Below are 57,208 nucleotides of genomic sequence, written 5' to 3'. Positions count from 1 at the left end.
GGATCAGTTCCGATACGCGCGTACCATCAACCGCTGTAGCCCCGACAAAGCTGTTGCCGGGCGTGGCGACAAAGAAGAAGTTGTCGACCGTTGGCGTGCCGTCTTCCAGTGCCAGGGCCGGTGATGCCTCCCACAAGGGTTGGGCGGTGCGTTCGATGCGTTCGGCAATGGTTTCGGTCGTATCCAGATTGTATCCGGGGGGCGGAATGATCAGACCGAAGACCAGATTGCGGTTGCCTTCGGGCAGATATTCAAGACGGGGCAAAAATACATAAGTTGCGATAGCAGCCGTGCCACCGATCAAGACGACCATAAAAATACCAAGGGTTCTGATACGAACCGTGGCGCGTATATACATCATGACCAGCGCCTTGAACCCGCGTGCAAGATGGTCAATTCCGGGCAGCTTCAAAGTGACCTGTTCGCCCTTTTTCAGCAAACGGCTGGACAGCGCGGGGATCACCGTGACCGCGACAACCAGCGACAACAGGACCGAGACTGAGATCGCAACGGCGATATCCCGGAACAGCTGCCCGGCCTCAAGCTGCATGATCAGAATCGGCACAAAGACCAGAACCGTGGTCAGGGCCGACACCAGGATGGCGCCCCAGACCTGTTTTGCACCGCGATAGGCGGCCTCGCGTCGGCTTAAGCCCTGTTCGCGTAATCGATAGATGTTTTCCAGCACCACAATTGCCGCGTCCACAATCATGCCGACGGCAAAGGCAATCCCAGCCAGCGAGATTACGTTCAGCGTGCGGCCCGTCGCCGCCATCGCCACAAAAGTCGCCACAATGGAAACCGGGATCGCCAGCGACACGACCAGCGTCGCGCGTGGGCTGCGCAGGAACAACAAAAGGATGGTCGCCGCCAGAAGCCCGCCGATCCAGATGTTTTGCGTGACCAAATCAATCGCGCCCTCGATATAGATCGTTTCATCATAGACCTGCTGAAGCCGCAGGTTCTGTTCGGCCACCGGGCCAACGGCCAGTTCGTCGATCACACGGCGCACTTCCTCCATCGTCTCGATCACATTGGCGCCCTGTTCGCGCACGATGTTAAAGGCAAGTCCCGGTTCGCCGCGGAACCGCAGGCGCGCGGTGGGTTCGGAAAAGGCAAAACCCACATCAGCCACATCAGCCACGCGAACACGGCCCAGGGCGCCGGTGCCCGCTTCGGACCGTAAAACCACACTTTCGATGGCCTCGACCGTATCCAGGCTGCCCTCGGCCCGGACAACATAACGACGCTTGCCCTCTTCGATATCCCCTGCCGAGATCGAGATGTTTTCGGCCCGCAACCGGTTCACGACCTCGGGCACCGTTAGACCAAAACGGGCCAGACGGCGCGGATCGACAACGATCTGCAGTTCGCGGGTCACACCACCAAAGACATTGACCGCCGATACACCTTCGACCCGTTCCAGCCGGTCTTTCACGACGTCTTCGACAAAATCGCCATAGGTTGCCATAGGCCTTGTGTTGCCTTCGCCCGCTGTGACCAGCACCCAGGCAATCGGGCTGTCATCATCGCCCGAGGTATTCAGCGTCGGTTCGCTGGCCTCATCGGGGTAATTGCCGACCCGGTCCAATCGGTTCGACACCAGCAACAATGTCTCGGTCATATCGGTGCCGATAGCGAATTCCAGCGTAATCTCGGCCTCGCCCGTTTGCGAGCTTGAGGTCATGATATCCAGCCCCTCAAGCCCGCGCAGGGCCTCTTCCTGAGGATTGACGATTTCACGCTCAATCTCGATCGGGGCGGCGCCGGGCCAATCTGTCGATATCACGACAATGGGATTGCGCACGTCTGGGGCCAGCTGGATCGGGATGCGGGTCAGCGCGATGGCCCCGAACAGAATGGCCATGACAACCGCCGCGATAACGGCGACGGGGCGTTCGATGGCAAAGCGGATGGGGTCCATGGCGTCGTGCCTCTTAGTTTGCGCTGCTGTTCTGTGCCGCGGCCATATCCGCGGGCTGGATGGGCTGGCCGGGCCGCAGGCGTTCATTGCCGCGCACGACAACCTGATCGCCTTCGTCCAGACCGCTAAGCAATTCGAACCGGTCGCCCATCGCGACACCCACTGTGACCGACCGCGGTTGGGCCGTACCATTGTCATTCACAAAAACCGTCCAGCCGCCGCGCCCCTGGACCAAAGCGTCCTTGGGGACCGACAGCACTTCGCGCGGGGTATCGACAGGGATCGAAACCGTGATCGACTGACCAACTGCCACAGGGCGCCCATTTTCCGGAAAGATTGCGTTGAACCGCACCGGCCGCGTCCGCGTCGCTGCAAATTCGGTGGGCAGGATCGCGCGAACGCTCAGGTCGACCTCATACCCGTCCTCGGTCTGGGCCAAGACGATCAGATCAGGCGTCAGCGCAGCGATGTACCGCGATGGCACATTGGCCTCGACCTCAAGCGCGCCCACGTCCAACAGCCGCGCCACCGATGCGCCCACCTGAATGAACTGCCCCGGATCGGCACTGACCGACAGAACAACACCAGAAAACGGGGCGGTGATGCTGGCCCGGTCCAGATTGTAGCGCGCCTGCGCCAGTGACGCCTGAGCATTCAGCAGACGTGCCTCGGCTTCGGCCAGTTGTCCGCGCGCTTCGGCCAGATCACCGGTTGCCTCGTCAAAGCGCCCCTCGGAAAAGGCCGAGGTCCCGCGCAGGGAATCGATCCGCGAAAAATCACTGCTGCGGCGCTGAACGCGGGCGCGGGCCACGGCGATACCTGCCTGGGCCTCAGCCAAAGCCGCCTGGGCCTGATCCAGTTCGATCTGCAGCAAATCCGTATCCAGCTGCGCCAAAAGCTGGCCTTGCTGAATATTGTCGCCCGTCAGCACATCAACGGTCGCAATCAAACCACTGACCTGGGCCGCCACATCACTTTCGCGCGACGCAACAATTTCACCGAAAACCGGCACGGTTTCAGACAGCTCTCGCACCTCGACCGTTTCAACACCGACAACTGACGGGCCGCCCTGCGCCAGCGCGGGCGTCGCATTAAGAGACACCGCTGCCAGGGTGATCACGGCGATGCGCGACATATTGGAAAGACTCAGTTGCATTGCCCACCTCATCCACTTTCAAATTGAACTTAGGGCATTCGTTCAAACAGCAACACACCCAAATGCATTATGTGCTCACGATCAGGTCAACTGAGCCGGATTGCCCGTTATTTCCGCAAATGACTTGGCCCCCGGAAAAATGCCACATATATCAACATCATGTTTGCAGATTTCCTGAAACGCCTTTTGGCGACCGACCCCGAACCCCTGAATGATCTGGATGCCAGGCTGGCCCTGACGGCACTGCTGGTGCGCGTGGCCAAGTCGGATGGTTTATATGAAGCCTCGGAAAAAGAGCGGATCGAACGGATCACCTCGGCCCGCTATGGCCTGACACCGGTGGGCGCGACCGAACTGCGTGGCGATGCCGAAACACTGGAAAGCGAAGCGCCCGACACTGTCCGCTTTACCCGCGCCATCAAGGACGCCGTCGTCTATGACGAACGCGCGGGCGTGGTTGAGGCGCTTTGGGATGTGGCGCTGGCCGATGGCGTACGCGACGATGCCGAAGACGCCCTCTTGCGGCTGGTCGCCAATTTGCTGGGGGTCAGTGACCGCGATTCGGCCTTGGCACGGCAAAGGGTCGAAGCCCGCCATCAATGATCGCAGCCCTGCCCATGTATGATCGGCCCCAGACGCAGGATGCGAATGACCGGTTATGGGCCCTGGTGCATGGGCATCTGACGGATCTGGGCATTCCATCCCCGCCTGAACTGACCCGCGACCGCCCGTTGTGGGATATCTGGATAGCCCCCGATCTGGTTCTGGCCCAGACCTGCGGCGGCCCTTACCGGGAAAAACTGCACCCCACGGTCACGCTGGTCGGCACGCCCGACTACGCCCTGCCCGGTTGCCCCCCTGGGTACTACAACAGCGTCGTCATCGCACGTCAGTCGGGCGACGCAGACCCTTTCGATAGACCCCGCCTGGCCTACAATGACCCGCTGTCGCAGTCCGGTTGGTTCGCCGCCAAAAGCTTCGCGCGACACCACGGCATTACGTTTTCGGCAACATTAGAAACCGGCGCACACGCCAATTCAGTCACTGCTGTATTGAACGGCCAGGCCGACCTGGCCTTCATCGACGCCCACACCTGGCGCATGATCTGCAAATGGGACCAGACCGACGGCCTGACAGAACTGGCCCGAACCCAGCCCACCCCCGGACTGCCCCTGATCACAAGCCCTGGCCACGACAGACAGGCCCTGTTCGACGCGGTCCACCAATCAATCACCGATCTACCCGATCACGACCGCACAACGCTTGGGATCGCCGGTCTGATAGATATTTCAGCAGACGCATATCTTGTGGCCTAAGGGCCGACAACGGTTATAGATAATCCGCCACATGGTACATTCAGGGAACCCACTGCAACTTGACTGTTACAGCGTTATCCTGATTGATCGCGTAATGTTAAAGGCGATGAAACAGTTCACTTTTTACCTTATCATGATGGCTTGTGTTGCATCAGCGCAAACTGATCGCAACATAAACGTCTTTTTTGGCTTTGACTTCATTTTGGCGCCCATCACCGTAAAATGGGCCTGCGGAGGTGCACGGGATCAGGATTTGACTGCATTAAAAGCGCTTATTTCCGCATTTCCCGAGGACGCCAAACGGGCCGATTTGCAAGGTTATATTGATGACATGCTGCAGGTGCCCGTTGGTCAGGCAGGCTTGGTGCAAATACTTGGAAATAGAATAACAGACGAACAATCGGAACAACTCTGCAATGCCGCACGCCCGCTTAGTATCGTTTGGGCCACCCCACAGCAACTCATGAATGAGGATAACGATCGCGATATGCCCGAAGAACAAAGAAAGACATGGGCAGCGTTTTGGCAAGTCATCGAAAACATTTAATGATCAGGTTAAGATCATAATCAGCTGGCATCAAAAGTCTGGTTTAAGCCTTGTGGATAACATTTCAACGAAGCCACTGACCGATCAGTTTCGATATTTGACATTGCTTCACCTTCTACAAAATCCCACCAAAGGGAAAAGTTATCAGTCCACGTGATCAATTCACCCCATTCATTCCTGCCCAATCAACATGCAACGCCCGAACATTCCGCACGATATTTAACGATTTTTTCCGGTTTTCGCTGCGTCAAGCGGAATGAAAGCATTGCATTTGACGGAAAACTGCGCCCTACTATTAGTCCTCATTAACATGGGAACGCATGTGTCAGACAACCCCGTCATAGAGATTCGTGATTTGCACAAATGCTACGATGAACTTGAGGTTCTCAAGGGCGTCGATATCACTGCAAAACGGGGCGATGTCGTATGTTTGATCGGATCGTCGGGGTCAGGCAAATCGACGCTTCTGCGCTGTGCCAATCTGTTGGAAAACAGCCAGCAGGGTGAGATTTTGTTCGAAGGCGAAGCCGTTCACTGGAAAGGTCAGGGGCTGTCACGGCACCCCGCGGACCGCGCGCAGATGATCCGCATCCGGACCAACCTGTCGATGGTGTTTCAGCAGTTCAACCTGTGGGCCCATATGACCATCCTGCAAAATGTGATGGAGGCACCGGTGACCGTCCTGCGCCGCGACAAGGCCGAGGTTGAAGAGGCCGCGCGGATGTATCTGGACAAGGTCGGCATCGGCGATAAATGCGATGTCTATCCCGCGCAATTGTCGGGCGGCCAGCAGCAGCGCGCCGCCATTGCCCGTGCCCTTGCGATGGAACCCAAGGCGCTGCTTTTCGACGAACCCACCTCGGCCCTGGACCCCGAACTGGAACAGGAAGTGATCCGCGTGATCAAGGCCCTGGCGGCCGAGGGACGCACAATGATCATCGTCACCCATGACATGAATCTCGCCCGTGATGTCAGCGACCACGTCGTTTTTCTGCATCAGGGCCTGATCGAAGAGGAAGGCGCACCAGACGCCGTTTTCGACACGCCGCAATCCCCCCGCCTGCAGCAATTTCTGTCTGCCGGCAAAGCGGCCTAAAACAAAAAAGCCAACAGGAGAGTCAAACCAAATGAAAAAAATAATTCTTTCAACCGCCGCCCTGGCGCTGACCGCCAGCATGACCTTTGCCGCGGGTCACGGCACCACTGTCCGCATGGGCACCGAGGGCGCCTACCCCCCCTATAACTTCATCAACGATAACGGTGAACTGGACGGGTTCGAACGCGAAGTGGGTGACGAACTTTGCGCCCGCGCTGAACTGACCTGCGAATGGGTCATGAACGACTGGGACTCGATCATCCCAAACCTTGTGTCATCTAACTACGACACCATCATGGCGGGCATGTCGATCACCGACGAACGGGATGAGGTTATCGATTTCACCCAAAACTACTATCCACCTGCGGCCTCGGCCTATGTCGCGACCAGCGACAGCGTTGATATCACAGGTGGCGTGGTTGCGGCGCAGGCCACAACGATCCAGGCGGGCCATGTTGCCGAAAGCGGTGCGACATTGCTGGAATTCGCGACCCCCGATGAAACCATCGCTGCCGTCCGCAATGGCGAAGCCGACGCGGTTTTCGCCGACAAAGACTTCCTGGCCCCCATCGTTGAAGAAAGCGGCGGAGAGCTGATGTTCATCGGTGATGATGTTCCACTTGGCGACGGCATCGGGATCGGTTTGCGTGAATCTGACACAGAACTCAAAGCAAAGCTTGACGCAGCCATCACCTCGATGAAAGAAGATGGTACGCTGAACGAATTGATCGTCAAATGGTTCGGTGAAGGCGCACCCATCTACTAATCTGAACGGTGGGGCCCTGATCGGGCCTCACCCTGACTTGGTTTATGTTTTCATTTTGCACCGACCCCACAACGCTAGCTGACTGGCAATGGATGGCCTGCTACCTGACAACGGGGAAGCACATGGCCTTTTACGCCAGCTTTGGAACGGTTTTACTGTTGCTTGCAGTGACGGCCCCCTTGGCACTGGCCTTTGGCTTTGCAGGGGCTGCAGCGGCGCGGTCGGCACTCCTGCCTTTGCGCTGGTTTGGCAAATCCTACATCGCCATTGTCCGCGGCGTACCCGACATCGCGTTTTTTCTGTTCTTCGTCATCGCGCTTGATCAGTTTTTTGAATGGATCAGACATCAGGCGCTTTGCCCCGACTGGGATCAGCCGATCCGACAGGGCAATGATTTCGTGGTCTGTGCCGCAGCCAAACTACCCCTCAATACGGCGCCCCAATGGATGCACGAAGGCTATGGGTTCTTCCTGGCCGTCCTGACCTTTGCCATCGTCTTTGGTGCCTTTTCCGCGAACGTGCTGTTCGGCGCCATGCGGGCGGTGCCACTGGCCCAAATGGAAACCGCAGCCGCCTATGGCATGAGCACCCGCCAAAGCTTCTGGCGCATTCTGGTGCCGCAGATGTGGGTCTATGCCCTGCCCGGCCTCAGCAACCTGTGGATGGTTCTGATCAAATCCACGCCGCTTCTGTTCCTTCTGGGCGTCGAAGATATTGTCTATTGGGCGCGCGAACTGGGCGGCACCAAGACGTCGCGGTTCACCGATTACCCCCATGGCGATTGGCGCATGTGGTATTTTCTGGGGCTGCTGGTCTTCTATCTGGCCTTTACCAAGATATCGGAAATTGTACTTGATCGACTGACACGCCGACTGAACCACGGTCAGGCGACCAGCGGTGGGGAAAAACTGCGAAGGGCCGCCGCATGAGCTGTTGGCAAACCGTTCAGGACTACGCCTTTCGGTCCCTGGGCTACGGCGAACGCCTGCTGCCGCGCAGTGACTTTACCCTATGCGAACAGGTCACGCTGATCGGGTCCGGCATGATCTGGAATATCTATTTCGGCCTTTTTGCCCTCATCAGCGGGTTTTTCCTGGCCGTGCTGGTGGCCCTGGGCAAGGCATCGCCGCTGTTCTGGGTCCGCAAACCGTCCGAGTGGTTCGTGTTTATTTTCCGTGGCTCGCCGCTGTTCATTCAGTTCTTCTTTGCCTACTTCCTGTTCCTGTCCTTCCGTCAGGCCGACGTCGGCCTGGGCTGGCTGACAAACGCCTGGGCAGGCGCGCTGGTTGTGCTGTTTCTGAACACCGCCGCCTATTCGGCCGAGATTTTCTATGGCGCCCTGCAATCCATTCCAAAGGGCGAGGTCGAGGCCGCCGACGCCTATGGCCTGTCCGGCTGGAAACGGTTTCGCCGCGTCGTCTTTCCCACCATGCTGCGCCTGGGCTGGCCTGCCTATACGAACGAGGCGATCTTTCTTTTCCACGCCACAGCCCTGGTTTTTTTCACAGGCTTCCCCGCACAGCAACAGCGCGGCGATGCGCTTTATTATGCGAACTATTTCGCGGACAAGACCTTCAACCCCTTTGTCCCCTATCCCATTCTAGCGGTCTTCTTTATCCTGATGACCCTGGCGATCATAGGCGTCTTCAGCCTGATCAACACACGCCTCAACCGCCACCTACCCCAACAAAAGCGCCCGAAACTGCGGATCAGACCGCAGATCATTCGTTAGAACTAGGGCCCCTTTCTGTAGTAGTTACAACAGATGTAAGAGAAAGCTGAGGGCAGCGCCGGCCCGAGGGTGGCGCAAACGCGCCGCGGGCCACCTCTGAAAACCCCAAAAATGTGCGATTTGCACATGCGATATGGCCACCGCACGGTGTCTTTACTTTCACGACGTTGCGTTTGTTTCATTCACAGCCCCCACCCCGCACCTGTGGCAAAACACACAATACGCGCCAAGCCGTTGTTTTCAGGGTATTTCCGCGACCTCAATCTTATGCCACAAAGCCCCATGTCCAATCAGCCCGCCCCCCTGCGCATCGGTGTCGTTGACCTGAACGGTCAGTGGCGAGGCAAGCGTCTGCCGCAGGAATTCGCCAATAAAACCAACAGGATGCCGCTGTCGGCTCTGAACGTCGACATCTTCGGCGCTGACATCGAAAACAGCCCGCTCCTCTTCGCCACCGGCGACCGAGACGGCGTGTTGCACCCCACCGACCGCGGCCCTGTTCCCATGCCCTGGCTGGACCAACCCGGCCACTTGATCCCGCAATGGATGTATCGCGAAGATGGTCAGCCCTTTGCCGGAGATTCGCGGCATTGCCTGGCACAAATCCTTGATAAATATGAACAAAAAGGTTGGACAGTCCAGGCAGCGACCGAGCTTGAGTTCTATCTGGCCCGCGACATCCAGCTTTCAGCACCCGCAAGTGCCGCGCTTTATCCGTCGGACAACATCCTGTCGCTAGCCGAGCTAGATCATTTTGAAAGTTTTTTCAACGACTTATACAGTGGTTGTCAGGCAATGGACATCCCCGCCCAGGCCGCGATGTCGGAATGCGGGACTGGCCAGTTTGAGGTCAATCTGATCCACCGCGACGCCATGCAAACCGCCGATAATACATTATTATTCAAGACCCTAGCCAAAGGTCTAGCCCGCAAACACGGGCTGATCGCCACCTTCATGGCCAAGCCCTTTGAACAGGATGCGGGCAACGGTCTGCATGTGCATTTTTCCGTCCTTAATCAGAGCGGCGAAAACATCTTTGACGATGGAAGTGCCATGGGAAATAACCTTTTAAAACACGCGATTGGCGGGTGCCTGCAGGCCATGGCGCCGTCAACCTTGTTCTTTGCACCACACCAGAATTCCTACGACAGGTTTGTCGATGCCTCACACGCGCCCACCGCCGCCTGTTGGGGCTATGACAACCGCACAGTGGCCCTGCGCATCCCCGCTGGTCCACCCAACGCGCGCCGGATCGAACACCGCGTCGCGGGTGGCGATGTGAACCCCTATCTGATGCTGGCCGCCATTCTGGGGGCTGCATTTATCGGGATCGAAGATCGCACTGATCCGCCCGCGCCTATCACCGGCAACGCCTACGCTCAGGACCTGCCGGGCCTGCACACCGACTGGCAAAGCGCGATCAGGGCGCTGGAAGACCAGTTTCTGGCCCGCATCTTTCCCCAACAACTGCTGGACAACCTGCACCGCACCAAGCTGCAAGAGGTCCGTAAATTCGCCGATCTTTCGGCCCAGGACCGACTGCTGGCCGTCGTCGAAGCTGTCTAACATCTTATTTCGCTTCCACTTTTTCAAAGGATTGAGTATTTTATCGAAAGACGGGCGAAAACGGGGCACCCATGAAAATCGGCATTCTGCAATGCGGTCATACGCCCGATGAAATTCGGGCCTGCTTTGGCGATTTTTCCACTTTGTTCGAAAACATGCTGGAGGGCCACGGGTTTGCGTTTCAGACTTGGAATGTTGTCGACATGCAGTTTCCCGGCACCGTAGATCACGCCGACGGGTGGCTTTTGACCGGATCGGCCCACGGAGCCTATGAAAACCATCCCTTTATTCCTCCGCTTGAGACATTGATCCGCGATATCTATGCCGACGGGCGCCCCATGGTCGGCATCTGTTTCGGCCATCAGATCATCGCCCAGGCGCTTGGGGGCCGGGTCGAAAAATTCAGCGGTGGTTGGGCCATTGGCAGGCATCTTTATGAATTTGACGGTCTTGGGTCTGTTGCCGCCAACGCCTGGCATCAGGATCAGGTGGTGGATCTGCCTGCGGGCGCGCGGGTCATTGGCTCAAGCGCACATTGTGCCAACGCGGCGCTGGTCTATGATAATCGGATTCTGACGGTTCAGCCGCACCCCGAACTGACAAACCCCGTGATCGCAGATTACATCAAGGCCCGCCGTGGCACCGGCACATATCCGGATGCCTTGATGGATCGGGCCGAAGCTGAAGTACAGACTCCAAATGATGCGGCTATATTGGCAGACCAGCTTGCCGCATTCCTGAAACGTGATCAGAGGCCACAATGACCGATTGGATCGAAAATCTGCCCCCTACGGCCAAGGCCTATATCGACGGGCAACGCGTGGACGAAGTGGAATGCGTCATTCCCGACCTGCCCGGCATCGCGCGCGGCAAGGCTGTTCCGGCCACGAAATTCGCCAAACAAGGGTCTTTCTTCCTGCCCAACTCGATTTTTTTCCAAACGATCACCGGGGGCTGGGGCGAAGCGGCGGGACCAGAAGGCTTTGTCGAACCCGACATGATCCTCAAACCCGATATGACAACCGCGACAGCAGCGCCCTGGACCGCTGATTGCACATTACAAGTCATCCATGACGCTTTTGACACGAAAGGCAACCCCGTCGAAATGGCCCCGCGCAACGTGTTGAAACGCGTTGTGAAATTCTACAACGACCGCGGATTGACCCCGATTGTCGCGCCCGAGATGGAGTTCTTTCTGGTCGCCCGCAACATCGATCCGGCCAAGGCGATTGAACCCATGATGGGCCGCACCGGCCGTCCCGCCGCCGCCCGTCAGGCCTATTCCATGAGTGCGGTTGATGAATACGGACCCGTCATCGACGACATCTATGATTTTGCCGAAGCCCAGGGGTTTGAGATCGACGGGATCACTCAGGAAGGCGGCGCCGGTCAGGTAGAGATCAATCTGCGCCACGGCAACCCCGTGCGGCTGGCCGATGAGATCTTCTATTTCAAGCGACTGATCCGCGAAGCGGCCCTGCGCCACGATTGTTTCGCCACCTTCATGGCCAAACCAATCGCAGGCGAACCTGGCAGTGCGATGCATATTCATCATTCTGTGGCCGATCAGGACGGGCAGAACATCTTCTCAGATGCAGACGGCAGCGAAACCCCCGCATTTCAGCATTTTATCGGCGGACTGCAGAAATATCTTCCAAGCGTCATCGCGCTGCTGGCGCCCTATGTGAACAGCTATCGCCGCTACGTCAAAGATCACGCAGCACCCATCAATCTGCAATGGGGGCGGGACAATCGCACAACGGGCATTCGCATTCCCATCTCGCCCCCGGAAAGCCGTCGCATCGAAAACCGTCTGGCGGGGATGGATTGCAACCCCTATCTGGGCATCGCCGCGTCGCTGGCCTGCGGATATCTGGGACTGATCAATCAGGAAACGCCTTCTGAAGTCTTTCGGGGTGATGCCTATGACGCCGACGAAGACATCCCGCGTGGCCTTTATGCCGCGATGGACCTCTTTGACGCCGAAACCCGGATACACGAACTGCTAGGACCCGAGTTCTGCCGGGTTTATTCGATCGTCAAAAAGGCCGAGTATGACGAATTTCTTCAGGTCATCAGCCCGTGGGAACGGGAACATCTGTTGCTGAATGTTTGACCGGCGCAAAGCGTTTTGGTGCCGATGACTCAGATATGACAAGAAAGCCTTGGACTTTATACAACCAATAGCAGATTAAAGCCGCACTGGTTCGGATCATTGACGCTGATTCACTATTTTGAGGTGATGGTTAAAAGATTGTTAATGTTTTAAGTCCAGCTTTAACGAATGTTGGAGAATACGTTGAAAGTTCTAGTCGTCGAGGATGATGCAGCCCTGTCGCATCTGTGGTGCGAGGTATTCGAGGGCGCGCAGCACGTCTGTTTCGAGGCCGCATCGCCTGAAGACGCACGGAAAACGCTGATGACAACATCCTTCGATCTGGTTGTGCTGGATCTGTACCTTGGATCAGACACTGGTTTGTCCGTTGCGACACTGGCAACCTACAAGAACCCCAACTGTAAGGTCATCGTTGTCACAGGCAGCACCGTTTTCCCCCGCGGCGAACTTTTTGATATGGACCCGGCCATCGCGTCGGTCCTGCGCAAACCCGTCGATATCAGCGAATTGCTGGCCGTCGGCGAACACTGCGTTGCGCACGATCAGCCGCAGCTTATGTCATAGGGGGCCTTGCGGCGGGTGATCTGATCAGATTATCTGCCGCGCATGTCAAAATACCGCTTTACTGAAATCGTCGACGCTTTGCCTGCATCGGTTCCATTTGTCGGACCGGAAACGCAGGAACGTCAAAGACAACAGCCCTTTGCGGCCCGCCTTGGCGCCAACGAAAGCGTCTTTGGCCCATCTCCGGCCGCGCAAAAAGCCATATGCGACGCAGGTGGGGATGTCTGGATGTACGGCGATCCGGAAACTCACGACCTGCGGCAGGCTCTGGCGGCCCATCATGGCGTCGATGCAGCAAATATCGTGGTGGGCGAAGGCATCGACGGGCTTCTGGGCTATCTGGTCCGGCTGTTTGTCGGCCCGGGCGACGTGGTCGTGACCTCGGACGGGGCCTATCCGACCTTCAACTATCACGTGCAGGGCTATGGAGGTGTGTTGCACAAGGTACCCTATCGTGATGATCACGAAGACCCCGCCGCACTGATCGATGCCGCAACAGGCACCCGCGCCAAGCTGATCTATCTGGCCAATCCCGATAATCCGATGGGCACCTGGCATGGGGCGGCAGCCATTGAAAGAATGATCGAATCTGTTCCCGACGGATGTGTCTTGGTGCTGGATGAGGCCTATATCGACTGCGCCCCGGCTGGAACCGCGCCCGCGCTGGATGTCGCAAATCCATCGGTCATCCGGATGCGCACCTTTTCTAAGGCTTACGGACTGGCCGGTCTGCGTGTGGGCTATGCGATTGGTCCAGCGGCGCTGATCACTGCCTTCAACAAAATCCGCAACCACTTTGGCGTTGGCCGCCTGGCGCAAGCTGCGGCCATGGCGGCGCTGCGGGATCAGGCCCATCTGTCCGATGTCATCGCGTGGATCAAAGCCTCGCGGGACCAGATCACAGATATCGCACGGCAAAACCGCCTGACGGCCCTGCCATCGGCCACGAATTTTGTGACAATCGATTGCGGTCGCGATGGCCGCTTTGCCCGCGCCGTTCTATCCGGTTTGATTGAAGAAGGCGTCTTTGCCCGCATGCCGTTTGTGGCGCCGCAGGACCGCTGCATTCGGATCAGCTGCGGAACATTCGCCGATAACGCTGTTTTTGCGAATGCGCTGCCGTCGGCGCTGGCCAATGCGCATAAAAAAAGCGGCGACACCAGGGAGGAGGAAGGTGCCGCCGCAGATTAACAGAAAACCCAGGGAGGAGGAGAGGGTTTCCTGAACCGTAAATTCCTATCGATCGTAAACCGCCTCATATGCTACGCGACGCAGCATGGTGCGGTTCAGGCCAAGGTCGCTCAGCTCTCGGTTCGTCAGCGACTTCAGCTCCGCCAGTGTGGTCTTATACAGTTTGTAGCGCGCATAACGCTGTACCAGACCAGCCAAACCGGCTTTTGTATTTTCAAACACACCGCCCCGTGCGGCGCGAACTTCACTCATATGTGCCATAGCTCTACTCGTTTAATTTTGCGTTACTGCCTTGGATCTGTAAATAACGCATTGCTGCGTGTGCACAATAGCCGCACAAACAATGCTGCCATGCAGAAAATGCAATTCGCAGGCGCCCAAACGAACGGCATTAAGCTTATTGATTAGGCGCCTGAATTCAGGGGTTGTCCCGCGGCGAAAAGTGAACATTTAAGACTGACGGATACCGGGGGCGCCAAATGACAACAAAACAGACTGTATTACAGGCACTTGACCAACTGACCCTGCCCGACGGCGGTACATTGATATCCCGTGACATGGTTCGGGCGCTTTCCGTTCAGGACGGCGCCGTTCGCTTTGTGATTGAAGCGCCCTCCCCCGAAATCGCGGCAAAAATGGAACAGATCCGCCAAGCCGCTGAAAAAATCGTGATGGATTTGGACGGCGTGTCGCAGGTTTCCGCTGTTCTGACGGCGCATGGTCCGGCGGCACAGCCCAAAACTGCGGCGCCAAGCCTAAAGATTGGGCGGCATCCGGACGGACAGAAAGGCCCAATGCAGGTCACAGGGGTTGACCGAATCCTTGCCATCGGCTCGGGCAAGGGGGGTGTAGGCAAATCGACGGTGTCTTCAAACCTTGCCGTGGCGCTGGCCAGGCAGGGCCGCAAGGTCGGTTTGCTGGATGCCGATATCTATGGCCCCTCGCAGCCCCGCATGATGGGCATCAACAAACGCCCCGCCTCCCCCGATGGCAAAACCATCATTCCACTGCAGGCCCATGGCGTCACGCTGATGTCGATCGGCTTCATGGTCGACGAACAAAAAGCAGTTGTCTGGCGCGGTCCGATGTTGATGGGCGCACTTCAACAGATGTTGGGCCAGGTTCAATGGGGTCAGTTGGATGTGCTGATCGTCGATCTGCCGCCGGGCACGGGTGATGTGCAACTGACGCTCTGCCAACGCACCCACCTGACCGGCGCCATCGTTGTCAGCACCCCGCAGGATGTTGCGCTGCTGGATGCACGCAAGGCATTGGATATGTTTGCCACGCTGAAAACACCGGTTCTGGGCCTGATCGAAAACATGTCTTCTTATATATGCCCTGAATGCGGTCACGAGGCGCATCTGTTTGGTCACGGCGGCGTTGCGGCTGAAGCCGAACGGATCGGCGTGCCGTTTCTGGGTGCTCTGCCGCTACATTTGGATGTCCGTCTGGCCGGGGACGCAGGCCTGCCCATCGCCACGGGCGACAGCCCCCAAGCCGAGGCCTATGCCCAACTGGCTACGCGCCTGGTAGCTGGCGGGATGGCCTAGGGATTTCATGGCACTCATATCTATCTATTAAGAAAATGACGGGTCCAAACCCGAATCCACGCCGAATCATGCGTTGAAATTCCGATGATTCTCAGAAAAATCGTACTGTTTTGACCTGACTGTTAAGGTACGGGCTACGCTTCAAGCAAAAAAATTTGCACTTAAGGGAATTCGTGGGAACGGGTATACAGCACCACATATAGTATACATATATGAATTATGCGCTAATTGAGGTGTATTTTAGGTAAAATCTATATATCGTCCAAAATACAGTTTCCCGCCCATTCCCACAAAGTCCCATTTTTTTGTTGATTACCATGAAATCCCATGTCATCCCTATACCCACAGATGAGGGACGGGCTAACGGGGCAACTAAAGAACCCCATAAGAGCACCAAGTCAGGTTTCATACAGGCACCCGCTTTCATCGCAAGACAGATCCGACGCGTGAGCGAGCAGACATCCCCCCAGGTGGCATGCGCAGTTGGACAACCCGCGAGGGACTTGGCGGCGGATTGGGCAGTGGCAGCAGCTCAGTCCGCCGTTTTCCTTCCAGGGCCGGCGGTAAAACAAAAAGAAAATCCGGGGGCAGGACAAAAAGGGGCCGCAGGACAGTGGTTCGCAGGTTCAGAGGTGAAAGCCACCATAAGGTGGACAGTAAAGGGCGGGTGTCTATCCCAGCCCTTTTTCGCCGTGTCCTGCAGGCCGGTGACCCCGAATGGGTCGAAGGCCGACAGCCTCAGCTTGTTATTGTCTACGGCGATCATCGCAAAAAGCGATTGGATTGCTATACAATGGAAGCCTTCTACGAAATTGAAGACGAAATCATGTCCCTGCCGCGCGGGTCGATGGAACGTAAGATCCTTACCCAGACGATGCTGGGGCCATCCCTGACCACAGAAGTCGACCGCGACGGGCGTCTGGTTCTGCCGATCAAGCAGCGCGAAAAGATCGGCCTGACGTCCGAGGCATTTTTTATCTCGGCCGGCGACCATTTCCAAATCTGGAACCCCGACACCTATGAGGCCGAGGAAAAGACCGACACCGAAGCCTGGCTGGACAATCAGCCCGAAGACTTCGATCCCCTTATCCTGCTGGATCAGAAGAAAGGGGATTAAGGCATGGCGGCTGCCGCGCAAATCCCTGATGATGCCCCCCATATCCCGGTCCTGTTGCGCCCTTTGATGCGGGCGGTTGAACCAGTGTCCGGCATCTGGCTGGACGGCACCTTTGGCGCGGGCGGATATACACGCGCGCTGCTGGACGCAGGCGCAGGTCAGGTGATCGCGATTGATCGTGACCCAACCGTTTTTGTCATGGCGCAGTCCTGGGCGGCCCAATACGGTGACCGCCTGCGCATGGTGCAAGGCACGTTTTCGCGGCTGGACGCCTATGGCGAGGCGCTGGACGGTATTGTGCTGGATCTTGGCGTCAGTTCCATGCAGCTGGATCAGGCCGAACGCGGTTTTTCTTTCATGAAAGACGGCCCGCTGGACATGCGCATGGGCGACACCGGACAAACGGCCGCTGATATTGTGAATAGTGCCAGCGAAGCAGAACTGGCTGATATCCTTTATCTTTTTGGCGAAGAACGGGCGTCGCGACGGATTGCGCGGGCCATTGTCAAAGCACGCGATCAGGCGCCGATCACGCGCACCCTTGCCCTGGCCCAAATAATCGAGGGCTGCCTGCCCCGCGCCAAACCGGGTCAAAGCCACCCTGCCACCCGGTCCTTTCAGGCGCTGCGCATCGCCGTAAACACAGAATATGAAGAGCTTTATCAGGGGCTTATGGCAGCCGAACGCGCGCTAAGGTCCGGCGGAAAACTGGCCGTCGTGACCTTCCACTCGACCGAAGACCGGATGGTCAAACGCTTTTTGCAGCAACGCTCGGGCCAGTTGGGCCGCGCCAACCGCTATGCGCCAGAAACCCAGGAAACGCCCGCGCAATTCAGACTGCTGTCGCGCAAGGCCATCGGCCCGGACGATCAGGAACTGGCCGAAAATCCGCGATCCCGCTCCGCCAAACTGCGTGTGGCCGAACGCACCGACGCACCACCTGGCGATATTGACGCAAAAGACATCGGAATGCCGCGACTAAGGGGGAAAAACTGATGCGGACATTTCTTTTTATCACATCTGCGCTTGCGGTCATGGGCCTTGCCTTCTGGGCGTATCAGCAAAACTATAAGACCCAGCAAGCCCTGTCCGAGGTTCGGCAATTGCAGCGCGACATCGGCAGTGCGCGTGAACGCCTGTCGGTCCTGCGTGCGGAATGGGCCTTTCTGAACCGCCCCGACCGGCTGCGCGATCTGGCGGATCTGAACTTTGATCGCCTGGGCCTGCTGCCCATGACGCCCGATCAGTTCGGTCAGGTTGATCAGGTGACCTTCCCCGAAGATCCGCCGCTACCGATCACCACGCCGGTCGAAACCTTTGCAAGCCGTGACCTGCAGGATCAAGGCGAATGACCAGAACACCGCTGCGCCCCCTGCCCCGTATCCTAAGTGCCCGGGAACACGGCGAAAATCCGGATGCGATTGAGCGTGAAAACCTGCGCCTGCGCCATGAGGAAATGCGCGATAAATCCCGTGACCGCGCTGAAGGCCGGTTGCTGGTACTGGGTATCTTTTTCCTGTGCGCCTTCCTGGCGGTCGGCATGCGTATGGCCGTTCTGGCCGCAAGCGAACCGTCCGAGCCGCGCATGGCCGCAGCCGGTGCCGCCATCGTCAACCAGCGCGCCGATATCGTGGATCGTAACGGTCGCATTCTGGCCACGAACCTGCAGACCTTTTCGCTTTACGCCCAGCCCCCGGTGATGATCGACAAGGAACATGCCGCGCGTGAGCTGGTTAAAATCTTTCCCGATCTGCAGCAGGATCAGCTGATCAAGCAGTTCACCGGCAATCGCAAATTTATCTGGATCAAGCGGCGGATCAGCCCCGAACAGAAACAGGCCGTCCACGATATCGGTGATCCCGGGCTGCAATTCGGCCCACGCGAAATGCGACTTTATCCCAATGGCCCTGTCGCATCACATGTTCTGGGCGGCGCAGGCTTCGGGCGCGAAGGCGTGTCCTCGGCCGAGGTTATCGGCATTGCGGGCGTCGAAAAGCAGTTCGACCGCTATCTGCGCGACCCGGCCAACAGCACGGCACCCTTGCAATTGTCGCTGGATCTGACCCTTCAGGCCGCGACCGAGGAAGTCCTGGCCGGGGGCATGCGCCTGATGAATGCCAAGGGTGCCGCAGCGATCATGATGGACATTCATACGGGCGAGGTTCTGGCCATCGCCAGCCTGCCCGATTTCGACCCCAACAATCGCCCCCGTCCCCTGACACAGGGCGACCAGTCCGACAGCCCCCTGTTCAACCGCGCCGTTCAGGGTGTCTATGAGCTTGGCTCAACCTTCAAGATTTTCACGGCCGCTCAGGCCCTGGAACTGGGGCTGGTCCAGCCCGAGACAATCATCGACATCAAAGGGCCTTTGCAATGGGGCCGTTTCACCATTCGTGATTTCCGCGATCACGGCACACAGCTTTCCGTAACGGATGTCATTGCAAAATCGTCAAATATCGGAACCGCCCGCATTGCACTTGATATCGGGTCAGATCGTCAGAAAAGCTTTCTGCAGACCCTTGGTGTGACCGAACCGCTACCTTTCGAGATGATCGAGGCGCACACCGTCAATCCGCTTTATCCCCGTAACTGGTCCGAAATTTCAGTCATGACGATTTCCTATGGCCACGGCGTATCGACCAGCCCGCTGCATCTGGCCGGCGCCTATGCGTCGCTGTTAAATGGCGGCACCAAGGTCACGCCGACCCTGCTGAAACAGGATGGCCCGCAAAACGGCCCGCGCGTGATTTCAGAACGCACCTCGGCCCAGGCGCGCACCATGCTGCGCAAAGTGGTCACAGATGGGTCGGCCACCTTTGGTGAAGTGCCAGGCTATCACGTAGCGGGCAAAACCGGCACCGCAGACAAACCCCGTACGAACGGCGGCGGATATTATGATGACCGGGTGATTGCGACCTTTGCCAGTATCTTTCCGGCCCATGATCCGAAGTATGTTCTGGTGGTCAGTCTGGACGAACCCGTTGAAACATCGGGCGAAGAACCCCGGCGCACGGCGGGTTGGACGGCGGTACCCGTTGCCGCCGAGATCATTCGGCGCACGGCCCCCTTGCTGGGCCTCAGACCACAAGTTGAACCCGGCCCCATAACCGGTGTAACACTGACCGCAAATTAAGGGCGGAAGGCAAAAAATGGGCGCTGCTGAGAATCAAACGAAATCACTGGCGGCCCTTGGCCTGACCGCACAGGGCGGACAAGAGGCGCGGATCACCGGCATTGCGATCGACAGTCGACAGGTCAAGCCGGGCTATCTGTTCGCCGCCCTGCCGGGCACCCGCGTGCATGGGGGTGAATTCATCCAATATGCGTTGCGGATGGACGCCGCGGCCATTCTGACCGACGCGCAGGGCGCGCGCATTGCAGCCAATGAACTGGCCGGGTCAGATACGGCCCTGATCATCGCCGAAGACCCTCGCGAAACCCTGGCCTATGCGGCAGCACTCTGGTTTGGCAGGCAGCCCGACACAATGGTCGCCGTGACCGGCACCAATGGCAAGACATCTGTGGCCAACTTTACCCGCCAGATATGGATCGAAATGGGCGTGCCCGCTGTCAATCTTGGTACAACAGGCGTCGAGGGCGCCTGGACCGCCAAACTAGGGGGGCCTCCCACCACACCTGACCCGGTCACCCTGCACCGCGCCCTGTGCGACGCGGCCCAGGCCGGCGTGACCCACGCCGCGATGGAGGCCTCATCCCACGGCTTGGACCAGCGCCGCATGGACGGCGTGCGCCTGATGGCTGCCGGGTTCACGAATTTCAGTCAGGATCATCTGGATTATCACAAGACGTTTGAGGCCTATTTCGATGCCAAGGCCGCGCTTTTCACACGGGTATTGCCCGATGACGGCACAGCGGTGATCAATATCGATGACCCCAAGGGCCGTGATATGGCAGATATCGCGCGCGACCGGGGGCAAAAACTGTTGACAGTCGGCCATGAGGACGGCGCGGACCTGCATCTGCGCAATCAGCGGTTCGACAGCACCGGCCAGGACCTGCTGTTTGACTGGAAGGGCAAATCCTTTCAGAAACGCCTGAATCTGATCGGCGGTTTTCAGGCCGAAAATGTTCTTGTCGCGGCGGGCCTTGTCATCGCAACGGGTGGCGATGCGGCTGATGTCTTTGACACCCTGCCCCATCTGGTCACCGTGCGCGGACGCATGCAACTGGCTGCCACACGCCAGAATGGCGCTGCGATCTTTGTCGACTACGCCCACACACCCGATGCGGTTGCCACGGCCCTGACGGCCATGCGCCCCCACGTGATGGGGCGGCTTATCGTCGTCATTGGCGCGGGCGGCGATCGTGACCCCACAAAACGCCCCCTTATGGGCCAGGCCGCCGCCGAAAACGCCGACGTCGTCTTTGTCACCGATGACAACCCCCGCAGCGAAGACCCCGCCGTCATCCGTCAGGCGGTCATGATGGGCGCCCCCAATGCAACCGAAATCGGCGACCGCACCGAAGCCATCCTACGCGCCGTCGACGCCCTGGGCCCCGGCGATACGCTGCTGATTGCGGGCAAGGGGCACGAAACGGGCCAGACCATTGGCGATGACGTCTTCCCCTTTGACGACGCCGAACAAGCCAGCGTCGCCGTCGCGGCCCTGGACGGGGGGATTTAGCATGGCACTTTGGACCTCGGCCGAGGCCGCAGCGGCAACCGGCGGCACCACCACAGCGGACTGGCGGGCGACAGGTGTCTCAATCGACACCCGCACGCTTCAGCCCGGCGATTTGTTTGTGGCCCTGAAAGACATCCGTGACGGGCATGATTTTGTAGCCCAGGCCTTTGAAAAAGGGGCAGCGGCGGCCCTGGTCAGTCGACGCCCTGACAATGTGCCGGACGACGCGCCTCTACTGATCGTGGAAGACGTATTGACCGGCCTGACCGCATTGGGCATCGCCGCCCGCACCCGCACCGCAGCGCGGGTGGTGGGCATCACCGGATCAGTGGGCAAGACCTCAACCAAGGAAATGATGCGCGTTGTCCTGTCGATGCAGGGCAAAACCCATGCGGCCGAGGCCAGCTATAACAACCACTGGGGCGTGCCCCTGACCCTGGCCCGTATACCCACTGACACCGACTATGCCGTCATCGAAATCGGCATGAATGCACCAGGTGAAATCGCGCCGCTGTCCCGCATGGCCCGACCCCATGTGGCAGTCATCACCACCGTGGCCGCCGCCCATCTGGAAGCCTTTGATAGTATCGAAGGCATCGCGCGCGAAAAGGCCTCGATCATCGACGGCCTTGTTTCGGGCGGCACAGCCATACTGAACGCCGACATTGATACGGCGGGTATTCTGCAATCAAAGGCCGCCAAAAAAGAGGCCAAACAGATGCTGTTCGGCCATATGGGCGCGGATTTCCGGCTGCTGAACGTCAAACTGGCGGAAAACGCGACCGTTATTCAGGCCGATATCCATGGCGAGGCGACGCTGTTCAAGCTGTCCTCGACCGGTCGTCACTTTGCGATGAACGCGCTGGCGGTTCTGGCCGCGACCGAGGCCCTTGGCGCCGACCTGGCCCGCGCGGCCATCGATATCGGTCTGTGGCGCCCACCCGCAGGACGCGGCATGCGTCAACGGCTGGTGCTGGATGATATAGATGAAGGCGCGATCGTTGACCTGATCGACGACGCCTATAACGCCAACCCGACCTCTCTGACCGCAGCGCTTGAGGTTCTGGCCGCAGCCCAACCTATCCACAACGTCGGACGCATCGCCAAGGGGCGCCGCATCGCCATTCTGGGCGACATGCTTGAACTGGGTGACGATGGCCCCGACATGCACCGCGCAATCGCCGACGATCCGTCCATGGAACTTATCACGCGGGTGCACTGCGTTGGCGCCCTGATGCGGCACCTGTGGGATGCCTTGCCCCCGGAAAAGCGCGGCGAATGGGTCGAAAACGCAACAGATCTGGCCCAGAAAGCCCACCGATTGGCCGATCCGGGTGATGTCATTCTGGTGAAGGGATCAAAAGGCAGTAAGGTCAGCCTTGTCGTTGAAGCGTTACAGCGGCTAGGTCATCCCAAAGATATAACAGAAAACGGGACAGAGTAGATGCTATATTGGCTGACCGCCCTTTCAGACGGCGGTGATTTTTTTAACCTTTTCAGATACATCACCTTTCGCGCAGGCGGCGCGTTTCTGACGGCGCTGGTCTTTGGGTTTTTGTTCGGCAAACCGCTGATCAATGTGCTGCGCAAACGTCAGGGCAAGGGCCAGCCGATCCGCGATGACGGTCCCGAAAGCCATTTTTCCAAAGCAGGCACCCCCACGATGGGCGGCCTGCTGATCGTCGGCGCGCTGCTGACCTCGACCCTGATGTGGGCGCGGCTGGATAACCCCTTTGTCTGGATGGTATTGTTTGTCACCCTGGCCTTCGCCTTTATCGGATTTGCCGATGATTATGCGAAAGTTTCAAAGCAGAATACCGCTGGCGTGCCGGGCAAAATACGGCTTTTGCTTGGTTTCATCATTGCGGGCTTTGCAGCCTATTGGGCCGCGATATATCACCCTGATGAGCTGACAAATCAACTGGCCTTCCCTGTTTTCAAGGATACGCTTCTGAACCTTGGCTATCTGTTTATCCCCTTTGCCATGATCGTCATCGTAGGCGCTGCCAACGCTGTGAACCTGACCGACGGACTGGATGGGCTGGCCATCATGCCCGTAATGATCGCCGCCGGAACGCTTGGCATCATCGCCTACGCCGTGGGCCGCGTGGATTTCACCGAATACCTCGACGTGCACTACGTGCCCGGTACGGGTGAAATCCTGATCTTCTGCGCGGGGCTCTTTGGCGGGGGCCTGGGCTTTTTGTGGTACAACGCGCCCCCCGCCGCCGTCTTTATGGGCGACACCGGATCGCTGGCGCTTGGCGGTGCCCTGGGCGCCATCGCTGTGGCCACCAAACACGAAATCGTTCTGGCCATTGTTGGTGGGATTTTCGTGGTCGAGGCGCTGAGCGTCATCATCCAGGTGCTTTACTTCAAACGCACCGGCAAACGCGTCTTTCTGATGGCCCCGATCCACCACCACTACGAAAAGAAAGGCTGGGCCGAACCCCAAATCGTTATCCGCTTCTGGATCATCGCCCTGATCCTGGCCATGATCGGCCTGGCAACGCTGAAGGTGCGGTGAACCCTGGCCCGGAATCAAGCCGAAGGCGCCGGGCCATCGCCGGCTCGCACCTGCGCAGTCCCGGATTTACTCCGGGACCTCAAAGTCGGGTGACCCCGTGCATAAAATACCGGCTGACAATCAATTCCTGTTTACGTAAGAACGACTTATGATCCCCGTCCGCGGATATGAAGGCCGAAAGGTCGCTGTACTGGGCCTCGGCCGCTCGGGCCTGGCCACAGCACAGGCGTTGCAGGCCGGTGGCGCCACAGCATTGGTCTGGGACGACAGCCCCGAGGCCCGGGAAAAAGCCGAAACCCAGGGCCTGACCCTGCATGACCTGACCCGCCAAACGGCATGGACCGACATCGCCGCGCTGATCGTGTCCCCCGGCATCCCGCATCTTTACCCCGACCCAAACCGCATCATCGCTGCCGCCTGGGCCGCGGGCGTGCCTGTGGATAACGACATTGGCCTCTTCTTCCGGTCCTTCGCCACACCCGACTGGGACGCCTACGACACCACCCCGCGCATCATCGCGGTCACCGGATCAAACGGCAAATCCACCACCGCCGCCCTGATCCACCATATCCTGCATCACAACAATCGCCCCACCCAACTGGCCGGCAACATCGGCCGCGGCGTGCTTGACCTGGACCCCGCCCACGATGGCGAAGTCGTAGTGCTCGAACTCAGCTCCTACCAAACCGACCTCGCCCGCGCCCTGACCCCCGATATCGCGGTCTTCACCAACCTCAGCCCCGATCACCTGGACCGGCACGGCGGCATGGGGGGATACTTCGCCGCCAAACGCCGCCTCTTCGCCGAAGGCGGCCCCGACCGCGCGATCATCGGCGTCGATGAAAACGAAGGCCGCTACCTGGCCAACCAACTGGCCGAGGGGCCAACCGACGACCGTGTCATCCGCCTGTCCGTCGCCGAAAAGCTGAAAGGCGACGGCTGGAACATCTTCGCCCGCAAAGGCTTCCTGTCTGAAACCCGCAAAGGCAAACAGGTGGCCAGCATCGATCTGCGCGACATCGCCGCCCTGCCCGGCGCCCACAACCACCAGAACGCCTGCGCCGCCTACGCCGCCTGCCGCGCCCTGGGCCTTGGCCCGCGCCCCATCGAACAGGCCCTGCACAGCTTCCGCGGCCTGCCCCACCGCAGCCAGATCGTCGCCGAAAAAAACGGCGTCCGCTACGTCAACGACAGCAAAGCCACCAATGTCGACAGCGCCGCCAAGGCCCTGCAGGCCTTCACAAACATCCGCTGGATTGTCGGCGGCCTCGGCAAAGACGGCGGGATCGAGGCCCTGACGCCCTACCTCAGCACCGTCACCAAAGCCTATCTGATCGGCCACTCCGCCCGCGATTTCGCCCTGCAACTGGGCGACACCCCGCATGAGATCTGCGAAACCATCGACCGAGCCGTCACCGCCGCCCACCACGATGCGGGGCCCAAAGACACCATCCTCCTCGCCCCCGCCGCCGCGTCCTTTGACCAATACCCCAACTTCGAAAAACGAGGCGAGGATTTCATCCGCTGCGTCGAAAAACTGCTCTAAGCCCGTTCAAAAGCGTCGTCCAGAAAACCAGAACCGCTCCGCCCAACCACTCCCGCCCGGTGGGACCACCGGGCAGCGCCCGACCTCCCCCACGGGAGGGCGCTTCTCGCCCACCCGAGGTCGGCCGCTGCCCTCTGGCTCATAGCGTTTATGTTTCAGATTTTCTGGCCGCTGGCGGGCCAAAACATCGTACTCTACCGCTGAAGAATGTCAGTAGGGTGATCGAACAAACTTCCGACCTTAATTATTGTTTTTCCGGTCCGTCCCCCAAACTCGGCACTTTGCCTTTCACCAAGTTTACGCACGGTTTTAGCGCTTGAGCCCACGTAGCAATCTCGAATTAAAGGTGCAGCTAAAGAAAAGCTCATATCATTTCCACTGCGTTCTTCGGACTTCACTGGGAACTCCAGAACCGCCAGAAAAGCAGCAGTCTCAAGGTCCAATTCAATGAACCCCACCATGCACTGAGGCGATAAATCTGGCGAGATGACTCGATCCAAGGTCACCTTTAGCTCTGCGCCATCGGTCATCAGGTAATTGTAGAATTGAGCGCATTTTGCCCAATTTCTCCCTAGCGACGCGGGAGACAAAGACGGCATTTCTACACCCGACCGATGCGTTATATCAAGCAGCTTCGAAATCATATTCGAGGGCTTAACATAAGAGATATCGTCTTGCCCTTGGCCCAGTTTCATTTGGCCCTCCGCAATTGGAAATCCGTCACCGATTATGCTGAACGAAATTGGGCCCATTTCCGACCAAGATAGTAACTGAAAAAACTGGCTCAGCTGCCGGAGAGTAAGTATCGCATCAAAGTCGAGACTCAGGTCAAAATGAATTTTCTTGCCATTTGACACCACAAAACTGGAAAACCATGTATCGATGCGTACCTTCATGGCCTCAGGTGGTAAGTCGGGGATTGTTGGTGCTGTAAGCGTTGCGTCTACGGTCATGGACGCGCCTCCTTCTGAACGAAGGACAAGTTGGCATGCTTTCGTTGCCTGAGAGCGCATTCTTGCAAAACTCGGTTTTCCCGCAAAAATGGCCGGCGACGATGGGATATTGAATCGAGTCTCGGTCATGCTAACAAACTCCACCGGTATATTGTCAGTTAGACCGAGCTGATGATCCACAAGCTCTTCTATTCCTTCTAATGGTCCAAATTTCACCTCGCCTTTCCAACTTCCCTCATCATATCCGACTGATTTCTCTATCCTCCGCTTTTCACCGATGTAGTCCTGTGACAGGCTCTGTATCTCCTTTACGAGCCAGCCAATAGGATCCGACGACCTATCTTCGGTTTCCGACAAAGTGAATTGCGTGTACGTTTTGTTCAGCGGTTTACCTTGATTTCCAGCCTCTCGCACTCGTTTGAGAGACCGCTCAATCTCATTTTCCCAAAAGTGTCGGATAAAGACGCGTGGATGAGGAGAGTCTTGATCCAAGATAGCGACGATAAAGCAAGGTAGATGGCTTTTGGCAAAGGCGCGCGCATTGCTCAAGCTAAGCTTCACCACGGGCTTTCCCTTTTCTAATGCCTTGACTTGAACCTCACATTTTCGGATTTCGCCAACTAAGTCGGCTGATCGCCCCTCGGCTGTCGGCATCGGCACTTCAACAAGGAAATCCCATCCATGGTCGTCCTCTTCCGACTTATTGCAAGTGATGTTTGCTTTGGAACACAACAGGCTGAAATACTTTTCGGCTGGTCGTCCTTTTCGTTGATCCAATTTTTTCACCGTTCAAAAATACAAAACGAAATTGTCCCCAACTAACGATCTGAAAGCCGATTTAGGTCAATTCAACTCATGATAGAGCCTAACACCGCATTGCTCGTTTTAGCAAGTTGGCGAAACCTACCGTAGGCGTTCGACGAATCGATGCACTGGAGCATGTTGATCGGTGAATGAATAGCTGGAATAGGCCATACGCTTGACTATGCAAAGTCCGCTTCCTACGCATCGCTGACATTCGGTCCGAGTGCAGTAACCGTGATTGTGGGCTCATAGCCGACATCTCAACTTTCTTACCCAAACCTTAACACTGCAAACTTTGCAAAGTTTTTGATTCGATTTTTGTAAAGTTGCAAAGTTTGGCACCGTGCGGTGCGATTTATGATGCGTTAATGACCCGCGGAAATGGTTAATTCGGGCAGTTTGTTAAAGATGTCTGACGGGACCGCGCGCGTTGACATCAAACTTATCCACAGGGCGATTTCGTGAAAAATCTGCGGGAATCAGGAAATCACGGCAAATCCCGCGAAAAATGTGTAAATTGCACATCTGAATTGCCCGGTTTTGTGGAAAATGTGCAAATTGCACATTCAAAAACATCATAGAACGGCGGGTTAACTTTGATGACGTTGCGTCTTGACCCGCGGGCGAAACCTCTAACTGGCCAGGGCTGTTTTTGGCCCCATCACCTGCTCAGCCGCGCCCGTCAAGGCATTGATAATAAAGTCTAAATCAGGTTTTTTCAGGCGTGCGGGCAGCCGCACATCGCAGGCCCGCATCAGCATCGCGCGCGTTTGCGGCAGCTCGGGCAGGTCGTCGATAAATTGCCAGTTCCAGAACGCCCGCGCATTGTCATCGCTTAGCCCAAAGACCTGCACACTGACACCCCGCGCCTTGGATTCCGCCGCAAAATCAAGGGTTTGCCGGTCGCTCATCCCAACCAGATTGAACTGGATCGAGTCCGGCGCCCGCTCCTCCGCGCTCAGTTTATCCGGCACCGACAACCAATCCGACCTGTTCAACTCCCCCGCCACATAATCATGATTGGCCCGCCCATCCCGCACCCGCCGCGCCACCTCACTCAACTGCGGCCGGATCACCGCCGCCGACAGGTTTTGCAGCCGCAGGTTATAAAGCGGTAACTTGTTCTGCCACTTGGAAAAATTGTCATGAAGCACAGGATGCTTTTTCCAGTTATGCTCATAGGCGCCCGACATGATCACCGCCCGTGCAACCAGATCGGGATCATTGGTCACCATGATCCCGCCTTCGCCCGCATTGACTAACTTATAGGATTGAAACGAAAAACAGCCAACGCGCCCTATCGTCCCAATGTTTTTGCCGTGCCACGTGGTGCCAAGGGAATGGGCGGCATCTTCGATCACAGGAATATCGCGCGCATCGCAAAGGCGCATGATCGCATCCATGTCCGAGGTGTGCCCGCGCATGTGGCTGATGATCACGGCGCTGATATCCTGATCCAGCTTGCGCTCGAAATCATTGATATCAATGCGATAATTCTCGCCGACCTCACACAGGACAGGTTTACATTCCGCATGCACCACCGACGACGGCACCGCCGCAAATGTGAAGCCCGGGATCAGAACCCGTGCGTCCCGCGACAACCCTAAAGCCTTCAAAGATAAGAACAAAGCCGCCGAACAGGACGACACCGCCAGCGCGTAATCCGTGCCCATCAGTTCCGCGAATTCTTTTTCCAGCAAGGCCACCGGCGCGTCCGATGGGGCCGTGTAGCGAAACAGATCACCGGATTTCAGCAAGCGGTCAATTTCCGCACGTGCTGCGTCAGGAATGGGTTCGGCATCGTAGACATTAGGGGCGACAGTCATTTCAGATATCCCGAAAGTTATTTTTGGTTATACTAAACAAAAAGAATAAACCGCGCTACCCCCTTTGAACGAAAGCGGCAACCCATTGAATTGAAGGGTTTTTTCGGCTCAGGTCGTCTTGGCAATAGGCACGATGTCGCCAATCAAGCGCATCAGGGCACCAAAATATCCCGCACTGCGCGCCGGGCGCGTCGGGTCCGATGTGATGGCAATTGTCAGTTCAAGATCAGGCAAAATGCAGATCAACTGACCGCCATATCCGCGTGCCAGGGCAAAGTTATGACCCTGGGTGCGCCCAAGAAACCAGCCATAGCCATAGGCAAGCCCGGAAAAGAAAGAACGCGTTCGGGGCACAAAGGATGTTTCGACCCATGTATTGCTAAGCACCTGTTGATCCTGCCAAATTCCACCCAGGCGGTACATCTCGCCGAACCGGATCATGGACAGGGGTGACAGCGCCATTTCGTTGCCGCCCAGATAGTTACCCTGCGGATCCTGCGCCCAGGCACTGATCCGGATACCAAGCGGGTTACCCAACCGCTGACGGGCCTGAGACAACAGACTGCGGCCCGTCGCGCGGGCCAGGGCAACGCCTAGAATGTGAAAACTGCCCGTGGAATACAGCATGCCCTCACCCGGTTCGCGGATCATCGGGCGGCTGAGGGCATAGGCCACCCAATTCGGGCTGGACACCCAATCGCCGTAATTCGCCCCTGATGTCCGCTCAAGCCCCGCCTGCATCGTGACCAGATCGGCCAGGGTGATATCGGCAACCCGTGGGTCGGCGCTGGCGGGGATCAGATCAGGCACGATCTGCCCGAGCGTTGCGTCGACGCCCAATACCTCATCCCGGTCAATGGCTGCGCCCATCAGTGCGGCGACAACCGTCTTGGACACCGATTTGACATTCACCGCACGTTCCAGCGATGGGCCGCGCAACACCTCGCCCAGTCTGATTTGCCCGGCCTGAGAAATCACCAGCGTGTGCATCTGATCATAACTGCGCGCCAGATCCATTGCAGGCGCCCATTTGTTGGCAGCCTGGGAAAACAGCGCTGTGGGCATCGAAGCCGCAGCGGCAGTGGAAAACAAAACGGAACGACGTGTGGGCATGGCGGATCAGTGTTGTTGCGCGTTTCCGACCAATGTGAGCCTTTTTTCGCAAAACCCCAATAAGAATATCGTGAGGATGCCCTAAACCCCGAACCGGTCGCGTAGGCTAAAGGCGAACATTGCAGCACTGGTCATGGCGGGTCCGAATATCCGCCCCGCGGGCAATGCGGGTGTCGGCAGATTTGCGATCAGATCAAAATCAGACCGATCACCTGCAATTGCATCCGCCACCAGTTTTCCGCACAGGATCGACAGCGCTACGCCATGACCCGAATAACCGGCGGCTGCGAAAAGACCCGGTTCAACCTCGGCCAGATAGGGCAAACGGGTGGATGTGACGGCCAGCGTTCCGCCCCAGGCATGGGTCAGATTGACGTCTTTCAGTTCCGGATAAACACGGGCCAGATTGGCGCGGACCTTGGCCCGAATATCCTTGGGGTACTTGCGCCCATAGCTTTCGCCGCCCCCGTAGACCAACCGCCCGTCCCGCGTTTGCCACCAGTAATTCACGACAAACCGGCTGTCGGCGACAGCCACGGGGCGGATCATCGGGGCACGATCACCCAGGGGTTCGGTCACAGCCAGATAGTTATTGATCGGCAGGACATGAGACGCCGTCTTGCGGTTCAGATGCGTTCCATAACCGTTACAGGCCAAAAGGATGTTCTTGGCCCGCACCACGCCGCCATTGGTCTGCACCCTGCCCGGTTCAACCTTATGCACCTCGGATCGTTCATGAATTTCGACACCAGCGGCCTGTGCGGCGCGCGCCAGACCCAGGACCAGGTTCAAAGGGTGGCAATACCCCGCACCTTCGTCCAGCACACCGCCTTTGAAGACGTTAGAACCGATCAGCATCGCCAGTTGATCGGCGTCCAGTTTCGTCAGGCTGCGGTAATCGTAGTTGAACGACAGATGATCGGCCTCGGAATGATGCTCGGCCACTTCGCCCTGGGTCAGGGCCGCGTGAATGATACCGGGTCTGTAGTCAGCATCGGGCGCATGGTCGGCGATCAGGGTCCGCACCAGCGTTTTGCCTTGTCCAGCCAGCGCCCACAGCGCCTTGGCACGATCCCGCCCAAGATGGTCCGCCAGCCAGTGAACATCCTTGTTGAACCCCGATCCGATCTGACCGCCGTTCCGGCCTGAAGCACCGAATCCAATCCGCTGCGCCTCAAGCACGATGACACTTTGGCCGGCTTTGGCCGCGTGCAGGGCAGCCGATAACCCCGTATAGCCCGCGCCAACCACACAAAGATCAGCGCTTTTTTCGCCTTTCAACGCAGGCTGCGGCGCAAGCATTGTGGCCGTTTCCGCGTACCAACTGTCCGGATACTGACCCGGCGTGTCGTTCACATAAAGATAGCTCACTCAAACAGCCCCACTTACTCACCCGGTCCGATATTAAGCACTGCGGGACGCCAAGGTAAAAGAATTTTATGAGTTCAAGCGCGATCATCTTTGGGTGAGGCCATGACGACATAGGAGGTGATCGCGCTGACATGGGGCAAGGTGCCCAGCACCTCGGTATGGAAATGTTTGTAGGCGGTCAGATCTGATACCTCGACCCGCAGGATATATTCGACCATGCCGGTGATGTTGTGGCATTCGCGAACCTCGGGCGCAGCCGCCATCGCCTGTTCAAACGCGGCCTGGGCATCCCTGGTATGAACAGACAGCCCAACGGCGACATAGGCAATAAATCCGATCCCGATGGCCTGTGGATTGATCACAGCCTTGTACCCGCTGATCACACGCCTGCGTTCCAGTTCCTGAACACGTCGCAAACAAGCCGAAGGCGACAGCCCGACCTGTTCGGCCAGGCCGGTATTGCTGATCCGCCCATCGGTGGCCAGAACACGCAATATTTTGCGGTCTATTTGGTCTAGTTCCATCATTTATTGCAAAATAAAGCAGTCAGGCGATTGTTTTGCAATGATTTGCGACACAAAGGGCGATAGATATTTGTGTATGATAGACCCTGCGCTGATCCTGCCCCTTGTTCTGTTCGCCTTTGCGTCAACCGGTACGCCGGGCCCAAACAACATTATGCTGCTGACCTCGGGTGCGAATTTCGGATACCGCCGCACTGTTCCGCATATGGTCGGTATCTGGACCGGGTTGGTGTCAATGCTGCTGATTATGTCGACAGGCCTGGGCGAGCTGTTCGACAGATATCCGGTGGCCGAGATCATTCTGAAGGTTGCAGCAACCGGGTACATGCTGTGGCTGGCATGGAAAATTGCCCGTGCAGCACCCGTTGAAGGCGGCGACGCAACAGGTACGCCTATGACACTGCTGCAAGCCGCAGCGTTTCAGTGGGTCAATCCAAAGGCCTGGGCGATGTGCGCCACTGCGGTGACTCTCTATTCGGTCGGCAGCGGATGGTTGGCCATGGCCATTCTGGCCATCGTATTCATCATGGTGTCATCTGTCACCAACAGCACATGGATCGTGCTTGGTCAGCAAATGACCCGATTTCTATCAACGCCGGGTCGCTTGCGTGCTTTCAATATCACAATGGCCCTGCTGCTGGTGGCGTCGCTTTATCCTATCCTGCTTGGCCAGGGTTCGGCCGGTCAGGCCGCCGCCGCACCGGAAATCAGTGCACAGTCACCGGACTGAAGTCGTTCTGACGGGCCAGTACAAAGGCCAGACTGCGGTCGGCAACCAAAGCCAGCTGCTCGCCCTCGGCTGTGTGGACAGCGTAAAGCGTTTCCAGACCATCGGCCTGTTCCTGAAGCTGCTCAGGCAAATCAGCCACTGCGATGGGTTTTACGTAAACAGTCCGCTCGCCCAAAACCGAGGCCAGATCATAACGTGTATTCATAACTTACCCCTTCTTTATCTGGATTGTCTGCACAATACTGTCTGGCACCGATCGGTTCAGATCGACGTGCAGCAATCCGTTTTCCATCGTCGCTTCACCGACATCGACGCCATCGGCCAAAACGAACGACCGCTGAAACTGACGGGCCGCGATACCACGATGCAGGAACATACGATCCGTATCGTCGTCCGTCTGTCTGCCGCGCACGACAAGTTGCCGATCCTCGACCGTGATGGACAGGTCACCTTCACTGAAACCGGCAACGGCCAGTGTGATCCTGTAAGAGGTCTCAGACGTCTGCTCGATGTTGTAGGGGGGGTATCCGTCGTTCCCGGATTTCGCCGTGCGTTCAACCAGACGCTCAAGCTGTTCAAACCCCAGAAGAAAGGGGTGTGACCCCAAAGTCAGTTTTGTCATTCCTATCGTCCTTCAAAAGCGACGTTCGTGAATGGCCCCTTTCTGGCGACCAGTTTTGTCAAATATGGGGCGCAAAATAGCCCTGCGCAAGGGGCAAGGGTCTTTGCGAAAGGCATTCAAATTGCTATGTAAGGGGCCTTGGCAAGGGATTTACATGGATGAATGCACCGGGCGAGATGAAAACCGAGGAAGTTCTTCGGATTGAGCTTGAGGTATTTCGACGCGAACACCGCGATCTGGACGAAGCGATTGCCGCCCTGCATGAAAAGGGCACGGGCGATCAGTTGACCTTGCAGCGGCTCAAGCGTCAGAAGCTGGCTTTGAAAGACAAAATTGCCCAGATCGAAGACCGCTTAACCCCGGATATCATTGCGTAAACGCTTTTCCTGCGTATAGTGCCGCTTCGCTTGAAGGAGGCGGTGAATGAAAGTCGGCATTATCATGGGCAGTCAGTCGGACTGGCCGACGATGAAAGCAGCAGCGGACATACTGGATGACCTCGGTGTGGGATATGAGGCCAGGATCGTTTCGGCCCATCGCACGCCCGACCGTCTGTGGGACTATGGCAAGACGGCTGTCGATCGGGGCTTGCATGTGATCATCGCGGGCGCAGGCGGGGCTGCGCATTTGCCGGGTATGATGGCGTCGAAAACGCGGGTGCCGGTGATCGGGGTGCCTGTTCAGACGCGGGCGTTGTCAGGCGTCGACAGCCTGTATTCCATCGTGCAGATGCCCAAGGGATTTCCGGTTGCGACAATGGCAATCGGGGCCGCCGGGGCGGCCAATGCAGGATTAATGGCGGCTGGTATTCTGGCCTTGCAGGACAGCGCGCTGGCGGAACGGCTGGATCGGTGGCGTGATGCGCTTTCGGCCTCAATCCCCGAGGAGCCTGTGGATGACTAAGCCGCTGCCGGTCGGGGCAACCATCGGTATTCTGGGCGGTGGGCAGTTGGGGCGGATGCTGTCGGTTGCGGCGTCGCGGCTAGGGTTTAAGTGCCATATCTTTGAGCCCGGCGCCGAGCCACCCGCCGGGGACGTCGCCCATCAGGTCACAACGGCGTCTTACAATGACACAACCGCGCTGCAGGCCTTTGCCGATGCGGTTGATGTCATCACCTATGAGTTTGAGAATATTCCCGTTTCCGCGCTTGATATGCTTGACCCCCGGTGCCCCATTCGACCTGGCAGGCAGGCGCTGTCTGTTAGTCAGGATCGGCTGACCGAAAAGTATTTTCTGACCGGCCTTGGCCTGACGACCGCACCCTATGCAGCGGTGGATACGCTGGATGATCTGCGCGCCGCAGTGGGTCAGATCGGGACGCCCGCCGTCCTGAAAACCCGTCGTTTTGGCTATGACGGCAAAGGACAGGTGCGGATCAGCGAACAATCCGATTTGGCGGATGCTTTCGCGGATCTACAAGGCGCGCCTGCCATTCTGGAAGGTTTTGTCGCGTTCAGCCATGAGGTTTCGGTGATCGGCGCACGGGGGCTTGATGGACAAGTCGCCTGCTTTGATCCGGGCGAAAACCTGCATCGCGACGGCATTCTGCGCACGACGACCGTGCCCGCCCGGCTAAGTGCCGCGCAGCGGGCGGATGCGGTTTTGTTGACCGGCAGGATTTTGAATGAGCTGGAGTATGTTGGCGTCATGGGGGTTGAGCTTTTCGTGACGCCCGGTGGTCTGATCGTGAATGAGATCGCGCCACGGGTCCATAACTCGGGGCATTGGACGCAAAACGGATGCGTGATTGACCAGTTTGAACAGCACATCCGGGCCATCGCGGGATGGCCCCTGGGTGATGGGACGCGGCATTCGGACGTGGTGATGGAAAACCTGATCGGTGACGATATGACCCGCGTGCCTGCGCTGGCACAAGACGGCGCGGCGCTGCATCTTTATGGTAAGGCAGAGATTAAGCCGGGTCGGAAGATGGGGCATATCAACAGGGTGATTGGCCCCAGATGACCTAGCGCCCCGTTTTTATTAGGGATAATGCAACGCCACCCAGCACCAAGGCGGAGGCCAAAGCGAACCGCGTGGTGAGCGTTTCGTCCAGAAATGCGATACCCCCCGCCACGGCGATGATCGGAACGGTTAGCTGTGAAACCGCAGCGCGTGTTGCGCCCAGGTTGGGCAGGATGCTGTACCACAACGCATATCCCAGTCCCGAGGTGATCGCGCCCGATATAATGGCGAGGATTGTTCCGTTGAACGTCACCTGGGACGGAACCAACAGAAAAGCCAGCGCGCCCAGTGGGACAGCCAGAAGGAAATTGGCGGCGGTCATGTTAAGGGGCGCCTGGGCACCCCGCCCTGCCAGCGAATAAACGCCCCACCCAAGGGCGGCGGCGGCCATCAACAGACTGCCTGAAAACGGCGGAATATCAGCGCCCGCGGGCCACATCAGATAGATCAGTCCTGCAAAAGCGATCACTGCGCCGATCCACCGTTCCAGCGGGACCTGTTCACGCAGGATGAGCGCCCCCAGAAACATCGTGACTTGCACGCCACCAAACAGGAGCAAAGCCCCGACACCGGCATCAAGCGTGATATAAGCGAAGGAAAAGCCAAGGACGTAGAGAGCGAGCGACAGCGTGCCAACAGCAGAAAAAGGCAGTTTTTGTTGGTCTTTACGGGAGGTTAGCCAGACCAGAGCGACCAGAACAACAGCGCCGGACAGGATACGGATGGCGGCAAAGCTGGACGCGCCCATCGTGCCATCGGTGAGTGCGAGGCGGTTCAGGACGGAATTGGCGGCAAAGGCGATCATGGTCAGTGCGGTCAGCAGGATCAGACGCATGGGGCTGTGATCCAATTGAGGCGCTGACGCGCCGCGTCTTTTATCTCAGGCCCTGTGGGCCTTCGGGATGCCTGCGGCGCGAGTATTTTTGGAACAATAATGGTACCGGTCACGCAGCAACGTCTTGGGCAAGGACCCCGGCAAGCGAATTGGTCGAGCTTTCGGTGATTCGGACACGGACGAGTTCGCCGCGCATGGATTTGGGTGCCTGGACATGAACGGCGTGCAAATATTCTGATTTTCCAACCATTTGACCGGCCAGGCGGCCTGGTTTTTCAAAAAGTACAGTGACCTCTTGCCCGACCATGGCGTCCTGTATGCTGCGTTGTTGTTCGTTCAGAAGGGCCTGCAGCCGCTGCAGGCGATCACTGGCGACATCCGGATCGACCTGGGCGCGTTCGGCTGCGGGGGTGCCGGGGCGGGTGGAGTATTTGAAGGAAAAGGCCTGGCCATAGTTTACAGCGCGGACCAGAGCCATGGTGTCTTCGAAATCCTGATCGGTTTCGCCGGGGAAACCCACGATGAAATCACCCGACATCAGGATATCCGGGCGCGCGGCGCGGATGCGTTCGATCAGGCGAATATAGTCCTCGGCCGTGTGCTTGCGGTTCATCGCCTTGAGGATGCGGTCACTGCCGGATTGCACGGGCAGGTGCAGGTAAGGCATGAGTTTATCGCAGGTTCCGTGCGCTTCGATCAGCGCGTCGTCCATGTCGTTGGGGTGGGATGTGGTAAAGCGGATGCGTTCCAGCCCGTCGATATCATTCAATTGCCAGATCAGATCGGCCAGGGAAGTTTCTCCCTTCGCGCCTATGCCGTGATAGGCGTTAACATTCTGACCCAAAAGGGTAATTTCGCGCACGCCGCGATCCACCAGATCGCGCGCCTCACTCAGAACCTGATCGACGGGGCGTGATACTTCGGCCCCGCGGGTATAGGGCACGACGCAGAAGGCGCAGAATTTATCGCAGCCTTCCTGCACCGTCAGAAAGGCGGTTGGGCCGCGTTGCGCCTTGGGGCGGGATTTGAGGTGATCGAATTTGTCTTCTTTGGGAAAATCGGTGTCGAGCGCCTTTTGCCCCTTGGCCACCTGCTGTTCCATATCGGGCAGGCGGTGATAGCTTTGCGGGCCGACGACCAGATCGACCATGGGTTGGCGACGCATGATCTCGGCGCCTTCGGCCTGGGCGACACAGCCTGCAACGCCAATCTTCAGATCAGGCTTTTCGGCCTTCAGACCCTTATACCGACCCAGTTCCGAATAGATCTTTTCAGCTGCTTTTTCCCTGATGTGACAGGTGTTTAGCAGAATCATATCCGCGTCATCCGGCGTGTCGGTCGCCACATACCCCTGACCACCCAAAGCTTCGGCCATGCGTTCGCTGTCATAGACATTCATCTGACAGCCATAGGTCTTGATATAAAGCTTTTTCGCGTTTTCGTCTGACATGGATATGTTCCGGATTTTGGCGGTGCGCCCTTCTACCGAAAAGAGGATGGGCTTGCAATGTGTGGACCGCGTCGGGCAATAGGGTTTTGAAAGAGGCGTGCGATGGTGTTCGACAGTTTTGACCAGTTTCTGAAACAGCCGGGGTCGGTCCTTGGTAAGGGGCCGATTGCGCTGATTTTTCTGGAAGATGATGTCGAGGTCGCGTCGACGCTTAGACACCATATTTCACTGGGGTTTCAACAGGTTCTCGCCATTGGCGCGCCCGGTATCGCCATTGATCCTGCCCTGTTGGATCAGGTCACGCGCATATCCGAAGTGATCACGAAACCGGGCCTGCGGGAAGAGATCATCAACAAGCTGATCGCGGCCGCGCCGGGCGTCTGGTTTTACTATTGTTTCAACGCCGAATATCTTTTCTTTCCCTTTTGTGAAACTCGCAGCATCGGCGAAATGCTGACCTTTCATACGGAAGAGCGGCGCGAGGCCATGCTGAGCTATGTTATTGATCTTTATGCAGAAGATCTGGCGGCCTGCCCAAACGCCGTGTCTGTTACAGCGCCCTTTCTGGATAAATCCGGGTACTATGCGATCGGTCGTGAAGATGCTGAAAACGACTGGGCGCCCAAGGATCGGCAACATGATTTTTTCGGCGGACTGAAGTGGCGGTTCGAAGAACATGTGCCGCAAAAACAAAGGCGTATCGACCGTATCGCGATATTCAAAAGCAAACCGGGGCTGAAAATGCTGCCGGGGCATTTATTCAATGATGAGGAATACAATACCTATGCCTGCCCCTGGCACCATAATCTGACCGCGGCGATCTGTTCGTTTCGAACAGCCAAGGCGCTGCGGCGCAATCCGCGATCCCGGCACGAGATCGGCAGCTTCAAATGGCATAATTCCGTGCAATTTGAATGGAGTAGCATGCAGTTGATGAACCTGGGCCTGATGGAACCCGGGCAGTGGTTCTGAGGAAAACGTAACGTTGTCATGGCTGTGCACCACGTATTCTCTGTGCGTTGCAGCAGAATCGACACACAACCCAATTTCTGTCGTCAGGGCTTTCACAGTCTGCCCAACGAACAGGCAAAATCGGCGGATATAGGCGACTATATGTCTTCAACCGGCAATAGATTGCGCGAAGGACAAAGCAGAGAAATGGAAATAAGACATCCGTCGCATTTATCTTTATGCACGGCTGCGGTAGCAACACGGCAGAACATAGTTTTGTCGATACTTTATGGTGAGTTTTCTTGCGTATACTCTATCTTGCACATGATTTGTCGGACGACGCCATTTGGCGTCGGGTTGAAATGCTTTCAGTTGGTGGGGCCGAAGTACACTTGGCGGGGTTTTCCCGCAAGGAACCCGCGATCAAAGGGCCTGCACGCACGATGCGGTGTTTCGGGCTGACCTTCAATGGCGGGTTTCGTCAGCGGATCGGGGCTGTGTGTCAAAGCTATATCAGCCTGCGGGATTTGCTGAAAGGGACACCCAAACCCGATGTGATCATTGCCCGTAATCTTGAAATGCTGGCGCTTGCACCCAAGGTACGGCGCGTCTTGAAGGTGCGCAAAGTACCGATTGTCTATGAATGTCTGGATATCCACGCGCTGATGCTGCGCAAAAACCCGATCGGTGCAATACTGCGGGGCATCGAACGGCAGTTGATGCGGCGGACGGCCCTGCTGATCACCAGTTCGCCTGGGTTTGTCCGCAACTATTTCGAACCCTATGGCCAGAATGCGCCCGAAACGATGGTGATCGAAAACAAGATGCTATATACGCCTGCAAGCAACCGCAGTGTCGGGATTCAGGATGATACCATCCGGATCGGATGGTTCGGTATTCTGCGCTGTCAGGCATCGCTGCATTTGCTGGATCAGATGACGCGCGACGCGAACGGGCGCATAAAAGTCAGTCTGCGGGGCAAGCCTGCTTATGATGTCATGCCCGATTTCGACGATGTGATTGCCGACAATCACTATCTGAGTTTTGGCGGCCCTTATCGATATCCCGATGATTTGGCCGAGATTTACGGGCAGGTCCGGTTTTCATGGCTGATCGATCTATACCAGCAAGGCGAGAACTCAGATTGGTTACTGCCGAACCGGCTTTACGAAGGCTGTGCCCATGGCGCGGTGCCCATCGTAAGGGCGGGCACCGAAGTCGCCCGGTTTGTCGAAGCGCGAGATATGGGCATTGTGGTTGGCGATCTTCACCCCGATACCATTGGGGATGCGCTGCTGGAAATGTCCGAACAGGATGTGCTGGCAGTCCGTTCCGCTGTTGCATCGCAACATCGCAGCGCCTGGACTATTCAGCACGAAGACTCATTGGATCTGGTGGACAAACTGTACAGTCTGATCCCGGATCACGCCCAACATTCGGCACAGATACTGGCCGAACAACACGGTTAAAAACCCGATGCGCGCGTTGATCGTTATTCCCTGTCTGAACGAAATCGCGCATATCAAGCCGCTTTTGCAGCAGCTTTTGCCCTTTGTTACGCAAAACGGCGGGCAGATTGTCGTGGCCGACGGCGGCAGCACCGATGGCACGCGGGATGTTGTGGCGGGGATGGCCGAACAGCATGAACAGATCATCCTGTTGGACAACCCCAAGCGCATTCAAAGTGCGGGCATCAATCTGGCCGTGGACCGGTTTGGCGCTGATCATGATGTGCTGATCCGCATCGATGCCCATAGCGCCTATCCCGAAGATTACTGCGCCATTTTGCTGGAAGAGGCCAAGGCAACGGGTGCGGCCAGTGTCGTTGTTGGCATGGTCGCCGAAGGCGCGGGCCTGGTTCAGGGGGCCAACGCCGCGGTGCAAAATTCGCCCCTGGGGACCGGCGGGTCAAAGCATCGTGCGTGTCCGACGGGGGACTATGTGGTTCATGGTCATCACGCGCTGATGCAGATCGCCGCGTTTCGCCAGGTGGGCGGGTATGATGAACGTTTCAGCCATAACGAGGACGCCGAGCTGGACTGGCGTCTGGTTCAGGCGGGGCATCAGATCTGGCTGACGAACAAGACATTCGTCACCTATTTTCCGCGCAAAAGCATGGATGCCCTGGCGCGGCAGTATTTCAACTATGGCAAGGGACGGGCACGGACGATGTTGAAACATCGCATGAAGCCCCAGGCCCGGCAGTTGATCGTGGTGATGGTGGTGCCGTGCCTTTTGCTGATGGTGTTGACGCCGATCACTATGCTAGCCGCCCTGCCCGCCCTGATCTGGCTGGTGGCGTGCCTTTTGGGCGGGGTTTACATTGCGGTGCAACATGTATCGGCGGCGCTGATCCTGACGGGTGTGTCGGCGGCGGTGATGCATGCGGCCTGGTCGGCGGGCTTCTGGTGGCGGTTGCTGCAAACGGCGACGGGTTGTGACCCTGTGCAGACGGTGGGCGCGCAATGACCCTGATCGATATCTGCATGTGCACCTTTCGCCGCCCGCATATGGTGGATGCTCTGGCCAGTCTGAATGCCTTGCAGGTGCCCGAGGGGCATGAGGTCCGCGTGATCGTCGTGGATAATGATACGGAACCGACGGCAAAAGCTGCGGTACAGAGCTATGCCGAAACGGCGCCCTTTGCGGTGGTGTATCTGCATCGGCCCGCTGGTAATATCTCGATCGCGCGGAATGGTGCACTGGACCAAAGCGACGCGCCGCTGATGGCGTTCATCGATGATGACGAGGTCGTGACGCGCGATTGGCTGGTGCATCTGGTGCAGACCCATCGCGACACGGGCGCAGGGGTCGTGCTGGGCCCGGTCGATGCCACTTATCTGGACAGTGCGCCGGGCTGGATGAAGCGGGGGGCATTCCATAACACGCGCCCTGTCTGGGTCAAAGGCCAGATCAAAACCGGTTATACCTGCAACGTGCTGCTGGATCGCGGCCAAGCTGCCTTTGACGGGCTGAGGTTTGATCTGAACAAGGGCCGCACCGGTGGTGAAGACACCGATTTCTTCAGCACGCTTTTTGATCGCGGTGTGGCGTTTGCCTATGCGGCGCAAGCGCTGGTGACCGAGGTCGTGCCCGAACATCGTGCGCAATTGTCCTGGCTGGCTGAACGGCGCAGACGGATGGGGCAAACGCAGGCGGCAGTCTATTACATGGACCGACCACTGTCCGGACGGATCAAGGCGATGGCTCTGTCTGTCGCCAAGGCGGGCTTTTGCATGGCTGGGGCGTTGCTGATGTACCCCATCGCGCATCGGAAAAATGCGTGGTATCTCAGAGGGATGTTGCATATTGGCGTTCTAGGCGCGATGCTGGGTGGGAAGACCGTTGTGCCCTATGGGCTAAGTGATACGACTGCGAATTGATGATGACGCATAATAATTGTGCAAATGCGCAAGACCTGCGCGGAAATCCGGCGATATGCCCGTTGAAGTTGGGGGGCCTCTGCCCCTTTGCTATGTAAAATTGTACCTATAGCACCCAGAGTGGCATATCTGCCCATGCCAAGGATGAGTGGACCGAACAGATGACCCGCATTGGCCTTCGCTTTAATGAAAGTGCGAACGTGATCCAGCCCGGCGATGCGGCCGAGCCGATCAGTTTTGAACGCCTGCTGATCCGGCTTAAACGGCAAAAAAAGGTCATCGGACTTTGCGCAATTCTGGGTATCTTTGCGGGTATTTTCTATATCGCGACAACCCCCCCGATTTACTACGCCGAAGCGCAGGTTCTGGTGAACAATCGCCTGAACGAGGTCATCCAGCAGGCCGCCGTCAGCGATGGTGATATCCGCGATGATGCCGGCATTCAGAACGAAATTCATATCATGCGCTCGGCCCCGATTGCGCGGCAGGTCGTTGCGGATCTGGCGCTTTATGAAGATCAGGTTTTTCTGAACCCGCCCAGTTCAGCGATCGGATCAACGATTGGCGGATTGCGGTCGATGATTGGGGCGATGATCCCCGATCGGGCGTCCTCGGGCCCTGTGATCGAGTTTTCCGACGCTCAAAGACAGGCCTTTGTCAGCGACAAGATCACGCAACATCTGCGCAAATCGATCCGCATCGGGCGGGTTGGGCAGAGTTATGTTCTAAGCGTCGGATATGTGTCGCACGACCCCAATCTGGCGGCCAATGTCGCTAACGCCTTTGCGCAGGCCTATCTGGATGATCAGTTGAACGCCAACCTGGAAGCAACCGAGCGCACCATCAGCTGGATGCAGGATCAATTGGCGGAACTGGCGGTCAGTTCGCAACAGGCCGCGCTGGCTGTGGAACGATTTCGATCAGCTAACAACCTGACTGCCACACAGGGGCAGTTGGTCAGCGAACAGCGTCTGGATCAGTTGAATACACAGCTGAACCTGGCCGAGGCCGATGCCGCGCGCGCCATGGCCCTGGCCAACCGTTATGAAAACCTAATTGAACAGGCGAATGAAGGCGTGATCGACCCCCGCGCTGTGGTCAACACCACTGATGATAATCGTCTAGCCGAGTTGGAAGAACGGTATCTGAATATCTCAAACCGTTTGGACGATGTTATCGAACAGTTCGGGGCAGATCATCCACAGGCGCAGATATTGACCCGACAACAGGCTGAAATGTCTGATGTACTGCGCCAGGAACTGGCCCGGATTTTCAATGAGGTCAGCGCGCAGGCCGCCATCGAACAGGCCCGCGTCGATGCCATTCGCAACAGTGTGGATCAGGCGACGTCCCAGACGAATGCCGCGTCGCAGGCGCAGGTCGAACTGATCAACATGGAAAAGAATGCCGAGGCCCAGTCGGTCAGCTATGAAAACCTGCGCAGTCGCTATGAGGCCCTTCTGCAACAGAAAAACGCACCCCGCATCAATGCCCGCATTCTAGCCGATGCCGTGCCGCCGCGCGATGTGGCCGCGCCACGCAAGTCCAGCGTTTTGATGAGCAGCCTTGTTCTGGGCCTTTTGCTGGGGTTGGGCATTGTGGCTATGCGCGAATTCCGTGAACGGTTTTTCCGCACCGGCGACGAGATTGAGGATGAGGTCGAGCAGAACTTTTTGGGCTATCTTCCCCTGCCCGCACAAAAACGTGGCCGTTTCGATGGGCTGAAGCAGATGTTTCGGCGACGTAGCCTGAAAAAGGCTCCACCGCCGTCCCTGACCTTCAAAATGGCATCGCGTGTGCTGGAAGAACCCCGGTCGGCCTTTGCCGAAACGCTGCGCAATATCCGCTTTGCGCTTGGGGTGTCGGGTGATGACACCAGTGGTTGCAAGGTGCTTGGCGTGACCTCGGCCCTGCCGGGCGAGGGTAAATCGACGGTATCATCAAACCTGGCGCTGCTGCTGGCGATGTCGGGGCACAAGACGTTGTTGATTGACGGTGATATCCGCAACCCCGGCCTGACGCGCGGGCTGAAAATTCCGTCCGAAAAGGGGCTGCTAAGCTATCTGATCGGTGATGCCACGGTCGATCAGGTGACACTGGGCCATGACGTTGAAAAACTGCATATCATACCCTGTTTCACCAATGAACGGCTGTCTCATTATACCGAATTGCTGACGTCGAAACGGATGACGACACTGCTGACAGACGCGCAGAAGAAATACAGCTATGTGATCATCGATCTGCCCCCGCTAAGCCCTGTGGTGGACGCGAAAGTCATTGAGCCCTTTGTGCATAAATTCCTGCTGGTGGCCGCCTGGGGGCAGACCCCGCGCGCCGTTTTGCGTCAGCAGTTGCGGCTGAATCCGAAGATTCGGCAGAAAAGCCTGGGCGTGGTGTTGAACAAAGTCGATATGGAGCAGCTGCCAAGCTATGTGTCCTCAGATACGGGCGAGGCCTATATTTCGACCTACGCGAACTATCATAAAGCCTAGCAAGCTTTAATCATCTGCTGAAATACTGGTCTGAACGGCTAAAATTATCACAGCTGCCCAACAAATGACCCAGAAAAGTCAAGGTCTGACCATGGCAATGTCCTTGCCTGATGGCAGAATGTTGCATAACGTCGACGACATCTCAGTCGTGGCGCAGATGGTATAACAAAAAACCGAGGGCCATATGACACATAATGAGACCAGGGAGGAGTACGGAGAAATGCGGATCACGGCGTTTTTGCTTTTACTCGCTATCAGCGTGATTGCCGTTGGCGCATGGTCCATATCCTCGGGTGCCACGGTCGGTGTGGTCACGGCGCGGGTCCTGATTACTTTGGTCGCCCTTCAGTTTGGATATCTAGCCTTGATTATCCTGTGGTCGATGTTCGGCACGTCGGTCGAAGCAAAACCAAAACGCAGACCTTCGACAATGGTTCCCGGCCCGGCCAGAAATTCGGAAAATACTAAAGTTTCATAGATTTACACTCCTTAATCCGGACCCATCTTCGGGTTTTTCAACGCGGCGGACCACGCCGTCTTCCAGCACAAACATCTGGTCAGCGATGCGTGCCAGCGAAATCTGATGTGCGATGATCAGCACGGTTGTTTCGCCGCGCAATGCCTTGATCGTGGCGCCAATGATCATCTGATTTTGCGGGTCGAGCGCGCTGGTGGCTTCGTCCAAAATCAGGAACGCCGGGTTGCGCAAAAGCGCCCGCGCCAGGGCAAGCCGCTGCCGTTCCCCCCCTGACAGCAGGGCACCGCGGTCACCGATTTCGGTATCAAGCCCCTTTGGCAGGTCTTGCACGAATCCCCTGGCCTGCGCGCGGTCAAGCGCGTGCCATATTTCAGCGTCCGTCGCGTGCGGGCGGCCCAGGGCGACATTGAACCGCACTGTGTCGTTGAACAAAAATGTGTCTTGCGGGACATAGGCGATCTGATCGCGCCAGCTTTTGATATGCGCGTCGGTCAGGGGCGTGTCGTCCAGCGCCAGATGGCCCGTTGTGGGGCGCAAAAGCCCCATGAAGATATCCGCGGCCGTGCTTTTGCCCGCACCCGAAGGCCCGATCAGCGATGTGATTGACCCGACCGGCAGGGTCAGTGTTATATCGGCAAGCGTCGGCCGGTCGTCATACCCGAAGGTGATATCACGCAACGCGATGCTTTCCTGCGGGCGCGGCACGGCTGGCAGATCAGGATCGGGGCGTGTCGCGGTTGGCTTCAGGTCGGATTTCAACTGTTGCAGCGCGGTAAAGGCGCCGATGTTCGTCAGCACCTGTTGCGCCTGCATTTGCAGGTTCAGAAAGCGCGGCGCGACGCGTAAAAGAACCAGGATCAGCACAACAAGTTCCGCGAAAGGCACCTGCAGCACGGCCAGCGCGACATAGACAAACCCGGCCGCACAGGCTGCCGTCGCGATCTGCAAAAGCGCGGTGCCCAAAGTGCTGCGGCGGATATAACGCACGCCGTCGCCGCGCCCCTTGTGCAACACCTGATCCATCTGATCGTAGTACTGCTGTTCCAGGTTCATCGATTTGGCCAGCTTCAAGGCGCCCAGCAACTCGGCCACGGTGCGATACTGCGCCTTGCGATTGGCGATGATCTGTTGGCCGAACAGAGTGGCCTGACGGCGAAAGGGATACAGCAGGACAAAGGCCAGAATGCCGAACCCAAGCGAAAACAGCGTCATCGGGACCGATACGATCAGGCAGATGCCCGCATAGATCACCAGCATCACGATGGTTTGCAGAATGCTGAGCAAGGCAAAACCGGCGGCCTGAACCCGCTGCACCTGATCCGTCATGGCATGATCCAGATCTGATGCGCGCAGCCGCACGAAGGCGTTCCAGTCGCTGTCGCCAATGCGGCGGAACAGGTCACTTTGGACACGATTGGAAAAATCGGCTATCAGCGTGCCAAGGTAGACCGATTTATAGCGATTGAATAAGGCCTGCAGCGTGATCAGCCCGACAAGGCACATCAGCAAAACCGCCAGACTGATCTGAACATCCGGCAGCGTCCAACCCGCGATCTGAAACTGCCCCAGATCCAGCACCAGCGCCTGACCCACGGTCATGCCGACGATCGGCAGAAGCAGCAAAAGCGATATACCTTCGGTCAGCTGGCCCAGGCACAATAGGGTCAGCGCGATCCACCAGCGGCGCCCGCCCCCCTGCCGGACGTAGCGGGAAAAGGATATGATCTGACCGGTTGTGCCAGTCATGCCACCTGCCCCCGTTTCGGTACCCGCGTCTGTAACAGATCGACCACCTGGTGCAGTTTATCCAGACCTGTCGGGACCTGCAGGATGCAAACCGGCACTTGCCGCGCCAGACTGGCGGCCATTTCAAAATGACGCTTTGCAACCGGGCCCGACAAGAAATCTGTGCCGAACCGCGGCGCATAGGCAAAGCGCAGCAGCATGGCCAGGGCATTCTGGCCCTGAAGCGTTGTGATCTGGGCCTGGGTTCCGCGTTCCAGCACATAAAGCGCGGCCAGCGGCATTGTGCGGTTTTCAAAGGCCGACGACAGCAGCTGGCGCTTTTTCTCGATCACCTCGTGCACGTCCGGTCGTGCGACAGCATCTGACAAGGCGATGGCTTGGCGCGCGTCGTCCGAAAGTTTGACCTGCGCAAAGGCGGGCGCGATCACGGGCTGGCCTGCGGTGTCGAACCGGATCGGCGCCAGATCGTCGGACAGCATCTTGTGACCGGCACGGACAAAGGCCGCTGTGGTTGTCGATTTGCCCGCCATCTTGTCCCCCATAAAGACGACGGCCTGATCATTGATAGAAACAGCTCCGGCATGCAGCACGAAGGCCCCGCGGTATTGCAGCGCGATGGCCATCACAGGGCCCAAAAGCGGAAAGGCGATCAGATCGTCGGACAGGTTAGGAAAGGCATCGACGGTGATATTGCCTTGGGCATCGATATGGAAGGCCCCGACGGTTTTCCAGTAAAGCACCGCGTGATCGTCCCCAAAATCCTGTGCAAAATTTTGACCCGTCAGGTGATCTGCCGCGACGGGTCCGCGGCGAATGGTCAGGTCGATGGCGCCTTGGGGCGACGGGACGAGTTCGGGCAGAAAGATGTCGGACGATAGGGTCAAACCAAAGGCGCGATAGATCCGGGTCATGCGGGCACCTGTCGTTTGGGCGTTGCGGCTTGGCTTTCAAGCTGCCGCAACCATAGCCCGACCCAGGTGGCGCGCCACAGACCGAAGATGTCGTTGCGGTCCGCCTTGTGGCGGTTCCGGGTCACGCGGTCATAGGTCTGACGCAGCGCCGTGGCCTCGACATAGTTAAACAGCGTGCAGTCAGAAAACACGATATCGCGCAGGATATCGCCATCCTGATCCAGCATCTGACGCAGCATATGGGCCGTAAAATCCGTCTTGGACCGGCGCCATTGCACGGCTTGGGGCAGGATATCTGTCATCGCCTGACGCAACACCCACCGGGTCCAGCCGTTGTTCAACCGGTCCGAAGCTGGCAGGCTGGCGCAGAATTCCACCAGGTCCAGATCAAAGAAAGGGAACCGCGTTTCAACGCCGTGGGTCGCGGCGCAGGTGTTCAGTACCTCAAACGCGTGGGGGATCAGCGGGTCCTGCAGGGTGGCGCGATAGCGGTCAAAGGGCGTGGACCCGATGGCCTTTTGCCGGGCTTGCAGGCGGTCGATGATGCCATTGTCATGGGTGAAATCCTGCCGCAACAGGCGACGCCAGGCGGGAACAGCGGCGGTGGTTCTGCGGAAACGGCTGGTCCATCCGCTGACGCGCGACAACGGGGTGTGCGTCATCAGGGCGCTTGAAAAGACGGCCCAGGGGCTGAGACCATCGAGCCCGGCGGTGCCTGCGGCCTCAACCCACAGCTTTCGCCAATGTCCGGCGCGGGCCAGCTCAGACAGGCGTTCGAAGCCGTGGCCGATGACCTCATCCCCGCCGTGGCCGTCCAGCAAGACCCGAACACCAGACCGGCGCGCAGCAGCGTAGATCGGGCGTGAGGTCACATGCCCCGGCGCCAGAAAGGGATAAGCCTGTTCGCCCAAAAGACGCCCCCCCCCGGCAAAGGCCCCACCCTGCCCTGGCTGGACCATATGCGGCCGGACCGCATATTGATCGAGCGTTTGCTGGATATACGGGCGTTCGTCCAGATCGGGATCGTTGAAGATCAACGAAAATACGGGCAGATCCGAGCGATACCGCTGCGCAAGGCATGCGATTGATGACGAATCCAGCCCGCCGCTGAGCATGGCGCCAACGTCGCGCCCCTTCATCCGTCGTTTCACCGACTGATCCAACAGCTGACGCAATTGTTCGGAGGCGTCATCGATCTGAAGTTCGGTTTGCCGAAGCGCCCAATAGCGCGACAGCTTTGCGCAGCCCTTTGTTACAGTAAGCGTATGTGCAGGCGGCAGGCGGGTCACATCGGCAAAGCCTGTCCGAGCATCATCGCTTAGATGGCCCACCAGAAAATCAGCGATGAAGTTTTGATCGGGGTGCAGGCCCCCCATGGCAGACAGGATCGGGCCGGGTTCACTGGCCGCTATGAATTGGTCATCCTGAGAAGTGTAGAAAAACGGTTTGACCCCGAACGGATCACGGGCGCAAAAAAGCTGTTGGGCGGATTTATCCCATATCACAAAGGCAAAATCGCCGCGCAGGTGATGCACACAGTCAGCCCCCCACTTGCGATAGGACAGCAGGATCAGGGTTGCGTCATCGGCGGTCGTGACGCCCAGCTTTCGCGCCAGATCAAAAGGATCATCCAGTCGCGCGTCCAGCGTCAGCAGCAGATGTGGATCGCCAAGCTCATAAGGCCCCGGCCCCGTCTGATCGGTCGTGTTGAACCATAAATGCGCCAACCCCACCGGCCCATCGATTGTCATATTACGGCCATCGACAGCGCGATGGTCCAATCCGGCGGCAAGTTCGGTCAGCCTGGGCGCAGCGACAGGGGCACCCTTCGGGTTGTATATGGCCAGAAAGCCGCTCATCCCCGCACCTTGAAATCGATCAATTGACGATGTGCATGGTACATATCGGACTTACCGCCCAGCACGATCACGTGGCCTGACATCAGCCAGGCATGCGGGCGCAAGTCATCCCCCTGAGTGCCATCAATGGACAATCTCAAGATGGTCTCGCAACCGCGGCGCGCCAGCATGTATTGACCTGCCATGGCCTGGGTCAGACAGGTCGCACCGGGTACAAAGCGCGCCATTTTCGGAATACCCCAGGCGACCATACGCTGCTGCCAAAGCTCGGGCGGGCCGTTGGTTTCGTGCCGCGCAATGTGGGACCGAACCCGTTCGAAGCGGCCGGTGAACAAAAGCGCGCGCACCCAAAGCAGGGTGAAAAAACACTCGGACAGTTGTTTCACCTTGTACCAACCGGCTTTCACGCGCCGGTCCATCCTACCGGACCTCGATCAGCTTTTGACGTTCCAGGTCATCCAGCAGCTGTTTGATGTCGTTGCGGCAGGTATCGGCGTCGACGTTAAAGTCATCCTGAACCGCCTTGCAGATCTGGTCAAAGTCAGCGCCATCGGTGAGGGTCTGCCAAACCGTGCGACCGACGGGGTTCAAGCTGAAATACTGGTTTGTATTCATATCCAGAATGGCCCAGCCATCCTGTAGCTCGCACCCCATCGCCGACGAAGAAATTTTATAAAAAGTCTTTGTATCAATATCCATAAGAACACCTTGACTCTATACAGACCGCGGGGCGCGGACGGCACCGCGCCCCGCTGTTTTAATATGTGGATCTATACGTCCGACTAAATCACTTTATGAAAAAGTAATATCGTCGATCGGTGTCCCACGGGTGAAGTTGGCGTCGGTGACACCACCGTGAGACCCACCGTGGGTGATCTTTTCGATCGACCCATGTGCGACAAGCTTCGGCGCTTCGTAGTCGCGCTTATCAGCTTTCATTTGCACCATGTTTAAACTCCTTACACGTTAAAACATTTAGTGACGCACGTCATTTCTTTGACGCGCCTTTAACGGATTGGCTTCCCTTGCGTCAAAGTCAACGATTCATGATTGTTTCCCAAAAAATGTCTGTGGAAAACTAATCTGCGGCAGATTAATTACGGCGATATCAGCGTAAAATTGCCTTATTTTGCCTTATTTGCATATTTTTTAATCATTCAAATTTTCCATTTCCGCACATTTCAAATCTGATACATCACATTCAGGCGGAGATTCGCGCAGAATGGCTGTACCTGCGCGTCAAAAGCCGCGCATCGGAGTAAGTGGTTTGGTTTTCAACAAAAATACGATTGCGAATATTGAAAGCAGGCAAATAGCGGCAGAAAGCGCAATTCATCGCGTGATCATGCGACGCTTTTTCACGGTTGTGTCGAACACTTGTCTTAGTATTGATGGAATCGATCCAAAATCGCTTTATGAAATCAGCCGGTTGAATAAGACTACTCTGCTGGTTGATGATACGCTGCGCAAACATGGCATAAATGTGTCAGACATCACTGATGATGTGGCGCTTTATCGTTTCCGAACTGTCACCATGAACAACCGCAGCCTGCGCCACAGCCATGGCATTTCGCACCTTATGCGAGCGGCCGCTGTGCCGCATGTTTTTCTGAAAGGTCCCATGCAGCAGTTGGCGCTTTACGGAACCGCCTATCAGAAACCATCGGGTGACGTTGATCTTCTGGTGGCGTCACAGGATTATGGTCGATCCATTCGGCTGTTGACTGACGCGGGCTTTAAATCCCCCGACACCCCGATCAATCATTGGACAGACACCTTTCTGGGCGAAAGACACCTGACACATGAGGATCAGCTCACCGTCGTTGATATCCATCACCGTGTGCAGCAGGCCGGATCCCCAGCGCCCCTGCATTTGAATGAGTTTCTGGCGAATACCGTAATGGCAAAGCAGCCGGAAGGGCCGATACCGGTTTTGTCGATGACCTATCTGACGCTTTTGACGGCAATTGGTGTGGTAAAGGCCTTTTTCAATCACGAACCCTGCGTCGGCAATATTTGCGACCTGCACGCTGCACTGGTCGCACAGACCCCCAGCCAGGCGACACGATTGATGCAGGCAGCAGACCACCAGGGATTGCTGCCTGTATTGGCCTTTGCCGATCAGATGCGCCGCAGTGTTTTCGATCCGATCCGGGGGCTTGATCTGCCTGACCCACTGCCAGAAATTGATACAGGTCAAATGTTGTCCATGGTGCAAACGCCCTGGGTCGTCAAAACCGGCTGGCCCAGGCGGCGCGAAGTGCTGTGGCGGCTTTGCGGCAAATCGCCCGTCAGATACACATCTGAGGCCGGATGGGCCGCCGCATCGGCCCTTTGTCTGAAAACCGCCGGCTTGATCGAGGCCAGACGCGCGGCCGCTCAGGCCAAGACGGCCTAGTCACCCCTTTGCAGGATAAACCGGTCCAGATCCGGTTCGGTGCGCCCGACGACCTGTATCAACAGCCCTCGCGCGATCAGTTCAAGCTTGCGCCGCAGGCCCAGGGCGGGACCCGTTTTAAAAGAAATCAGCCCCTTGACCAAACCTGTGGCGCGCAAACTGGGATCAAAGGCAAACTCATCGGTGCTGATAAAATGCTGTGGATCGGGTTTGCCCCCCCGCTGCCACGCCTTGCGTTGCAGTTTCTGGATCGCCCGTTTTAGATCCAGTTCCCGCCGCAGGTAGGAGGCCGCATTGCCCAGATCGCGTGTCGTCTGTTCGCCGTTTTCAGCCCAGACGGCCAAGGGTTCAAGCGCGACATAAATCGGTTCACAGATCGCATAGGTGCGCATGTATTCCTGCAAGGTGGCCGTACAGTTCACACCGATTTCCAGATCGGTCTTTGCGTTGTCAGACCAGAACATGCCGCCGTTCGACACGCCGATATCGGCCAGGATGGAAAGGCGAAACAGATCGGGGTCATAAACACCTTCGCGAAATTTTTCTTCCAGAATGCCCTGATCGCTGAACCGCGCCTTTTCCGTTCCGCTGTCGTGTTCGATCAGCTGATTGCGAAAGACCAGCTCAACCCCATATTCCCTGCAAATCCTGATGTTGTCTTCGATAAAGCGCGGCAGGATCAGATTGTCATCCTCGACCGAGCAGAAATATTGCGCCCCATGCGGGTTGGCGCGGCTAAAGCATCCGTCGATGTTTTTCGACGCAAATTTCTGTGGCTGGTTCGGGGTATAGCGGATGCGGTCATCCCCCAGGTCCTGCACCACCGTGGCTGCGGATTGTTCGGGGTCATCGTCGTAGACGTCGCAAACCCAGTGATCCCAGGTCTGGTCAATCAGGGACTGAAGGCAGCGTTTCAGTGCCACGGGGCGTTTATAGGTCGGGGTCCGAATATGAACCAGCGGTTTGATCTGTTCAGACATGAAGCGGCTCTGCTGTATCTTCGGTTTTGGTGGGGGTGTCATCAGGCGGATGGTGTCCGGCAACCGCCATCTGCCTGCGAATAGCATCCGGCCAAGGGCCGTCTGGAATGATGTCGATAGTGTCTGGCCGCTGCAGAATGTATCCCAAAGCGTAAACACCACTGGGGCCGATCGCAGTGATCTGACCGCCCGGATCAATGGTCGTATTGGCCAGACTTTGGATCAGGGGCCAGGGCTCACGATTTTTTTGCGGATCGACGGGCGTGTATTCCGGGATATCCCCCTGCGGCAAGGCCAGCAGATGTTTCTTCTTTGGCGCCGGTTTTTCAGTCGATAGCGTCCGACTGCGGTTCAATCTGGACTTCATGGCCCGGGTCAGGTTCGCGAAAAGCACGGGATGTTTCAGCAGAAGCTGCCCGGCGGCGGACACGTTGCGCGTTTTTATGGCATGGACCAGATCCTCAAACCGCAAAGCGCGCATTAGCCGGGCTGTGCGGGCATGCAGCGCCTGTATGGCATCGGCATCTAGATCAAGATCCGCAGCCAAAAGGTCATCGTTACAGCGGATCATCGTTTTTATGTGGTCCGTCGACCAGCGGTGCGAAATTGATCCGGTATGGCGGCGATAGAAGTAAAGCGGTTCATCGATCAAAACGGCCCTGGCATCATCAGCCAGATATCTCATGTAAAGATCGAAGTCTTCGCCGATCCGGATATCGGTCCGATACTGATGTTGCAAACTGTCGCAGCGCAACACCGGCTTCATAAAACCAAGGCTGGTCACTGCCGGACCCTGACTGCTGCTTTGCGCCATCAAGGCGGGCGTGATCGATCGGATCGGATCGGGCAAAAGCATACCGAACAAAGACTGCTCTTCGGCACCTGTTTCGTCGGAAAAGCAAATCTGATCGTCGGCAACCGCATCAACACCCAGTTTTTCGGCATACCCAATCAGCCGTTCCAGCCGGTGGGGGTGCATCAGATCGTCCGAATCCACAATCGCCAGCCATTTGCCCCGCGCGGCCTTGATGGCCCTGTTGCGCGCAGCGCCTGGCCCGCCGTTCTGAATAGCTGGCAAAAGGCGTATCCGGCTGTCGGACATCCCTTTGACGATGCTGATACTGCGGTCGGTCGAGGCATCATCGGCCACGATCACCTCGATATTCTGGATGGTTTGCTGCAAAGCGGATTGGATCGACGCCTCGATAAAGGACGCACCATTATAGTTTGCCATGATCACCGAAACCTGCGGGACCTGGCCGGTGACGGTCTGTCTGGTTGCGCCGATCATGCGTTGCCTTACCCTGCGTCCGCGAAATACAAATGATATCGAAATGCACTGCACATGACCACTGATCAAGGCAACAATGCAAGGGCCACACTGCAGGTGCAGCAGCCAATCGCTGATCAAACGTTAATTTTCTGCGGCTATTTACCGGCAAGATGATGGCATTGATGCGAGATTGCATAAAATTTGCACCACGTCGGAAGTTTTATGCCGAATATGAAACAGTTTACCCTATGTCACTTTTGACGGAATCGATGACGCCCCAAATAAGACCCATGTGCTTAGGCACGTTGTTCCAGCAATGTATGAGGTGACTATGTTTACTGTGAAAAACCATGTCAGGGGGTGGGTCGTGGCGACTCTTTCACTGGCGCTTGGCGCACTGTCGGTTCAGGCCGATGGATTGGGCAAATCGTTCAAGGAAGACTTCAACACGCTTGATGAAAGCCATTGGTACATCTCGGACGGATGGCGCAACGGCGAATACCAGAACTGCCTTTGGAACCGCGATCGCGTGAAGATCGCCAATGGCAAACTGCATCTGCAATACGCCCCTGCGTCCAACGGCAAACTTGACTATGAATGCGCCGAGATCAGCACAAGACAGCGGTATGGATATGGCCTGTATGAAGCGCGCATTCAAACAGACACTGGGTCGGGCCTGAACGCTGCGTTCTTTACCTATATCGGCCCAAGTCAGGGCGCGCGTTGGGATGAGATTGACGTCGAGATCCTGACCAAAGACACCGGTATGGTGGAATTCAACACCTATGTGAACGGTCAGCCCAAGAACGGAACCAAAGTGCCCATATCGCCCTCGACCGATCAGGCCTATCACGTCTATTCCATTCTTTGGACACCGCACAAGATCCGCTGGTACATCAACGGCACTCTGGTGCATCAGACGCGTGGAAACAACTTGCCCGTTGAACCGCAGAAGATTTTCGCCAGCCACTGGGGTACTGAAACACTGGTCGAGTGGATGGGTCAGTTCAACGATCTGCGCCACCCTGCGATCATGAAAATCGACTGGATCGCCTACACCCGTCTGAGCGACCGATGTCAGTTCGAAGAAAGTGTGATGTGCAAATTGCGCGGGGGCGATTAAACTGCGATGTAGCAAACCAAAGCAAAGTCAGGATGGGCCATGGCGTCACTTGGGCAGACATATCAACATAGACCGCAACGGATCTATGATGTTTGCCCGGTCACCCTGCTAAGCTTTGGTGTTCTGGCCCCGCTGCTGCTGGTTCCGATGGTGGGTCGGCTGGCCGTGTTGGTCTTTCTTCTGTCTGGCATGGCCATGATCTTTTTGTGGCCGCGCCAAAGCTATAATGCCTGGATGACACACTGGGCCGTGCTGCTTTTGCCGATCTATGCCGGTATCAGCATGGCCTGGTCCCTTTATCCAGGTGTGACATTTCGCCATGCGCTGCAGCTTGGCGTGACGGTCGCCATCGCTATTGTGATGGCCCATCGCCTGGGACCGCGGCGTATGATGTATGTCGTTTTTGCCGGTTTCGGTTTGGCGGCATTGCTGAGTGTCGCCATCGGCAAAACACGTTTTGATGGCGCGCTTTTGGGGATCTTTGGCAGCAAGAACGCATTCGGTGGCGCCATGTCGACCTTTGTGATCGTGGCCCTGGCCGTCGCGATGGACCGCCGCGCGGCGCGCTGGCTGCGCGTTGTGGGGGTCTTGGCCCTGCTTTTAGGACTAAGACTGCTGGTCGGGGCACAATCGGTCGGTCAGACCCTTTTGACCATCCCCGGGCTGGTTCTGATACCACTTCTGTTGATCCTGTATCGCTTTTCGGCGGGCGCCAAGTTCGTGATCCTGACAGCGACGGGGTTGATCCTGATCCTGGGTGTGATCGCCGCCATCGCCCTGCAAGATACGATCGCGGGCTTCGTGCTTGAAGAAACCGGAAAGGACACAACCCTGACCGGGCGTACCGATATCTGGGCCGTCGGGCTGCAGTATATTCGCGAAAACCCGATATTCGGAGTGGGATATCAGGCGTTTTGGGTACAGGGGCATAACTCGGCCGAACATCTTTGGGCGATGTTCGGGATTGAGGAACGCAACGGCTTCAACTTTCACAACATGCTGATTGCAGCCTGGGTCGAAGGTGGTGTGATCGGTGCGGGTATCCAGATGTGGATATTGCTGGGTGGGCTGGTTCTATGTATGATCTGGGCACTGCGTGCCGCCACCGCCGAGGCGGCTTTTTTCGCCAGTTTCATCTTCGTCAAAGCTGTCACAGGCGCGGTCGAGGTTCCGGCCTTTACCCATTTTTCGGTCACCAGCATCATGCTGATCTGTGGATATATTTACGGCGTGCGTGCATTGCATGAATTGCGCAGGGCCCGCACCCGCCAGGCGCTTGGTCCGGGCGCACAAACATCACAATAGTTTTGATTTGCACGCTGTTTTGTGGAATGAACGCCGCCAGGCAATCCTGCTCAGATCACAACACATGAGGCCCCCAACGTGGTACAAACCCGGCGCCCCGTCGCATCCCTCTGGATAGGTGAGCATCTGCACTACCTCAACCAGCTTTGCCTGAAATCACACCTGCGACACGGGCATCCGGTGACGCTATATTGCACGGACAATGTGACCAATGCGCCTGAAGGCGTTGATATTCGCCCCGCGACCGAGGTTATGGATATCGACATGGACATCGTCAGCCAGACCTCAGCATCATTCCTGTCGAATGTCTTTCGCTATCAGATGATCCGAAAAACCGGCGCAATCTGGGTGGATTGCGATGCGTTCTGTCACAAGCCCTTCCCCGATGAATGGGAATATATCTTTGCCGGGCACGGAATGCGCGGGGCGTTGAACTGTGGCGTTGTCGGCCTGCCGCAACAGTGCGAGTTGATGGATCAGCTTCTGGATTACTACGACAACCTGCCCGATTATCCCGCCTGGTGGGGCCGCCGCCAGCGAAAGAAGATGGATGAACAAAACAGTAAACTGTCCCATCCTGTGCGGATTTATAAAACTGAACGGACCGCTTTTGGCCCCCAGGCCTTTACCCATTTCGCCAAGCAGACCGGTGATTTTGAAAAGGCGATGACGCCGGATGTGCTCTACCCCGTTCCATTTCAATTGAACGACGTCTTTTACGACCCCCATGGCCGGGTCGAGGGGCACTTTAC

55 protein-coding genes (2 of these 55 cut by a window edge) are annotated in these 57,208 nt (G+C 57.4%); 35 read left to right on the top strand and 20 right to left on the bottom strand.

All coding sequences use genetic code 11. From position 1 onward, the window contains the following. Together H7848_RS02970 and H7848_RS02965 are read right to left on the bottom strand one after the other, a co-directional pair. Positions 1-1,924 carry the 5' portion of an efflux RND transporter permease subunit gene (locus tag H7848_RS02970; RefSeq protein WP_208347807.1) on the bottom strand. The gene continues 1,241 nt to the left of window position 1, outside the view, so 1,924 of the gene's 3,165 nt are visible here — the first part of the coding sequence; the start codon lies at positions 1,922-1,924; its stop codon lies off the left edge, out of view. Between the two features lie 13 nt (positions 1,925-1,937). After that, the gene (locus tag H7848_RS02965) at positions 1,938-3,080 is read right to left on the bottom strand and encodes an efflux RND transporter periplasmic adaptor subunit (RefSeq protein ID WP_237072542.1); all 1,143 of its coding nucleotides are present in this window, start codon (positions 3,078-3,080) and stop codon (positions 1,938-1,940) included. Between the two features lie 159 nt (positions 3,081-3,239). Between H7848_RS02965 and H7848_RS02960 the strand changes: the two genes are divergently transcribed. The 12 genes from H7848_RS02960 (at position 3,240) to H7848_RS02905 (ending at position 13,974) form a co-directional block, all read left to right on the top strand. Further along, the gene (locus H7848_RS02960; RefSeq protein WP_208347805.1) at positions 3,240-3,683 is read left to right on the top strand and encodes a tellurite resistance TerB family protein; all 444 of its coding nucleotides are present in this window, start codon (positions 3,240-3,242) and stop codon (positions 3,681-3,683) included. After that, positions 3,680-4,396: a phosphate/phosphite/phosphonate ABC transporter substrate-binding protein gene (locus tag H7848_RS02955; protein ID WP_208347803.1), complete on the top strand. Its 717-nt coding sequence runs from the start codon at positions 3,680-3,682 to the stop codon at positions 4,394-4,396. Before H7848_RS02960 ends, H7848_RS02955 begins: the two co-directional genes overlap by 4 nt. 106 nt (positions 4,397-4,502) lie before the next feature. Then, positions 4,503-4,943 (top strand): hypothetical protein, encoded by a 441-nt coding sequence (locus H7848_RS02950; protein ID WP_208347801.1) that lies wholly within the window; start codon positions 4,503-4,505, stop codon positions 4,941-4,943. Between the two features lie 322 nt (positions 4,944-5,265). After that, a complete protein-coding gene (locus tag H7848_RS02945) occupies positions 5,266-6,039 on the top strand; it encodes an ABC transporter ATP-binding protein (protein ID WP_336512052.1) in 774 nt (257 codons plus the stop codon). A gap of 31 nt (positions 6,040-6,070) precedes the next feature. Further along, a complete protein-coding gene (locus tag H7848_RS02940; RefSeq protein ID WP_208347798.1) occupies positions 6,071-6,805 on the top strand; it encodes a transporter substrate-binding domain-containing protein in 735 nt (244 codons plus the stop codon). 44 nt (positions 6,806-6,849) lie between these two features. Beyond that, complete coding sequence (locus H7848_RS02935; protein WP_208347797.1) at positions 6,850-7,734, top strand: ABC transporter permease; 885 nt, start codon at positions 6,850-6,852, stop codon at positions 7,732-7,734. Beyond that, positions 7,731-8,537, top strand: coding sequence for an ABC transporter permease (locus H7848_RS02930; protein WP_208347796.1), 807 nt, complete (start codon positions 7,731-7,733; stop codon positions 8,535-8,537). The genes H7848_RS02935 and H7848_RS02930 overlap by 4 nt, the downstream gene beginning before the upstream one ends. 282 nt (positions 8,538-8,819) lie before the next feature. Then, positions 8,820-10,103, top strand: coding sequence for a glutamine synthetase family protein (locus tag H7848_RS02925; protein ID WP_208347795.1), 1,284 nt, complete (start codon positions 8,820-8,822; stop codon positions 10,101-10,103). 71 nt (positions 10,104-10,174) lie between these two features. Then, positions 10,175-10,867 (top strand): type 1 glutamine amidotransferase, encoded by a 693-nt coding sequence (locus H7848_RS02920; RefSeq protein WP_208347794.1) that lies wholly within the window; start codon positions 10,175-10,177, stop codon positions 10,865-10,867. Next, positions 10,864-12,219: a glutamine synthetase family protein gene (locus H7848_RS02915; RefSeq protein ID WP_208347793.1), complete on the top strand. Its 1,356-nt coding sequence runs from the start codon at positions 10,864-10,866 to the stop codon at positions 12,217-12,219. The genes H7848_RS02920 and H7848_RS02915 overlap by 4 nt, the downstream gene beginning before the upstream one ends. Positions 12,220-12,402: 183 nt before the next feature. Continuing rightward, entirely contained in the window at positions 12,403-12,783 is a 381-nt protein-coding gene (locus H7848_RS02910) for a response regulator (protein WP_208347792.1), read from the top strand. A 42-nt stretch (positions 12,784-12,825) separates the two neighbouring features. Then, the gene (locus tag H7848_RS02905; RefSeq protein ID WP_208347791.1) at positions 12,826-13,974 is read left to right on the top strand and encodes a pyridoxal phosphate-dependent aminotransferase; all 1,149 of its coding nucleotides are present in this window, start codon (positions 12,826-12,828) and stop codon (positions 13,972-13,974) included. Positions 13,975-14,019: 45 nt separating this feature from the next. Here H7848_RS02905 and H7848_RS02900 read toward each other — a convergent pair whose 3' ends face one another. Then, the gene (locus tag H7848_RS02900) at positions 14,020-14,235 is read right to left on the bottom strand and encodes a DUF1127 domain-containing protein (RefSeq protein WP_208347790.1); all 216 of its coding nucleotides are present in this window, start codon (positions 14,233-14,235) and stop codon (positions 14,020-14,022) included. 218 nt (positions 14,236-14,453) lie between these two features. Between H7848_RS02900 and H7848_RS02895 the strand changes: the two genes are divergently transcribed. The 9 genes from H7848_RS02895 (at position 14,454) to murD (ending at position 25,363) form a co-directional block, all read left to right on the top strand. After that, the gene (locus H7848_RS02895; protein WP_208347788.1) at positions 14,454-15,527 is read left to right on the top strand and encodes an Mrp/NBP35 family ATP-binding protein; all 1,074 of its coding nucleotides are present in this window, start codon (positions 14,454-14,456) and stop codon (positions 15,525-15,527) included. 613 nt (positions 15,528-16,140) lie between these two features. Continuing rightward, the gene (mraZ, locus tag H7848_RS02890) at positions 16,141-16,644 is read left to right on the top strand and encodes a division/cell wall cluster transcriptional repressor MraZ (protein ID WP_208347786.1); all 504 of its coding nucleotides are present in this window, start codon (positions 16,141-16,143) and stop codon (positions 16,642-16,644) included. A 3-nt stretch (positions 16,645-16,647) separates the two neighbouring features. Next, complete coding sequence (gene rsmH / locus H7848_RS02885) at positions 16,648-17,640, top strand: 16S rRNA (cytosine(1402)-N(4))-methyltransferase RsmH (protein ID WP_208347784.1); 993 nt, start codon at positions 16,648-16,650, stop codon at positions 17,638-17,640. Next, entirely contained in the window at positions 17,640-17,996 is a 357-nt protein-coding gene (gene ftsL, locus H7848_RS02880) for a cell division protein FtsL (RefSeq protein ID WP_208347782.1), read from the top strand. The genes rsmH and ftsL overlap by 1 nt, the downstream gene beginning before the upstream one ends. Further along, positions 17,993-19,777 (top strand): peptidoglycan D,D-transpeptidase FtsI family protein, encoded by a 1,785-nt coding sequence (locus H7848_RS02875; RefSeq protein WP_208347780.1) that lies wholly within the window; start codon positions 17,993-17,995, stop codon positions 19,775-19,777. Before ftsL ends, H7848_RS02875 begins: the two co-directional genes overlap by 4 nt. 16 nt (positions 19,778-19,793) lie before the next feature. After that, a complete protein-coding gene (locus tag H7848_RS02870) occupies positions 19,794-21,290 on the top strand; it encodes a UDP-N-acetylmuramoyl-L-alanyl-D-glutamate--2,6-diaminopimelate ligase (RefSeq protein WP_208347777.1) in 1,497 nt (498 codons plus the stop codon). A 1-nt stretch (position 21,291) separates the two neighbouring features. Beyond that, positions 21,292-22,734: a UDP-N-acetylmuramoyl-tripeptide--D-alanyl-D-alanine ligase gene (locus H7848_RS02865; RefSeq protein ID WP_208347776.1), complete on the top strand. Its 1,443-nt coding sequence runs from the start codon at positions 21,292-21,294 to the stop codon at positions 22,732-22,734. Continuing rightward, positions 22,735-23,817 carry a phospho-N-acetylmuramoyl-pentapeptide-transferase gene (gene mraY / locus H7848_RS02860; protein WP_208347774.1) on the top strand — a complete coding sequence of 361 codons (1,083 nt, stop codon included), beginning with the start codon at positions 22,735-22,737 and terminating at the stop codon, positions 23,815-23,817. 148 nt (positions 23,818-23,965) lie between these two features. Continuing rightward, entirely contained in the window at positions 23,966-25,363 is a 1,398-nt protein-coding gene (murD, locus tag H7848_RS02855; protein ID WP_208347772.1) for a UDP-N-acetylmuramoyl-L-alanine--D-glutamate ligase, read from the top strand. 194 nt (positions 25,364-25,557) lie between these two features. Here the strand turns inward: murD and H7848_RS02850 are convergent, their stop codons facing one another. The 5 genes from H7848_RS02850 to H7848_RS02830 form a co-directional block, all read right to left on the bottom strand. Next, positions 25,558-27,093, bottom strand: coding sequence for a hypothetical protein (locus H7848_RS02850; protein WP_208347770.1), 1,536 nt, complete (start codon positions 27,091-27,093; stop codon positions 25,558-25,560). A 659-nt stretch (positions 27,094-27,752) separates the two neighbouring features. Beyond that, entirely contained in the window at positions 27,753-28,946 is a 1,194-nt protein-coding gene (locus H7848_RS02845; protein ID WP_208347768.1) for a DegT/DnrJ/EryC1/StrS family aminotransferase, read from the bottom strand. Between the two features lie 108 nt (positions 28,947-29,054). Next, the gene (locus tag H7848_RS02840; protein ID WP_208347766.1) at positions 29,055-30,059 is read right to left on the bottom strand and encodes a serine hydrolase domain-containing protein; all 1,005 of its coding nucleotides are present in this window, start codon (positions 30,057-30,059) and stop codon (positions 29,055-29,057) included. Positions 30,060-30,140: 81 nt separating this feature from the next. Further along, on the bottom strand, positions 30,141-31,430 hold the full coding sequence (locus H7848_RS02835; protein WP_208347764.1) for an NAD(P)/FAD-dependent oxidoreductase: 1,290 nt from the start codon (positions 31,428-31,430) through the stop codon (positions 30,141-30,143). 74 nt (positions 31,431-31,504) lie between these two features. Further along, the gene (locus H7848_RS02830) at positions 31,505-31,957 is read right to left on the bottom strand and encodes an Lrp/AsnC family transcriptional regulator (RefSeq protein ID WP_208347762.1); all 453 of its coding nucleotides are present in this window, start codon (positions 31,955-31,957) and stop codon (positions 31,505-31,507) included. Positions 31,958-32,030: 73 nt separating this feature from the next. Here H7848_RS02830 and H7848_RS02825 point away from each other — a divergent pair, with 73 nt between their 5' ends. Beyond that, the gene (locus H7848_RS02825) at positions 32,031-32,684 is read left to right on the top strand and encodes a LysE family translocator (RefSeq protein WP_237072541.1); all 654 of its coding nucleotides are present in this window, start codon (positions 32,031-32,033) and stop codon (positions 32,682-32,684) included. Here the strand turns inward: H7848_RS02825 and H7848_RS02820 are convergent. Together H7848_RS02820 and H7848_RS02815 are read right to left on the bottom strand one after the other, a co-directional pair. Next, complete coding sequence (locus H7848_RS02820) at positions 32,662-32,889, bottom strand: DUF1150 family protein (RefSeq protein WP_208347760.1); 228 nt, start codon at positions 32,887-32,889, stop codon at positions 32,662-32,664. The two genes, H7848_RS02825 and H7848_RS02820, sit on opposite strands and share 23 nt — an antisense overlap. Before the next feature lie 3 nt (positions 32,890-32,892). Continuing rightward, positions 32,893-33,306 (bottom strand): Hsp20 family protein, encoded by a 414-nt coding sequence (locus H7848_RS02815; RefSeq protein WP_208347759.1) that lies wholly within the window; start codon positions 33,304-33,306, stop codon positions 32,893-32,895. A 158-nt stretch (positions 33,307-33,464) separates the two neighbouring features. On the opposite strand from H7848_RS02815, the gene H7848_RS02810 reads away from it, so the two are divergent. The 3 genes from H7848_RS02810 to H7848_RS02800 are packed head-to-tail and all read left to right on the top strand — an operon-like array spanning position 33,465 to position 35,272. Next, entirely contained in the window at positions 33,465-33,683 is a 219-nt protein-coding gene (locus tag H7848_RS02810; RefSeq protein ID WP_208347758.1) for a YdcH family protein, read from the top strand. A gap of 46 nt (positions 33,684-33,729) precedes the next feature. Next, the gene (gene purE, locus H7848_RS02805; protein WP_208347757.1) at positions 33,730-34,209 is read left to right on the top strand and encodes a 5-(carboxyamino)imidazole ribonucleotide mutase; all 480 of its coding nucleotides are present in this window, start codon (positions 33,730-33,732) and stop codon (positions 34,207-34,209) included. Then, positions 34,202-35,272: a 5-(carboxyamino)imidazole ribonucleotide synthase gene (locus tag H7848_RS02800; protein WP_208347756.1), complete on the top strand. Its 1,071-nt coding sequence runs from the start codon at positions 34,202-34,204 to the stop codon at positions 35,270-35,272. Before purE ends, H7848_RS02800 begins: the two co-directional genes overlap by 8 nt. A gap of 1 nt (position 35,273) precedes the next feature. On the opposite strand, the gene H7848_RS02795 is transcribed toward H7848_RS02800, so the two are convergent. Together H7848_RS02795 and miaB are read right to left on the bottom strand one after the other, a co-directional pair. Beyond that, positions 35,274-36,107, bottom strand: coding sequence for a DMT family transporter (locus H7848_RS02795; protein ID WP_208347755.1), 834 nt, complete (start codon positions 36,105-36,107; stop codon positions 35,274-35,276). A gap of 109 nt (positions 36,108-36,216) precedes the next feature. Continuing rightward, positions 36,217-37,557 (bottom strand): tRNA (N6-isopentenyl adenosine(37)-C2)-methylthiotransferase MiaB, encoded by a 1,341-nt coding sequence (gene miaB / locus H7848_RS02790; RefSeq protein ID WP_208347754.1) that lies wholly within the window; start codon positions 37,555-37,557, stop codon positions 36,217-36,219. A 102-nt stretch (positions 37,558-37,659) separates the two neighbouring features. Here miaB and H7848_RS02785 point away from each other — a divergent pair, with 102 nt between their 5' ends. The 6 genes from H7848_RS02785 to H7848_RS02760 all read left to right on the top strand — a co-directional run bounded on the left by H7848_RS02785 (position 37,660) and on the right by H7848_RS02760 (position 44,861). Then, complete coding sequence (locus tag H7848_RS02785) at positions 37,660-38,529, top strand: hypothetical protein (protein WP_208347753.1); 870 nt, start codon at positions 37,660-37,662, stop codon at positions 38,527-38,529. Between the two features lie 281 nt (positions 38,530-38,810). Next, positions 38,811-39,977 carry a glycosyltransferase family protein gene (locus tag H7848_RS02780; RefSeq protein WP_208347751.1) on the top strand — a complete coding sequence of 389 codons (1,167 nt, stop codon included), beginning with the start codon at positions 38,811-38,813 and terminating at the stop codon, positions 39,975-39,977. A gap of 7 nt (positions 39,978-39,984) precedes the next feature. Further along, on the top strand, positions 39,985-40,977 hold the full coding sequence (locus tag H7848_RS02775) for a glycosyltransferase family 2 protein (protein ID WP_208347749.1): 993 nt from the start codon (positions 39,985-39,987) through the stop codon (positions 40,975-40,977). After that, complete coding sequence (locus tag H7848_RS02770) at positions 40,974-41,891, top strand: glycosyltransferase family 2 protein (protein WP_208347747.1); 918 nt, start codon at positions 40,974-40,976, stop codon at positions 41,889-41,891. The genes H7848_RS02775 and H7848_RS02770 overlap by 4 nt, the downstream gene beginning before the upstream one ends. Before the next feature lie 161 nt (positions 41,892-42,052). Then, positions 42,053-44,383, top strand: a complete 2,331-nt coding sequence (locus H7848_RS02765; protein WP_208347745.1) for a polysaccharide biosynthesis tyrosine autokinase — start codon at positions 42,053-42,055, stop codon at positions 44,381-44,383. Between the two features lie 184 nt (positions 44,384-44,567). Further along, positions 44,568-44,861 (top strand): hypothetical protein, encoded by a 294-nt coding sequence (locus H7848_RS02760; RefSeq protein WP_208347743.1) that lies wholly within the window; start codon positions 44,568-44,570, stop codon positions 44,859-44,861. Here H7848_RS02760 and H7848_RS02755 read toward each other — a convergent pair. From H7848_RS02755 to H7848_RS02730, 6 genes are all read right to left on the bottom strand, one after another. Continuing rightward, the gene (locus H7848_RS02755) at positions 44,856-46,607 is read right to left on the bottom strand and encodes an ABC transporter ATP-binding protein (protein WP_208347741.1); all 1,752 of its coding nucleotides are present in this window, start codon (positions 46,605-46,607) and stop codon (positions 44,856-44,858) included. The two genes, H7848_RS02760 and H7848_RS02755, sit on opposite strands and share 6 nt — an antisense overlap. Beyond that, positions 46,604-47,518, bottom strand: a complete 915-nt coding sequence (locus H7848_RS02750) for a serine kinase (protein WP_208347739.1) — start codon at positions 47,516-47,518, stop codon at positions 46,604-46,606. Before H7848_RS02750 ends, H7848_RS02755 begins: the two co-directional genes overlap by 4 nt. Beyond that, on the bottom strand, positions 47,515-49,377 hold the full coding sequence (locus H7848_RS02745; protein WP_208347737.1) for an asparagine synthase-related protein: 1,863 nt from the start codon (positions 49,375-49,377) through the stop codon (positions 47,515-47,517). The genes H7848_RS02750 and H7848_RS02745 overlap by 4 nt, the downstream gene beginning before the upstream one ends. Next, positions 49,374-49,796 carry a lasso peptide biosynthesis B2 protein gene (locus H7848_RS02740; RefSeq protein ID WP_208347735.1) on the bottom strand — a complete coding sequence of 141 codons (423 nt, stop codon included), beginning with the start codon at positions 49,794-49,796 and terminating at the stop codon, positions 49,374-49,376. Before H7848_RS02740 ends, H7848_RS02745 begins: the two co-directional genes overlap by 4 nt. Before the next feature lies 1 nt (position 49,797). Next, positions 49,798-50,076 (bottom strand): PqqD family protein, encoded by a 279-nt coding sequence (locus tag H7848_RS02735; protein WP_208347734.1) that lies wholly within the window; start codon positions 50,074-50,076, stop codon positions 49,798-49,800. 93 nt (positions 50,077-50,169) lie between these two features. After that, entirely contained in the window at positions 50,170-50,325 is a 156-nt protein-coding gene (locus H7848_RS02730) for a lasso RiPP family leader peptide-containing protein (protein ID WP_237072540.1), read from the bottom strand. A gap of 274 nt (positions 50,326-50,599) precedes the next feature. On the opposite strand from H7848_RS02730, the gene H7848_RS02725 reads away from it, so the two are divergent. Further along, positions 50,600-51,775 (top strand): nucleotidyltransferase family protein, encoded by a 1,176-nt coding sequence (locus H7848_RS02725; protein ID WP_208347733.1) that lies wholly within the window; start codon positions 50,600-50,602, stop codon positions 51,773-51,775. On the opposite strand, the gene H7848_RS02720 is transcribed toward H7848_RS02725, so the two are convergent. After that, the gene (locus H7848_RS02720) at positions 51,772-52,755 is read right to left on the bottom strand and encodes a glycosyltransferase (protein ID WP_208347732.1); all 984 of its coding nucleotides are present in this window, start codon (positions 52,753-52,755) and stop codon (positions 51,772-51,774) included. The genes H7848_RS02725 and H7848_RS02720 overlap by 4 nt on opposite strands. Next, positions 52,748-54,046 (bottom strand): glycosyltransferase family 2 protein, encoded by a 1,299-nt coding sequence (locus H7848_RS02715; RefSeq protein ID WP_208347731.1) that lies wholly within the window; start codon positions 54,044-54,046, stop codon positions 52,748-52,750. Before H7848_RS02715 ends, H7848_RS02720 begins: the two co-directional genes overlap by 8 nt. A 349-nt stretch (positions 54,047-54,395) precedes the next feature. Here H7848_RS02715 and H7848_RS02710 point away from each other — a divergent pair, with 349 nt between their 5' ends. From H7848_RS02710 to H7848_RS02700, 3 genes are all read left to right on the top strand, one after another. Continuing rightward, a complete protein-coding gene (locus H7848_RS02710; protein ID WP_208347730.1) occupies positions 54,396-55,151 on the top strand; it encodes a family 16 glycosylhydrolase in 756 nt (251 codons plus the stop codon). Positions 55,152-55,190: 39 nt separating this feature from the next. After that, positions 55,191-56,456: an O-antigen ligase family protein gene (locus tag H7848_RS02705; RefSeq protein ID WP_208347729.1), complete on the top strand. Its 1,266-nt coding sequence runs from the start codon at positions 55,191-55,193 to the stop codon at positions 56,454-56,456. Between the two features lie 78 nt (positions 56,457-56,534). After that, positions 56,535-57,208, top strand: the 5' portion of a protein-coding gene (locus H7848_RS02700) for a glycosyltransferase family 32 protein (RefSeq protein WP_208347727.1). Its footprint extends 139 nt past the window's final position; the window shows 674 of its 813 coding nt (coding positions 1-674); the start codon lies at positions 56,535-56,537; its stop codon lies off the right edge, out of view.

Source organism: Pseudaestuariivita rosea, from assembly GCF_017592335.1.
GTDB classification, from domain to species: Bacteria; Pseudomonadota; Alphaproteobacteria; order Rhodobacterales; family Rhodobacteraceae; genus Parasulfitobacter; species Parasulfitobacter rosea.
This window is presented reverse-complemented; position numbering and strand designations above follow the sequence as displayed.

What these genes read in the sequence shown, in the direction of transcription:
- H7848_RS02965 (WP_237072542.1), bottom strand. Translation starts at nt 3,080, where the DNA reads ATGCAACTGAGTCTTTCCAATATGTCGCGCATCGCCGTGATCACCCTG.
- H7848_RS02960 (WP_208347805.1), top strand. Translation starts at nt 3,240, where the DNA reads ATGTTTGCAGATTTCCTGAAACGCCTTTTGGCGACCGACCCCGAACCC.
- H7848_RS02955 (WP_208347803.1), top strand. Translation starts at nt 3,680, where the DNA reads ATGATCGCAGCCCTGCCCATGTATGATCGGCCCCAGACGCAGGATGCG.
- H7848_RS02950 (WP_208347801.1), top strand. Translation starts at nt 4,503, where the DNA reads ATGAAACAGTTCACTTTTTACCTTATCATGATGGCTTGTGTTGCATCA.
- H7848_RS02940 (WP_208347798.1), top strand. Translation starts at nt 6,071, where the DNA reads ATGAAAAAAATAATTCTTTCAACCGCCGCCCTGGCGCTGACCGCCAGC.
- H7848_RS02935 (WP_208347797.1), top strand. Translation starts at nt 6,850, where the DNA reads ATGTTTTCATTTTGCACCGACCCCACAACGCTAGCTGACTGGCAATGG.
- H7848_RS02930 (WP_208347796.1), top strand. Translation starts at nt 7,731, where the DNA reads ATGAGCTGTTGGCAAACCGTTCAGGACTACGCCTTTCGGTCCCTGGGC.
- H7848_RS02925 (WP_208347795.1), top strand. Translation starts at nt 8,820, where the DNA reads ATGTCCAATCAGCCCGCCCCCCTGCGCATCGGTGTCGTTGACCTGAAC.
- H7848_RS02920 (WP_208347794.1), top strand. Translation starts at nt 10,175, where the DNA reads ATGAAAATCGGCATTCTGCAATGCGGTCATACGCCCGATGAAATTCGG.
- H7848_RS02915 (WP_208347793.1), top strand. Translation starts at nt 10,864, where the DNA reads ATGACCGATTGGATCGAAAATCTGCCCCCTACGGCCAAGGCCTATATC.
- H7848_RS02905 (WP_208347791.1), top strand. Translation starts at nt 12,826, where the DNA reads ATGTCAAAATACCGCTTTACTGAAATCGTCGACGCTTTGCCTGCATCG.
- H7848_RS02900 (WP_208347790.1), bottom strand. Translation starts at nt 14,235, where the DNA reads ATGGCACATATGAGTGAAGTTCGCGCCGCACGGGGCGGTGTGTTTGAA.
- H7848_RS02895 (WP_208347788.1), top strand. Translation starts at nt 14,454, where the DNA reads ATGACAACAAAACAGACTGTATTACAGGCACTTGACCAACTGACCCTG.
- rsmH (WP_208347784.1), top strand. Translation starts at nt 16,648, where the DNA reads ATGGCGGCTGCCGCGCAAATCCCTGATGATGCCCCCCATATCCCGGTC.
- ftsL (WP_208347782.1), top strand. Translation starts at nt 17,640, where the DNA reads ATGCGGACATTTCTTTTTATCACATCTGCGCTTGCGGTCATGGGCCTT.
- H7848_RS02875 (WP_208347780.1), top strand. Translation starts at nt 17,993, where the DNA reads ATGACCAGAACACCGCTGCGCCCCCTGCCCCGTATCCTAAGTGCCCGG.
- H7848_RS02870 (WP_208347777.1), top strand. Translation starts at nt 19,794, where the DNA reads ATGGGCGCTGCTGAGAATCAAACGAAATCACTGGCGGCCCTTGGCCTG.
- H7848_RS02865 (WP_208347776.1), top strand. Translation starts at nt 21,292, where the DNA reads ATGGCACTTTGGACCTCGGCCGAGGCCGCAGCGGCAACCGGCGGCACC.
- mraY (WP_208347774.1), top strand. Translation starts at nt 22,735, where the DNA reads ATGCTATATTGGCTGACCGCCCTTTCAGACGGCGGTGATTTTTTTAAC.
- murD (WP_208347772.1), top strand. Translation starts at nt 23,966, where the DNA reads ATGATCCCCGTCCGCGGATATGAAGGCCGAAAGGTCGCTGTACTGGGC.
- H7848_RS02845 (WP_208347768.1), bottom strand. Translation starts at nt 28,946, where the DNA reads ATGACTGTCGCCCCTAATGTCTACGATGCCGAACCCATTCCTGACGCA.
- H7848_RS02840 (WP_208347766.1), bottom strand. Translation starts at nt 30,059, where the DNA reads ATGCCCACACGTCGTTCCGTTTTGTTTTCCACTGCCGCTGCGGCTTCG.
- H7848_RS02830 (WP_208347762.1), bottom strand. Translation starts at nt 31,957, where the DNA reads ATGATGGAACTAGACCAAATAGACCGCAAAATATTGCGTGTTCTGGCC.
- H7848_RS02825 (WP_237072541.1), top strand. Translation starts at nt 32,031, where the DNA reads ATGATAGACCCTGCGCTGATCCTGCCCCTTGTTCTGTTCGCCTTTGCG.
- H7848_RS02820 (WP_208347760.1), bottom strand. Translation starts at nt 32,889, where the DNA reads ATGAATACACGTTATGATCTGGCCTCGGTTTTGGGCGAGCGGACTGTT.
- H7848_RS02815 (WP_208347759.1), bottom strand. Translation starts at nt 33,306, where the DNA reads ATGACAAAACTGACTTTGGGGTCACACCCCTTTCTTCTGGGGTTTGAA.
- H7848_RS02810 (WP_208347758.1), top strand. Translation starts at nt 33,465, where the DNA reads ATGAATGCACCGGGCGAGATGAAAACCGAGGAAGTTCTTCGGATTGAG.
- purE (WP_208347757.1), top strand. Translation starts at nt 33,730, where the DNA reads ATGAAAGTCGGCATTATCATGGGCAGTCAGTCGGACTGGCCGACGATG.
- H7848_RS02800 (WP_208347756.1), top strand. Translation starts at nt 34,202, where the DNA reads ATGACTAAGCCGCTGCCGGTCGGGGCAACCATCGGTATTCTGGGCGGT.
- H7848_RS02795 (WP_208347755.1), bottom strand. Translation starts at nt 36,107, where the DNA reads ATGCGTCTGATCCTGCTGACCGCACTGACCATGATCGCCTTTGCCGCC.
- miaB (WP_208347754.1), bottom strand. Translation starts at nt 37,557, where the DNA reads ATGTCAGACGAAAACGCGAAAAAGCTTTATATCAAGACCTATGGCTGT.
- H7848_RS02785 (WP_208347753.1), top strand. Translation starts at nt 37,660, where the DNA reads ATGGTGTTCGACAGTTTTGACCAGTTTCTGAAACAGCCGGGGTCGGTC.
- H7848_RS02775 (WP_208347749.1), top strand. Translation starts at nt 39,985, where the DNA reads ATGCGCGCGTTGATCGTTATTCCCTGTCTGAACGAAATCGCGCATATC.
- H7848_RS02770 (WP_208347747.1), top strand. Translation starts at nt 40,974, where the DNA reads ATGACCCTGATCGATATCTGCATGTGCACCTTTCGCCGCCCGCATATG.
- H7848_RS02765 (WP_208347745.1), top strand. Translation starts at nt 42,053, where the DNA reads ATGACCCGCATTGGCCTTCGCTTTAATGAAAGTGCGAACGTGATCCAG.
- H7848_RS02760 (WP_208347743.1), top strand. Translation starts at nt 44,568, where the DNA reads ATGACACATAATGAGACCAGGGAGGAGTACGGAGAAATGCGGATCACG.
- H7848_RS02755 (WP_208347741.1), bottom strand. Translation starts at nt 46,607, where the DNA reads ATGACTGGCACAACCGGTCAGATCATATCCTTTTCCCGCTACGTCCGG.
- H7848_RS02750 (WP_208347739.1), bottom strand. Translation starts at nt 47,518, where the DNA reads ATGACCCGGATCTATCGCGCCTTTGGTTTGACCCTATCGTCCGACATC.
- H7848_RS02745 (WP_208347737.1), bottom strand. Translation starts at nt 49,377, where the DNA reads ATGAGCGGCTTTCTGGCCATATACAACCCGAAGGGTGCCCCTGTCGCT.
- H7848_RS02740 (WP_208347735.1), bottom strand. Translation starts at nt 49,796, where the DNA reads ATGGACCGGCGCGTGAAAGCCGGTTGGTACAAGGTGAAACAACTGTCC.
- H7848_RS02735 (WP_208347734.1), bottom strand. Translation starts at nt 50,076, where the DNA reads ATGGATATTGATACAAAGACTTTTTATAAAATTTCTTCGTCGGCGATG.
- H7848_RS02730 (WP_237072540.1), bottom strand. Translation starts at nt 50,325, where the DNA reads ATGGTGCAAATGAAAGCTGATAAGCGCGACTACGAAGCGCCGAAGCTT.
- H7848_RS02725 (WP_208347733.1), top strand. Translation starts at nt 50,600, where the DNA reads ATGGCTGTACCTGCGCGTCAAAAGCCGCGCATCGGAGTAAGTGGTTTG.
- H7848_RS02720 (WP_208347732.1), bottom strand. Translation starts at nt 52,755, where the DNA reads ATGTCTGAACAGATCAAACCGCTGGTTCATATTCGGACCCCGACCTAT.
- H7848_RS02715 (WP_208347731.1), bottom strand. Translation starts at nt 54,046, where the DNA reads ATGATCGGCGCAACCAGACAGACCGTCACCGGCCAGGTCCCGCAGGTT.
- H7848_RS02705 (WP_208347729.1), top strand. Translation starts at nt 55,191, where the DNA reads ATGGCGTCACTTGGGCAGACATATCAACATAGACCGCAACGGATCTAT.